We start from the raw sequence: 57,671 nt of genomic DNA, 5'->3' as shown, positions 1-57,671 counted from the left end.
GGCATGCTGACCACCGGCCAGCTGGAGCCCTTCTTCCCGGACCTGTCCGACCGCCGCTTCGCCTCCGCGATCGCGCTCGTGCACTCCCGGTTCTCCACGAACACCTTCCCGTCGTGGCCGCTCGCCCACCCGTACCGGTTCGTCGCGCACAACGGCGAGATCAACACGGTCAAGGGCAACCGCAACTGGATGCGCGCCCGCGAGTCCCAGCTGGTCTCCGACCTGTTCGGCTCCGACGGCAGGTCGCTGGAGCGGATCTTCCCGGTCTGCACGCCCGACGCCTCCGACTCCGCCTCCTTCGACGAGGTCCTGGAGCTGCTGCACCTGGGCGGGCGTTCCCTGCCGCACTCCGTGCTGATGATGATCCCGGAGGCGTGGGAGAACCACGACTCCATGGACCCGGCCCGGCGCGCCTTCTACCAGTTCCACTCCACGATGATGGAGCCCTGGGACGGCCCGGCCTGCGTCACCTTCACCGACGGCACCCAGGTCGGCGCGGTCCTCGACCGCAACGGCCTGCGTCCCGGCCGCTACTGGGTCACCGACGACGGCCTCGTCGTCCTCGGCTCCGAGGTCGGCGTCCTCGACATCGACCCCGCGAAGGTCGTCCGCAAGGGCCGCCTCCAGCCCGGCCGCATGTTCCTCGTGGACACCGCCGAGCACCGCATCATCGAGGACGACGAGATCAAGGCGCAGCTCGCCGCCGAGCAGCCCTACGCCGAGTGGCTGGAGGCCGGTGAGATCGAGCTGGGCGACCTGCCCGAGCGCGAGCACATCGTCCACACCCACGCCTCGGTCACCCGCCGCCAGCAGACCTTCGGGTACACCGAGGAGGAGCTGCGCGTCATCCTGGCGCCGATGGCCAAGTCCGGCGCCGAGCCGATCGGCTCGATGGGCACCGACTCGCCCATCGCCGCGCTCTCCGAGCGTCCGCGCCTGCTCTTCGACTACTTCACCCAGCTCTTCGCGCAGGTCACCAACCCGCCGCTGGACGCCATCCGCGAGGAACTGGTCACCTCCCTGCGCAGCTCGCTGGGCCCGCAGGGCAACCTGCTGGACCCGTCGGCCGCGTCCTGCCGCAGCGTCGTCCTGCCCTTCCCGGTCATCGACAACGACGAGCTGGCCAAGCTCATCCACATCAACGCCGACGGCGACATGCCCGGCTTCAAGGCCGCGACCCTGTCCGGCCTGTACCGGGTGCACGGCGGCGGCGACGCGCTGGCCGCCCGCATCGAGGAGATCTGCGCCGAGGCCGACGCCGCCATCGAGAACGGCGCCCGGCTGATCGTCCTGTCCGACCGCCACTCGGACGCCGAGCACGCGCCGATCCCGTCGCTGCTGCTCACCGCGGCCGTCCACCACCACCTCATCCGCACCAAGCAGCGCACCCAGGTGGGCCTGCTGGTCGAGGCCGGCGACGTCCGCGAGGTCCACCACGTCGCCCTGCTCATCGGCTACGGCGCCGCCGCGGTCAACCCCTACCTGGCGATGGAGTCCGTCGAGGACCTGGTCCGCGCGGGCACCTTCCTGCCGGGCATCGAGCCCGAGCAGGCCATCCGCAACCTCATCCACGCCCTCGGCAAGGGCGTGCTGAAGGTCATGTCCAAGATGGGCATCTCGACCGTCGCCTCCTACCGCGGCGCCCAGGTCTTCGAGGCCGTCGGCCTCGACGAGACCTTCGTCGAGAAGTACTTCAACGGCACCGCCACCAAGATCGGCGGCGTCGGCATCGACGTGATCGCCAAGGAGGTCGCCGCCCGCCACGCCAAGGCGTACCCCGCCTCCGGCATCGCCCCGGCGCACCGCGCGCTGGAGATCGGCGGCGAGTACCAGTGGCGCCGCGAGGGCGAGCCGCACCTGTTCGACCCGGAGACGGTCTTCCGCCTCCAGCACTCCACGCGCTCGGGCCGTTACGACATCTTCAAGAAGTACACCGAGCGGGTGAACGAGCAGTCCGAGCGCCTCATGACGCTCCGCGGGCTCTTCGGCTTCAAGTCCGACCGGCAGCCGATCTCCATCGACGAGGTCGAGCCGGTCAGCGAGATCGTCAAGCGCTTCTCCACCGGCGCCATGTCGTACGGCTCCATCTCCAAGGAGGCGCACGAGACCCTCGCCATCGCCATGAACCAGCTCGGCGGCAAGTCCAACACCGGCGAGGGCGGCGAGGACCCGGAGCGCCTGTACGACCCGGCCCGCCGGTCGTCGATCAAGCAGGTTGCCTCCGGCCGCTTCGGCGTCACCAGCGAGTACCTGGTCAACGCGGACGACATCCAGATCAAGATGGCCCAGGGCGCCAAGCCCGGCGAGGGCGGCCAGCTGCCCGGCCACAAGGTGTACCCCTGGGTCGCCAAGACCCGGCACAGCACCCCCGGCGTGGGCCTGATCTCCCCGCCGCCGCACCACGACATCTACTCCATCGAGGACCTGGCCCAGCTGATCCACGACCTGAAGAACGCCAACCCGCAGGCGCGCATTCACGTCAAGCTGGTCTCCGAGGTCGGCGTCGGCACGGTCGCGGCCGGTGTGTCCAAGGCGCACGCCGACGTGGTGCTGATCTCCGGCCACGACGGTGGCACGGGTGCCTCCCCGCTGACGTCCCTCAAGCACGCCGGCGGCCCCTGGGAGCTGGGCCTCGCCGAGACCCAGCAGACCCTGCTGCTCAACGGCCTGCGCGACCGGATCGTCGTCCAGACCGACGGCCAGCTCAAGACCGGCCGTGACGTGGTCATCGCCGCGCTGCTCGGCGCCGAGGAGTTCGGTTTCGCGACCGCGCCGCTCGTCGTCTCCGGCTGCGTCATGATGCGCGTCTGCCACCTGGACACCTGCCCGGTCGGCATCGCCACCCAGAACCCGACCCTGCGGGACCGGTTCTCCGGCAAGGCCGAGTACGTCGTGAACTTTTTCCAGTTCATCGCCGAGGAGGTCCGCGAGATCCTCGCCGAGCTGGGCTTCCGTTCCATCGAGGAGGCCGTCGGCCACGCCGAGGCCCTCGACGTCACCCGCGCCGTGAACCACTGGAAGGCGCAGGGCCTGGACCTGGAGCCGCTGTTCCACGTGCCCGAGCTGCCCGAGGGCGCGGTCCGCCACCAGATCGTCGGCCAGGACCACGGCCTGGAGAAGGCGCTCGACAACGAGCTGATCAAGCTTGCCGCCGACGCCCTCGCCGCGGGCGACGCCACCGAGGCGCAGCCCGTGCGCGCCCAGGTCGCGATCCGCAACATCAACCGCACGGTCGGCACCATGCTCGGCCACGAGGTGACGAAGAAGTTCGGTGGCGCGGGCCTGCCCGACGACACCATCGACATCACCTTCACCGGCTCCGCCGGCCAGTCCTTCGGCGCGTTCGTCCCGCGCGGCGTCACGCTGCGCCTGGAGGGCGACGCCAACGACTACGTCGGCAAGGGCCTGTCCGGCGGCCGGATCGTCGTCCGCCCCGACCGGGGCGCCGACCACCTCGCCGAGTACTCGACCATCGCCGGCAACACCATCGGCTACGGCGCCACCGGCGGCGAGATGTTCCTGCGCGGCAAGGTCGGCGAGCGCTTCTGCGTCCGCAACTCCGGCGCGCTGGTCGTCTCCGAGGGCGTGGGCGACCACGGCTGCGAGTACATGACCGGCGGTCACGCGGTCGTCCTCGGCGAGACCGGGCGCAACTTCGCGGCCGGCATGTCCGGCGGCATCGCGTACGTCATCGACCTCGACCGCGACAACGTCAACGCCGGCAACGTCGGCTCCATCGAGGCGCTGGACGACGCCGACAAGGACTGGCTGCACGACGTGGTGCGCCGCCACGCCGAGGAGACCGGGTCCACGGTCGCCGAGAAGCTGCTCGCCGAGTGGTCCGTCTCCGTGCAGCGCTTCAGCAAGATCATCCCCAGCACGTACAAGGCAGTGCTCGCCGCCAAGGACGCCGCCGAGCGAGCCGGTCTCTCCGAGTCCGAGATCACCGAGAAGATGATGGAGGCGGCGATCAATGGCTGACCCGAAGGGCTTTCTGAACCACGGCCGCGAGGTCGCCAAGTCGCGTCCGGTCGAGGAGCGCGTCAAGGACTGGAACGAGGTCTACGTCCCCGGCTCCCTGCTGCCGATCATCAGCAAGCAGGCCAGCCGCTGCATGGACTGCGGCATCCCGTTCTGCCACAACGGCTGTCCGCTGGGGAACCTGATCCCCGAGTGGAACGACTACGCCTACCGCGAGGACTGGCAGGCCGCCTCCGAGCGCCTGCACGCCACGAACAACTTCCCGGAGTTCACCGGCCGCCTGTGCCCGGCTCCGTGCGAGTCGGCGTGCGTGCTCGGCATCAACCAGCCGCCGGTCACCATCAAGAACGTCGAGGTCTCGATCATCGACAAGGCGTGGGAGACCGGGGACGTCGCCCCGCAGATCCCGGAGCGCCTGTCCGGCAAGACGGTCGCGGTCGTCGGCTCGGGCCCGGCCGGTCTCGCCGCCGCCCAGCAGCTGACCCGGGCCGGCCACACCGTCGCCGTCTACGAGCGCGCGGACCGCGTCGGAGGTCTCCTCCGGTACGGCATCCCCGAGTTCAAGATGGAGAAGCGGCACATCAACCGCCGTATCGAGCAGATGCGCGCGGAGGGCACCCGCTTCCGCACCGGCGTCGAGATCGGCCGCGACGTGAAGGCGACCGACCTGAAGAAGCGGTACGACGCCGTGGTCCTGGCCGTCGGTGCCACCACCGCCCGCGACCTGCCGGTCCCCGGCCGCGAGCTCAAGGGCATCCACCAGGCCATGGAGTACCTGCCGCTGGCCAACAAGGTCCAGGAGGGCGACTACGTCACCTCCCCGATCTCGGCCGAGGGCAAGCACGTCGTCGTCATCGGCGGCGGCGACACCGGCGCCGACTGCGTGGGCACCGCCCACCGCCAGGGCGCGGCCTCCGTCACCCAGCTGGAGATCATGCCCCGGCCGGGCGAGGAGCGGAACCCGGTCTCCCAGCCGTGGCCGACCTTCCCGATGCTGTACAAGGTCACCTCGGCCCACGAGGAGGGCGGCGAGCGGGTCTACTCCGTCTCCACCACCCACTTCGAGGGCGACGAGGACGGCAACGTGCAGTGGCTGCACATGACCGAGGTCGAGTTCGTCGACGGCAAGCTCACGCCGAAGCCGGGCACCGAGCGCAAGATCCCGGCCCAGCTGGTGACCCTGGCCATGGGCTTCACCGGCACCGACCGGGAGAACGGCCTGGTCGAGCAGTTCGGCCTGGAACTCGACGAACGGGGTAACATCGCCCGCGACGCCGACTTCCAGACCAACGTGCCGGGTGTGTTCGTCGCCGGTGACGCCGGCCGCGGGCAGTCGCTCATCGTCTGGGCGATCGCGGAGGGCCGCTCGGCCGCCCGTGGCGCCGACCGGTACCTGACGGGTGCCAGCGACCTGCCGGCGCCGATCCGTCCGACCGACCGCGCCCTGACGGTCTGACGGACGGAACAACCGAAGAACGTCCCGTACAACGGCGTACGGAACACTGATGGCGCCTGCCCCGTCCCCGACCGGACGAAGGGGCAGGCGCCGTCGCATGTCCGCCTACGGCAGCCGGTAGGTGTCCCCGTACATCTCCCACACCAGCGGCGTGTCCAGGTCCAGGTTCCCCGCCCGCAGGAACCGGCGCTGCGCGGTGTCCACGCGGGAGGTGTCGATGCCCGGGCGCTTGGCCCGCATGGCGTCACGGCGGACGTCCAGGAACGCCTCCAGATAGGCCTTCTCGGAACCGCCCTGGCCCGGTGTTTTCGCCTTCTTCATGGCCTGCTCGCGCAGCCCGTAGAAGCCCTCGGCGTCCGTGTCGGGCCCGTGGAAGACCATCGCGTCGAAGTAGACGAACTGGCCCAGTGTGCCGAGGCCGTCCAGCTTGGCGAGGCGGACCGCCGGCTCGAAGTAGACGCGGTCGCGCTCCTGCTCCTGCGCCTTGCGGAACTCCGGCACCTCGGCCTCCGCCTGCCACGCGGCCGTGAAGCCGGGGTCCAGGCCCTCGTGGGAGTCGGTGCCGTCCACCTCGCGCAGGGCGGGCAGGTACGCCGCCAGGCCGTTGTCCGGATGCGCCTTCGTGTAGCGCTCGACCAGCATCAGCAGGTCGTGGGTGCCGGTGCAGAAGCCGATGATGCCCGCCGTGTAGCCGCACCCGTCGCCGAGGTCCTCGATCGTCCCGTACGAGGTGCGCCACCTGGTCGTCGAGTTCTCGGCGCTGGAGACCAGCTGCTGGGCCAGCTCCTTCTTGGCCGGATCGGCGAGCCCCGGCGGCAGATCGGCGATGAGCGCGTCGTCCGCCTCCCGCTCCTGCTCGGCCCGGTCCTTGGCGTCCTCGCGGGAGGACTGGGCGGTGGCCGCGGGCGGCGCGACCGGGGCGTCGGCCGAGTCCGTCGGCATGACGAAGTACACCCCCGTGGCGATCACGGGGACGGCCGCCAGGAGCAGCACACCGGCACGTTTCACTGGGGGATACCTCCACCCGTCAGTTCCGACACCTTGATCGCCGCCGTCACCGCCAGCAGCACCACCAGCCCCGCGCACGCCCCCGCCTGCACGGCCGCCCGGCGCCCGTCCCGGGGCGCGTAGGCGAACGCCAGGGTCACCACGCCGCCCGCCAGCAGCCCGCCGAGGTGGCCCTGCCAGGAGGTCAGCCCGGCGGAGATCAGCAGCCACAGCAGCAGGAACGCCATGAAGCGGTTGACCGGGGCCATGTCGGCGCCGAGGCGGCGGGCGAGGACGTAGTAGGCGGCCCCGAGTCCGAAGATCGCGCCGGACGCGCCGACGGAGGGCTGTCCGGCGTCGGCCAGCAGCAGTTCGAGCACCGAACCGCCGAGCGCGGACAGCAGGTACAGGACGGCGTAGCGGACCCGGCCGAGCATCGGCTCGACGACCCGGCCGAGCTGCCACAGCGCGGCCATGTTCATCACGATGTGCAGGATCCCGAACGTGCCCTCGGTGGGCTCCAGATGGAGGAAGGCGCTCGTGATCAGCCGGTCCCACTCGCCGGCGACGACGCCGTCGGCGTGGAAGCCCGCCGGGTACACGTCCTGGTAGACGTAGAAGCCGCCGTCCGGCCCGACCAGCCTGGCGGTGACCATCGAGAACCGGTCCACGATCTCGGGGCGCACCAGCTCCGCCACGTACGCGAGGACGTTGAGCGCGATCAGGACGTACGTCACCACGGGCGTCGCCGAGACCCGGCCGCCGACGATCGTCCGGGCCTGCCGGACGGACCGCGCCCCCTCCTTCACGCACTCCGGGCAGTGGTGCCCCACGGCCGCCTCGCGCATGCAGTCCGGGCAGATGTACCGGTCGCAGCGGGTGCAGCGGACGTGGCACTCCACCTCGGGATGGCGGTAGCAGGTGGTGACGGTGGACTCGGAATCCACGGCCGGCTCCTCGGGGACGGGGCGGACGGTGAGCCGTTGGGGTCGGCGGCGAACAAAATAGCGAACATCTGTGAGCGGGCTGAGAGGCGGGGGGCCGACGTGCCGTAACCTCGGCAGCCACGGGTGCCCCGCGCCCGGCACACCGAGGGGGAATCACGCATGGCCGCCATCAGTCTCGCCAAGGTGCAGGAGACCGCGCCCGCACTGGTCAGCCTGTACAAGAGCGCCGGGGTGTCGCTGACCAGGCACGGGCTCGACGGGCTGCGGGCAGCGGTGTACCTCGTCGTGGACTACTCCGGGTCGATGAAGCCGTACTACAAGGACGGCAGCGTGCAGGCGCTCGCCGACCGGGTGCTCGGGCTGTCCGCGCACCTCGACGACGACGGCACCGTGCCGGTGGTGTTCTTCTCCACGGACGTCGACGCCGTCACCGAGATCGCGCTCGCCGACCACCAGGGGCGGATCGAGCGGATCGTGGCGGGCCTCGGGCACATGGGCAAGACCAGCTACCACCTGGCCATGGACGCGGTCATCGACCACTACCTGGACAGCGGCGCGCGCCATCCCGCCCTGGTGGTCTTCCAGACCGACGGCGGCCCCGTCAACCGGCTCGCCGCGGAGCGGTATCTGTGCAAGGCGGCGCGGCTTCCGCTGTTCTGGCAGTTCGTCGGCTTCGGCGACCCGGGCAGCCGGCAGTTCGAGTACCTGCGCAAGCTCGACGAACTGGCCGTGCCGGCCAAGCGCATCGTCGACAACGCCGGGTTCTTCCACGCGGGCCGCGACCCGCAGCAGGTGTCCGACGCCGAGCTGTACGACCGCCTGGTGGGGGAGTTCCCCAAGTGGCTGGTGGCCGCACGCGCCCAGGGCATCGTGCGGCAGTCCTGAGCGCCGGCCGCGCGGCGGCCGCGGCCCCGCGCCGGGGGCTCGGTCGTCCGTGTCGCGCGGGCGCGGGAGCGGCTACGACTCCGACAGCCGGGCGGAGGCGCGCTGCTGACGCTCCGTCATGACGGTCAGGAAGCGGATCACGGTCTCCAGCTCCGGCGTGCTGAACTCCTCGCAGGCCGCCGCGACGTCCCGGGCCCAGTCCTCGAAGAACACGGCGAACTCGGCGATCTTTTCCTGGTCGAGCTCGACGAGCACCCGGCGCTTGTCCGTGGGGTGCTTGACCCTGCGGACGAACCCCTTGGCCTCCAGCCGGTCGACGAGGCCGGTGACCGAGGCGGGGGCCAGGCCGGTCAGCTCCGCGAGGTCCTTCGCGGTGAGCGGACCCCGGCGCTCCAGGTAGTCGAGGGTCTTCTCCTCGGTGGCGTTCAGCCCCTGCTTGGCGGCGACCGCGGAGTGGAACATGACCGTGACGGCGCTGTTCGCCCGGCCGGCGGCCATGAGCCGCCGCAGTACCCCGGCCCTCTCGCCGTCCTTCTCCCGGTGCTCGCTGTCCATGGCGGCAGGCTAGCAAATACTTCGTTCGGTCGAACTAAGGACTTGTGATCAGATGCGTCCGGATGCAAGTCTTTCGTTCGACCGAACGAAATAAATCTCGGTGCCACGCCGAGCCACGCCGGAGGAGCGACCGTGTCCACCACCCTGCCCTCGCCGCCGACCCGGGCCGCCGAGCCGTACCCCCGTCGCTGGGCCGCCGCCGCCGTGATGACGACAGCCGCCCTGATGGACCTCCTGGACGTGACGATCGTGAACGTCGCCATCCCGTCCATCGGCCGGGACCTGCACGCCTCCGAGAGCGCGCTGCAGTGGCTGGTCTCCGCCTACCTGCTGGGCTTCGCCGCCACGCTGATCGTCTCCGGCCACCTCGGGGACCGCTTCGGACGCCGGGGCCTGTTCCTCGCCGGAACCGCCGGGTTCGGGCTGGCCAGCCTCGGCTGCGGCATCGCCCAGTCACCCGGGCAACTGATCGCCGCCAGGGCCGTGCAGGGCGTGACGGCCGCGGTGCTCATGCCGCAGGTGCTGGGTTCCTTCCGCACCCTCTTCCAGGGCAAGGAACGCGGGGCCGCCTTCGGGATGTACGGCGCGGTCGCCGGGTTCGCCTCGGCCGTCGGGCTGCTGCTGGGCGGGCTGCTGACGGACGCCGACCTGTTCGGCTGGGGCTGGCGGTCGGTGTTCCTGGTCAACGTGCCGGTCGCCGCACTGACCCTGGTGGCGGCGGTGGTCCTCGTACCGGCGACGAAGGAGCGGTCGGCCGGGCGCCCCGACGTGCTGGGCAGCCTGGTGCTGGCGGCCGGTCTCGTGGCCGTCGTGCTGCCGCTGGTGCAGGGCCAGGAGAACGGCTGGCCCCTGTGGGGCTGGCTGTGCCTCGCCGCCGGGGCGTCGGCGGTCGCCGGGCTCGGCCTGTTCGAGGCGCGCAGGCAGGGCGCCGTGACGGTACCGCTGCTGCCGGTCCGGGCCTTCCGGCTGCCCGCGTTCTCCGTCGGCGTCCTGGTCCAGCTCCTGTTCTCCCTCGGCATGCAGGGCTTCTTCCTGGTCTTCGCCCTCTGGCTGCAGGGCGGCCAGGGCTACACCCCGATGCAGGCCGGTGTGGTCACCGTCGCCTTCTCGGCCGGCGGCTTCCTGACCGCCCCGGCCGCCGACGCCCTCGCGGTGCGCCACGGGCGGCTGGTGCTCGGAGCCGGCGCGCTGATGATGGCGGGCGGCTTCGGCTGGGTGTGGTCGGCGGTCGCCGACTCCGCCGACGCGCACACCGGGGCCTGGCCGCTGGTGCCGGGGCTGGTGATCGCCGGGGCCGGGCTGGGCTTCCTGGTGGTGCCGCTGGTCAACGTGGTGCTGTCGGCGGTGCCGGCCGAGCTGGCCGGCGGGGCGTCCGGGATCTTCTCCACGGCCCAGCAGTTCGGCGGCGCGCTGGGCGCGGCCGTGGTCGGCACCGTCTTCTTCCGCCACACGGCCGACGGGCCGACCGAGGCCCTGGGCGCGGCGATGCCCTGGATCGTCGGCGGCTTCGTGACCTGCGCGGCCCTGTGCGCGGCCCTGCCCCGCCGGGCGGTGAGGGGACACGAGGGCTGAGGCGTGGCTCGGCATGGTCGGCGCCGGGTCAGGACACTTCAGCCCGTCCGGCGCTTGAGGACGAGGCCGTTCAGGCCGGAAGCGGGGGCCCGGGGGCGGCAGCCCTCGGCGACGCCCGCACCCACGCCGGGTGCAGGAATCAAGGCCGGGACACGCTACGTGTCACACTCCAGCACCGTCCGGCACAGCCCGCACCGCGCCCGCACCCGCCCCCGTACCGGCACCCTGATCCGCTGGTGGCAGGTCGGGCAGGGGAACGACACCCGCAGCGGCCCGCGCGCGTCCGGCGTGAAGGAGTACGGGACGTCCGCCCGGGCGCCGGACTCGTGCCGGTCCTGGGCATGGCGGCGGTCCCGGGCGTAACGGCGGCGCCCCGCCCAGCCCGCCGCCGTGAGCGGCGGCTGCTCCTCGTCCCGGCGCGCCCGCGCCCTGCCCCTCACGTACGCCGAGTAGGCCTGCGGACTGGTGAACCACACCGAGGGGTCCTCACCGAAGAGCACCGCCCGCTTGGCCAGCACGTAACCGAACTCCTCCGGGGTCAGATACCCGAGCTTCTGCGACGACGCCGAGTCCTCCCGGTAGGCGTCCAGCAGCAGCCACCCGGCGCCCAGGTACGTCGCCGCCGTGTCCGTGAGGATCTCGTTGTCCCGCGTGCCGGGGAAGGACAGGCCCAGCCGGTGCAGGTACACGTGCATCACCTCGTGCGCGAGGGCCGCGCCGATGTCCCGGCGATGGGTGCGGAAGCGGTCGTTCAGCTCGACGAAGTACTCCGGCCCGGCGGCCAGTTCGACATTCGCCGCGTGCGTCATCTCCCGGAAGGAGACGATCAGCCGGGCGTCCGGGAGACGGTAGTGCCGCACCAGCTCACGGGCCACGCGCTGGGCCCCCAGATACAGGTCGTCGGTGTCGCAGAACGCCACGTCGGCCGGCGCCACACTGACCGAGAACGTCTGGATCGTGTCGTACGACAACCGCTTGTACAGCGCGGTGACGGCCTCCCGCACCGTCTGCAGATGCGGGAATCCGTGCTCGACCGGTCCGCCGTTCGCCACGCCTGAACCCCCAAGACGCCTGAACCCGTCTTCCACTGTACGGGCAGCGCCGGACCCCGGCCCGCGCCGACGGGCCGGAACCGCCACCCCGCCGCGCGATCCCGGCCGAAGGCTGAGACGGCCGGCCCCGGCCGACGGCACGCACCGTAGGGTGAGCCCCCATGACCACCAGCAACACCGGCACCGGTGCCGTCGACCCCGCCGTCAGCGAGGAGCTGAGCCGGCTGCGCGACAGCATCGACAACATCGACGCGGCCGTCGTCCACATGCTCGCCGAGCGCTTCAAATGCACCCAGCAGGTCGGCCACCTCAAAGCCCGGCACCAGTTGCCGCCCGCCGACCCGGCCCGCGAGGCCAAGCAGATCGCCCGACTGCGCGCACTCGCCGAAAGCGCCAAGCTCGACCCGGGATTCGCCGAGAAGTTCCTCAACTTCATCATCGCCGAGGTCATCCGCCACCACGAGCGCATCGCCGAGGACACCGGCAACGGCACGGCCCCCGGCATGGCCCGGCAGACCGCCCCGGGGGAGTGACACCGGCGCGTCCACGGGGCATGCTGCCACGTACATCCCCTGCCGGCCGGCGGGCACCGTCCGCCGGCTCCCTGGACGCAGCTGAGCCGTCCACGAGGGGAGGGAGGTCGGTCATGCCCCCGGACGCCGGGATCCTCATCGTCGACGACCACGAAGACACCCTCTACGCCCTGGAGAGCGCCCTCGCCCCGCTCGGCTACCGCGTCGGCCGGGCCACCAGCGGCGACCAGGCACTCAAACAGGCGCTCCGCGGCCACGTCGGCCTGCTCCTGCTGGACGTGCGCATGCCCCAGGGCGGCGGACTGGACGTCGTGCGCTACATGCGCCGCCTGCGGCAGACCCAGCGCATACCGGTGATCCTCCTCACCGGCTTCGGCCCGGACCTCGCCCTCAGCTCCACCGCCTTCGCCCTCGGCGTCGCCGACGTCGTCACGCAACCCGTCGACCCCTGGGCGCTGCGCACCAAGGTCCGCTACCTCTACGACACCCACCAGCGCCACCTCGCCCTGGAGACCGAGGTACGCGAACTGCGCGCCCGGCTCCGGGAGCACACCGGGGCCGACGGGCACCGCCCGAGCCCCGCGCTGCCCCACCCCGACGCCCCTCCCCGCGACCACGCCCCGCTCCCGCCACCCCGGGGGGCGCGCGCCGGGGAGTGCGACGACCTCGAAAAGGGCCGGACATAATCCGCGTACCCGAACCGCCCCTGTGCCGTGCCGACCGCATCAGGCAGCATGTCCTGCATGTCCGTACTGACGCGCGACGAAGCGCAGACCCGTGCCCAGCTCCTCGACGTCCACCACTACACGATCGACCTCGATCTCACCGGTGGCGACGAGACCTTCGACTCCCGCACCGTCATCCGGTTCACCGTCCGCGGCGAGACGGACGCCACGGACACCTTCGTCGAGGTCAAGCCCGCCGAGCTGCGCGCCGTCACCCTCGACGGACACCCCCTCGACCCCGAGACCCTGGACGAGAACCGGCTGCCGCTGAAGAACCTCACCCCCGGCGAGCACGAACTCCGCGTCGACGCGACCATGCGCTACTCCCGCACCGGCGAGGGCATGCACCGCTTCACCGACCCCACCGACGGCGAGACCTACGTCTACACCCAGCTGTTCCTGGACGACGTCCAGCGCGTCTTCGCCGCCTTCGACCAGCCCGACCTCAAGGCCGTCTTCGACCTCACCGTCACCGCGCCCCAGGGCTGGACCGTCCTCGCCAACGGCATCACCGAACACACCGGCGACGGCCGCTGGAAGGCCGCCACCACCCCCCTGATCTCCACCTACCTCGTCGCCGTCGCCGCCGGCCCCTGGCACTCCGTGCGCACCGAGCACCGAGGCCTGCCCTTCGGCATCCACTGCCGCCGCTCCCTCGCCCCCCACCTCGACGCCGACGCCGACGAACTCCTCGACGTCACCCGGGCCTGCTTCGACCGCTACCACGAGAAGTTCGAGGAGCCCTACCCCTTCGACTCCTACGACCAGGCGTTCGTCCCCGAGTTCAACGCCGGCGCCATGGAGAACCCCGGACTCGTCACCTTCCGCGACGAGTTCGTCTTCCGCTCCGCCGTCACCGACACCGAACGGCAGACCCGCGCCATGGTCATCGCCCACGAGATGGCCCACATGTGGTTCGGCGACCTCGTCACCCTCAGGTGGTGGGACGACATCTGGCTCAACGAGTCCTTCGCCGAGTACATGGGCTACCAGACCACCGCCGAGGCCACCCGCTTCACCGACACCTGGACCGACTTCGGCGTCTCCCGCAAGGCCTGGGGCTACGACGCCGACCAGCGGCCCTCCACCCACCCCGTCGCCCCCGAGAACGTCGAGGACACCGCCTCCGCCCTCCTCAACTTCGACGGCATCTCCTACGCCAAGGGCGCCTCCGCCCTGCGCCAGCTCGTCGCCTGGCTCGGCGAGAAGGACTTCCTCGCCGGCATCAACATCCACTTCAAGCGGCACCGGTTCGCCAACGCCACCCTCGCCGACTTCATCGACTCCCTCGCCGCCGCCACCGAACGCGACGTCCACGCCTGGGCCGACGCCTGGCTGCGCACCACCGGCGTCGACACCCTCACCGCGTCCGTCGACTCCCGCCCCGGCCAGTGGGCCCTCGCCCTCGACCGCGACGGCGACCGCCCCCACCGCGTCACCGTCGGCGTGTACGACCGCGACCTCAGCGACGGCCGCAGCCTCGTCCTGCGGGAACGCTACGAGACCGACGTCCCCCGGGACACGGCCCCCGAGCCGCGCCCCGGCACCCGCCCCGCCCTGGTCGTCCCCAACGACCTGGACCTGACCTACGCCAAGATCCGCTTCGACGAGACCTCCCTGGAAACCGTTCTGCGCGGTCTGTCCGGCATCCCCGACGCCCTCACCCGCGCCGTCGTGTGGAACGCGCTGCGCGACATGGTCCGCGACGGCGAACTCGCCCCGGCCGACTACCTGGCCACCGCCGCCGCCCACCTGCCCGCGGAGACCGACCTCGCCCTGGTCCAGGGCGTCCTCGCCTTCGCCACCGTCCACGTCGCCGACCGCTACCTCACCCCCGGCGGGCGCCCCGCCGCCCTCGCCACCCTCACCGAGCTGTGCCGCGACCTCATCCGGCGCACCGAGGACGGCGACCACCCCGGCCTGCGCCTGATCGCCGTACGCCACCGCATCGACACCGTCGCCCACCCCGACACCATCGCCGCCTGGCTCGCCGACGGCACCGTCCCCGGCGGCCCCGAACTCGACCCCGAACTGCGCTGGCGCGTCCTCACCCGCCTCGCCGTCCTCGGCGCCACCGACGAGGCCGCCATCGCCGCGGAACTCGAGCGCGACCCCAGCGCCACCGGCCAGGAGGGCGCCGCCCGCTGCCGCGCCGCGCTGCCCGACCCCGAGGCCAAGGCCCGCGCCTGGGAAGCCATGTTCGCCCGCGACGACCTCTCGAACTACCTGTTCACCGCCACCGCCCAGGGCTTCTGGCAGCCCGAACAGGCCGACCTCGTACGCGACTACGTACCGCGCTACTACACCGAGGCCGTCGCCGTCGCCGCCCGCCGCGGCCCCGCCATCGCCGACGCCGCCGGCCGCTGGGCCTTCCCCGCCCACGCCGTCGACGCCGACAACCTGCGCCTCGGCCGGGAATGCCTCGCCGACGCCGACCCGATCCCCGCACTGCGCCGCAAGCTCGTCGACCAGCTCGACGACCTCGCGCGCGCCCTGCGCGTACGGGAGGCCCACACGGCCGGCTGACACGGCACGCCCCGGCCGACACGGCACCACGGCCGGCCCCCGGTGACCTCCCACCGGGGACCGGCCGCACCCCGCAGAGCGACACCGACACGCCTTCCCCGTACGGCAGTACCCCCTTTCGGGTTCTGATCGTTGGGCTTTTCGGGCGCAAGCACGCATCCGCGTACAAGCTGGAGCCCCCGTCTCCGCGCCCGGAGGACAGCCCATGGGCATGCCGCCCCTCGCCTCAGGCCCCCACGGGCCCGACGCCCTGCGGCCCTTGCTCGGCACCGTGCTCGACGCACTGCGCACCGGCACGGCCACCCGAGGCGGCCCACTGCCCGCCGGCGGCCCCGACACCGTCACCGCCCGGGTACGAGAAGCCGTAGGCGACGTCCTGCCCGACACCGGCGACCCCGACGCCCTGCGCACCCTCGTCACCGCCCTCGCCGAAGGCGCCGCCGACCCCGCCCACCCCCTGTGCGCCGCCCACCTGCACGGCCCGGCCCTCGCCGTCGCGGCCGCCGCGGACCTCGCCGCGAGCGCCCTCAACCCCTCCCTCGACTCCTGGGACCAGGCGCCCGCCGCCACCGCCCTCGAAGCCCTCGTCACCCGCGCCCTCGCCCACGAGACCGGCGCCGCCGACGCCCTCGTCACCACCGGCGGCACCGAATCCAACCAACTCGCCCTGCTGCTCGCCCGTGAGGCACACGGCAGGACCGTGCGCCTCGTGCACGGCACGAACGCCCACCACTCCCTGCCCCGCGCCGCCTGGCTCCTCGGACTCCCCGAACCCGTCACGGTCCCCGCCCCCGCCGGCACCCTCGACCCCGCCGCCCTCGACGAAGCCCTCACCCGCACCCCCGGCCCCCACCTCGTCGCCGCCACCGCCGGCACCACCGACGCCGGACTCATCGACCCCCTGCCCGAGATCGCCGACCGCTGCGCCGCCCACGCGGCCCGCCTCCACATCGACGCCGCCTACGGAGGGGGCCTGCTGTTCTCCGGACGGCACCGCCCGAAACTCACCGGCCTCGACACCGCCCACACCGTCGCCCTCGACCTGCACAAACTCGGCTGGCAGCCCATCGCCGCCGGCCTCCTCACCGTCAAGGACGCAGCCGACCTCACCCCACTGCACCACCGCGCCGACTACCTCAACGCCGACGACGACACCGAAGCCGGACTCCCCGACCTCCTCGGCCGCTCCCCGCGCACCAGCCGCCGCCCCGACATCCTCAAGACCGCCGTCACCCTCAAGACCCTCGGCCGCGACGGCCTCGGCGCCCTCGTCGACCAGGTCTGCGCCCTCGCCCAGCAGCTCGCCGAACTCGTCACCGACCACCCCGGCCTCGAACTCCACGCCCCGCCCACCATCAGCACCGTCCTGTTCCGCCCCACCGGCGCCACCGACGACACCGTCGCCCGCATCCGCCGCACCCTCCTCACCACCGGCCGCGCCGCCCTCGGCCGTGCCCGCGCCGACGGCCGGCTCTGGCTCAAGGCCACCCTCCTCAACCCCCACACCAGGCCCGACGACCTGGCCGCCCTCCTGCGCCTCGTGCACCACGTGGAAGGAAACACCCCCCGATGACCCCCGCGCCGCACCCCCCACACCACGAGACCGGCACCCCCCGCGACCTCGTCGGCATCGGCATCGGCCCCTTCAACCTCTCCCTCGCCGCACTCGCCGCCCCCCTCACCGGCCTCGACACCGCCTTCTACGACCAGCGCCCCGCCTTCCACTGGCACCCCGGCGTCCTCATCGACGGCGCCCGCGTCCAGGTCCCCTTCCTCGCCGACCTCGTCACCCTCGCCGACCCCACCAGCCCCTGGACCTTCCTCAGCTACCTACGCGCCCACGACCGGCTCTTCCCCTTCTACTTCGCCGAGCGCTTCCACCTCCAGCGCGCCGAGTACGACGCCTACTGCCGCTGGGTCGCCGAGAACCTCCCCACCCTCCGCTTCGGCCACCAGGTCGACGCCGTCCGCTGGAACCCCGAACGCCACCTCTTCGAAGTCGACTACACCCAGCTCGACGCCGACGGGGAAGCCGAAGCCCTCGGCCGCACCCACACCCGGAACCTCGTCCTCGGCATCGGCACCGAACCCCACGTCCCCGACCCGCTCAAGCCCCTCGCCGACGCCCCCGGCGTCCCCGTCATCCACTCCGCCGACTACCTCGGCCACCGCGACGCACTCCTGGCCGCCGGACACGTCACCGTCATCGGCACCGGCCAATCGGGTGCGGAGATCTTCCTCGACCTGCTCCGCCACCGCCCCGCCGGCCGCGAACGGCTCCACTGGCTCGGCCGCACCGAAGCCTTCGCCCCCATGGAGTACTCCAAACTCGGCCTGGAGCACTTCACCCCCGACTACACCCGCTACTTCCACGCCCTGCCCGAACCCGTCCGCGACCGACTCGTCACCGCACAGTGGCAGCTCCACAAGGGCATCGACGCCGACACCGCCGCCGCCATCCACGACGAGCTCTACCGCCGCACCCTCGACGGCGGCTGGCCCGACACCGTCCTCACCCCCGGCGTCCACGTCCGCACCGCCGGACGCATCGCCACGACCAAGATCGAACTGCACCTGGAACACACCCAGCAGAACACCCGCACCCGCCTCACCACGGACGCCGTCGTCCTCGCCACCGGCTACCGCGAACGCCCCCTCGGCCGCATCCTCGCCGGCCTCGCCCCCTACATCCGCCGCGACAGCCGCGAACGCCCCCGCGTCGACGACCGCTACCGCCTGCTCCTCGACCCCTCCGTCACCGGCACGGTCTACGTCCAGAACGCCGAGACCCACACCCACGGCATCGGCACCCCGGACCTCGGCCTCGCCGCCTGGCGCAGCGCGACGATCCTGAACGACCTGACGGGCCGCCGGCCCTACCCACTGCCACGCCGCACGGCGTTCACGACGTTCGGCCTGGCAGGCCACGACGCAGCCCCCGCGGTCAGGGAGACCGCGAGGTCACTGGTCCCCCTGGCCGACAACCGGTAGCGGCACGTCGTCCCGGTCCTCCGGGCGCCCCGCTCGCCGGTCGCGGGGCACCCGGACGGCGGCTAGAACACCGGCTTCCCGTCGCGCGTCAGCCGCCAGCCCACCGACGCGAAGTCCTTCGGGTCCAGCACACCCTTCGCCGTCGCCCACTCCGCGATCCGCGTCCGGATCTCCGTCGACTCCGACCACAGCTCCTTCGCCGACGCCACATGCGGGAACGCACCGCCGCCATTGGCGCGGTAGTTGTTCACCGCCAGCACGAACTGCTGCGCGTCGTCCAGCGGAGCACCCCCGAAGGACAGGTTCCTGATCCGCGAACCCGGCGCCTGCGCGATGTCGATCTCGTACGTCAGCCCCGACACGTAGTCGTAGTTGTAGTCCGGGCGGCCGTTCGCGTTCGTCAGCCGGTCCACATCCACCGGCGCGCCGGCCGCGGTCTGCACGTAGTACTCCGCCGAGTACTCCAGGTACGCCCGCACCTGCGCACCCGTCATCAGCTTCGCCACCAGCGTGTTGTCGTACACGTACAGGCTCGACAGATCCCGGATCGTCACATCGCCCGCCGGGATCTCCGACGTGCGCGAGAACGGCGACGCCTGCGCCAGCACCGGCAGCGACGCGTACTCCGTACCCGCCAGCGCCTCCCTGACCACGTCCTCCTGCACCTTGGTGATCAGATCGATGATCGGCGCGTCCTTGAACCGCGCCTCCACCGTCGTCAGCGTCTCCGTCGCCGTCCCCACCACCTGGTTGACGTACGCCACCACCTTCGCGTGCTCGTCCGACAGCAGCCTGGTGATCCGCGGGTCGTCCTCCACCGCGGCCGAGTTCCGCAGCGACGCCCTGACCGACTCCACCTGCCAGCGGCCCCGCTCGAAGACCAGCTCGAAGTCGAACAGCGTCAGCCGCTCGGCGTAGCACAGCGGCTCCGACAGCACGACCGTCTTCCCGGTCTCCTCGTTGGTGACCCTCAGCTCCGGGATCTCCACGTGCGCGTGCCCGACGAGGACGGCGTCGATCCCCGGCACCTGCCGGGCCACGTTCGCCGCCGCGTTCTCCACGTACGGGACCTGGTCACCGTACGACGACGTGCCCGACGAACCCGAGTGCGCCGACACCACCACCACGTCCGCACCCATCGAGCGCAGCTTCGGCACCCACTTGGCCGCCTGCTCCTCCAGGCCGGGGAACGCCAGCTTCCCCTGCACGTACGCCTTGTCCCAGATCGCGATGCCGGGGTTCGTCAGACCGAGCACGGCCACCTTGACCGGCGGAGCGCCCTTCACCCGGAACGTCTTCATGAAGTACGGCGGAAAGGCGGGCTTCAGCGTCTTCGCGTCCACCGCGTTCGCACCCAGCAGCGGGAAACGGCACTGCTCCTCGAACTTCCGCAGCGTCTCGATGCCGTAGTTGAACTCGTGGTTGCCGAGCGCCACCGCGTCATAGCCGATGGCGTTCATGGCCTGCGCCATCGGGTGCACCGGACCGTTCTCGGCCGTGATCGGGTCCACCTTGGCGTAGTAGTACGTCAAAGGCGTGCCCTGGATCGTGTCGCCGGCGTCCAGCAGCAGCGTGTTGCCGCGGCCCTTCTCCTCGCGGACCTGGTTCACCAGCGTCGAGATACGGGCCAGACCCTGGGCGTTGCCCGCCGCGTCCGCGTACTCCGCGTCCTTGAAGTAGTCCCAGTTGAAGACGTGCCCGTGCAGGTCGGTCGTGCCCATCACCGTCAGCGCGTACCGCTTGGCCGGGCGCCCGTGCCCCCGGTCCGCCGGTGCCGCGCCGGCCGCCGGAGCAGCCGCCGCGCCGGCCATCGCGACCCCCGCCCCCGTCACGGCGGACCTCTTCAGAAACTTCCGGCGGTTCAACGGCATGGCTGGCTCTCCTCGGCGACGCACGATCAACAACGCGCGTAGATTCTGTCCTGAGCATGCCGTGTGTCAACAGACCAACCAGGTTGCGATCTGATGACCAGTGGGCCCCGAATGCTCATCAGAGCACCTCGTCGCACAATTCAGCGGTTGTCAATAACCCTTTACTCAAAGGTGGTTGAGTCGTCATGCGCAGCCAATTCGCTACCGGCTGGTAAGTCATAGGCTCGACCCATGCGCCGAGCAAAGATCGTCTGTACTCTTGGGCCCGCCACCGACTCGTACGATCAGATCAAAGCCCTGGTCGACGCGGGAATGGACATCGCCCGCTTCAATTTCAGCCACGGCACGCACGCCGAACACGAAGCGCGCTACCGCCACGTCCGAAAAGCGTCCGACGAAACCGGCCACAGCGTCGGCGCCCTCGCCGACCTTCAGGGCCCGAAGATCCGCCTCGGCCGCTTCACCGAAGGACCCGTACTCCTCGAACGCGGCGACACCTTCACCATCACCGTCGAGGAAGGCGTCGAAGGCGACCGCGCCGGCTGCAGCACCACCTACCCCGGCCTCGCCGCCGACGTCACCCCCGGCGAACGCATCCTCGTCGACGACGGCAGAGTCGCCCTGCAAGTCACCGGCATCGACGGCCCCCGCGTCCACACCGAGGTCGTCGAGGGCGGCATGGTCTCCGACCACAAGGGCCTCAACCTCCCCGGCGTCGCCGTCTCCGTACCCGCCCTCTCCAAGAAGGACGAGGACGACCTGCGCTGGGCCCTGCGCACCGGCTTCGACGTCATCGCCCTCTCCTTCGTCCGCAGCGGACGCGACATCCTCGACGTCCACCGGATCATGGACGAGGAGGGCCGCCGGCTCCCCGTCATCGCCAAGATCGAAAAACCCCAGGCCGTCGAGAACATCGACGACATCGTCGCCGCCTTCGACGGCATCATGGTCGCCCGAGGCGACCTCGGCGTCGAAATGCCCCTCGAACTGGTCCCGGTCGTCCAGAAGCGCGCCATCAAACTCGCCAGGCGCAACGCCAAGCCGGTCATCGTCGCGACCCAGATGCTCGACTCGATGATCGACAACTCCCGCCCGACCCGCGCCGAGGCGTCCGACGTGGCCAACGCGGTCATCGACGGAACGGACGCGGTCATGCTCTCCGGCGAGACCAGCGTCGGCAAGCACGCGATCGAGACGGTCCGGACGATGGCCCGCATCGTGGAGGCGTCCGAGGAGGACCTCCTCGCCCGCGGCCTGCCCCCGCTCACCGAACGCAACAAGCCCCGCACCCAGGGTGGCGCGGTCGCCCGCGCGGCGGCGGAGATCGGCGACTTCCTCGGCGCGAAGTTCCTGGTCGCCTTCACCCAGTCCGGCGACACCGCCCGCCGCCTCTCCCGCTACCGGTCACCCATCCCGCTGCTCGCCTTCACCCCCGAACCGGCGACGCGCTCCCAGCTCAACCTCACCTGGGGCGTGGAGACCTTCCTCGGCCCGCACGTCGACTCCACGGACGCGATGGTCGACCAGGTGGACGAACTGCTGACCGAGTACGGCCGCTGCCGGAAGGGCGACGTCGTGATCATCACGGCAGGCTCCCCGCCGGGCGTCTCCGGCACCACCAACCTGGTCCGCGTCCACCGCATCGGCGAGGACTGAGGACGGGACCTGCGCGCCACGGGCCCCGGGTCAGTACTTGGGGCCCACGTGGTCGTCCATGAGAGCTACGGAGGCTTTGCGGGCGACGGAGATGTTGAAGGGGTCGCTGCCGCGTGCGAGAGTCGTCCACTCGACGCCGACCTTGTCGAGTGTGTCCGTGAAAAGCTTCCGGATGTCGTCCGACTTGTTGGCGAAGAGGTACCGCGGATACTCGTACCGCTTGCGCAAGCCACCCACCAGTCGGGTGGTCCAGTTGGTGATCCGGCAGCCGTCGGAGTGAATCAGGCCGCGGATGAACTCCCAGGGGTGGGCGTCGACGATCTCCTGCTGCCAGGCTTCGAGGGCAATGGCGCGGTTGTGCTTCTTGCCCAGGCCGTGCTGAGGGAAGAGGCAGTGCAGGTGCTTCGAGTAGACCTTCACGTTGCGGCAGCCTGTCTTGCGGACACGGCAGACCGAGTTGTCGGGGAAGACCGCGCGCATGGCCCGTTCGCAGTCGTCCATGAGCCCGGGCCAGGACTCGGCGCAGGTGATCATGAGGTTCGGTACACGGTGCCCGGAGTAGTGACTGATGTGGCCATCGCCGAGGTAGAGCCCCAGTAAGTAGCTGTAGGCGGGCTCCTCCAGTTCCCGCCCATGGCACCTGGGGCAGCTCGGATCATGCTTTCCTGGACACTCGCCCCGCTTGGCCCGGTCCATGTGCTTCCAGTAGCTGATCGTGCCCGCCGGAACATTCAGTTTGCGCGCCACATCCGCGTTCTTCGCGCCGTCGCGCAGCAGTGTGAGTGCCTTCTGTCGCATGTCAGTGCCGTGAAAGTTCATTCGACCACGGTCTGTCACCGGCGGTGACGACGCGCAGAAAAAAGCGGAGGTTCACGAGAATGTGAGTCTCCGCTTTAGGGGTGCCGGGTGCGGGATTCGAACCCGCACGCCCTTTCGGACAGATGTGTTTGAGACATCAGCGTCTGCCATTCCGCCAACCCGGCCGGCCAGCCCGTAGGAGTGTACCGGTTCACCCTAGTCAGCCGCAGCTAGGTAGGCTCTTGAGAGCAGTACCGCCTGCCCCGGAACAAGGAGCGCCACGTGACCGCCCCCGAGTCGCCCCAGCCCGTAGACGTGCCCGAAGACGACAAGTCGCACGTGCCTCCGCTGACGACCCGCGTCGTCATCGCCGAGGACGAGGCGCTCATCCGGCTGGATCTCAAAGAGATGCTGGAGGAGGAGGGCTACTCCGTCGTGGGCGAGGCCGGGGACGGGGAGCAGGCCGTCGAGCTGGCCCGTGAGCACCGGCCGGACCTGGTGATCATGGACGTGAAGATGCCGAAGCTGGACGGCATCTCCGCGGCCGAGAAGATCGCCGAGGAGAGCATCGCGCCGGTGCTGATGCTGACCGCGTTCTCGCAGCGCGACCTGGTGGAGCGGGCCCGGGACGCCGGGGCGATGGCGTACCTGGTGAAGCCGTTCAGCAAGAGTGACGTCGTTCCGGCGATCGAGATGGCCGTCTCGCGGTTCACGGAGCTGAAGGCGCTGGAGAAGGAGGTCGCGGACCTCTCGCAGCGGCTGGAGACGCGGAAGCTGGTGGACCGGGCGAAGTCCGTGCTGCAGACCGAGTACGGGCTGACGGAGCCGGCCGCGTTCCGGTGGATCCAGAAGACGTCGATGGACCGGCGCATGTCGATGCAGCAGGTGGCCCAGGCGGTCATCCAGGACGCCGAGGAGAAGAAGGCGTCCAAGGGCTGACGGCCCCGCGAGGCATGGGTGAGGCCCGCGTTCCCCGGCCACGGGGGGCGCGGGCCTCGTCGTACGCTCACGGTTCCTGCACGAGAACCGTCTGCCCCGCCGTACGCGTCCTCCCCTAGGGTTCCATCAGCACCTGGGACGGGGGAGGAGCCGTGGAACAGACAAGGACGGTGCTCGCCGAGCGAATTGCCGAACGACGGGCGGGTGTTGGCGACCCGTGCGCTCTGGTGGGCGAGATGCGCAGGTCGACCCTGCTGGTCCCGTTGGCCGACGGCGGTCTGTGGACGGTGAGTTCGGGCGGCGTCCGCTGGGTCTGTGCCTTCACCGACGAGGCGGCGCTGGCCCGCTTCGCCGTACACCACGGGCCGGGCGACCGGTCCGTGGAGTACGCCGCGCTGCTCGGCGCCCGCATCGTCGACGAGGTGGTGCCGGCGATGGAGGGGCCCGCCGGTCTGGCCGTGGACATCGCCACCGAGGACGGGTCGATGTTCTTCCCGCCGGTGTCCGGCATCGTGCCGGACGGGGCCGCGGTCGACGTCGGTGCGGTCGCAGAGGGGGGCCGGGCATGAGCGGTGACGGGCCCGACCTGCGGTTCGACAAGGCCGCCGTGGCGAAGTTCACCCAGGGGCTGGGCGGCACGATCGACCAGCTCGGTGAGATCGGGGACGCCACCGGTTCGGTCATGGGCAAGGGTTTCTCCGAGCTGGCGATGACCGGCATGGAGGCCGGTCACCACGGTCTGTCGACGGACTTCGAGGACTTCTGCGAGCGCTGGGAGTGGGGCGTGCGTGCCCTGGTCCACGACGCGAGCGAGATCGCCAACCGTCTGGGCCTGGCCGCCGGCACGCAGTGGGAGCACGACCAGTACGTCGAGGGCGCGTTGAAGGTGGGGGTGAACGCCGTGATGGGCGGCAACCCGCATGCGTCCGAGGAGGAGATCACCCAGCAGGACTGGGGCGATGTCTTCACGCCCGACGCGCTGGACCCGGACTGGAGTGCTCAGTCGTTCCAGCAGGCGCAGCAGGACATCTCGCAGACGTGGAAGGACACCGGCCGGACCGTGCTCACCGAGGGCCAGGGCGGGCAGCGGTCGGAGATGATCAACGGGATGCTCGGCATCTCCGACGACCAGTGGAACCAGGCGCTGGACGACACCTTCGGCCCGTCGCCCGAGGAGCGCGCCCGGCAGGCGCAGCAAGAGGCCCAGCAGGGTGAGTCCGGGGGGAGTTGAGCGTGGGTATCGGCGGTTTCATCAGTGACATCACGCCGGACTCGGTGGAGAACGCGGTCGAGGACGGTGTCGAGTGGGTCGGCAACCGGGTCGAGGACGCGGGCAACTGGACGGCGGACCGGCTGGACGACGTCGGCTGGGAGTCCGGTGCCGACTGGGTGCGGGAGCAGTCCCGTTCGGTCGCGAACCGGATGGGTGCCGAGGTCGACGAGATGGATCTCGGTCAGACCGAGGACAAGACGAAGCTCGTCTACGGCAGCGCGTCGAAGCTTCGTTCGACCGCGGAGCGGTTGCGGGCGTTCCAGAAGTCGTTCGACGACGTCGGTGACGGTTTGAAGGGGCTGGATTCCTCCGAGCTCAAGGGCAAGGCGGCCGACACGCTGCGGACCGTCGTGGGGTCTCAGCCGCCGAAGTGGTTCAAGGGTGCCGACGCCTGTGGGGAGGCGGCTGCCGCGCTGGAGGCGTTCGCCGGGACCGTCGAGTGGGCGCAGGGCCAGGCCCAGGCGGCGATCGACAAGTGGAAGGAGGGCGTCAAGGCGTCGGAGGAGGCGGCGGACGCCCACCGCAAGAAGATCGACGACTACAACAAGGCGGTGGAGCGGTACAACGCGCAGGCCCCGGACAAGCGGGATCCGTCCACGTTGCCGCCGTGTCCGGCTCCGACGTTCGACGATCCGGGCAAGAAGTTGATGCAGGAGGCGCAGGATCTGCTGGCGGAGGCGCGGAAGCAGCGCAACACCGCTGCGGAGACGGCCCGGAGTGCGGTCCGTGCGGCTCGTGACAAGGCGCCGGAGAAGCCGTCGTACGCCGAGCAGCTCGGTGACGGTGTGCAGGAGCTGCAGATCATGGGTGACCATGTCGGCGGCGGGATCATCAAGGGCACCGCGGGGCTGGTGAACTTCGTCCGCAGTGTCAATCCGATGGATCCGTACAACATCACGCACCCGGCCGAGTACGCCACCTCTCTCAACAGTCTGGCGGCGGGGCTGGTGGTGGCGGCCAACGACCCGGTCGGTACGGGCAGGCAGATGGTCAGCGACTTCATGAAGGACCCGTCGGAGGGGTTCGGCCGGCTGATTCCCGACCTGGCGTTGACCGTGGCCACGGGTGGTGGCGGTGCGGCGGTGAAGGGGGTGCGTGTCGCCGCGGACGCCGCCGATGCCGCGCGGGTGCGCAAGCTGGTCGACGATGCGCCGGAGGGCACGCACAACCGTCCGGACGGTGAGCGCACCACCGATGGCACGGACCCGGTGGACCTCGCCTCGGGCCGTATGTTCCTGCCGCAGACGGATGTGGAGATTCCCGGCATCCTGCCGCTGGCGTTCACCCGGCGTACCGAGTCCGGCTGCACGGCGGGCCGGTTCTTCGGCCCGTCGTGGATCTCCACGGTGGACGAGCGCCTTCTGGTCGACCCGGTCGGTGTCGTCCACGTGACCGCCGACGGTCTGCTGATCCCGTATCCGCATCCGGTGCCCGGTGCGTCGACGCGCCCCGTGTCGGGTGCGGGACGGATGCTGCTGGCCCGTGGCGCCGACGGCGATTACACGGTCACCGACACCCACACGGGTGTGGTCCGCCGTTTCGCCGCCCCGCTCGGGAGCGAACCCGGCGGCGACGGAACCGCCTGGCTGGTGTCCGTCACCGAACGCAACGGTCACACCGTCGACGTCGACCGGGCCGAGGACGGCCTGCCGCTGGCCCTGGTCCACTCGGCGGGACATCAGGTGACGGTGACGTGTGCGGACGGCCTGGTCACGGCGCTGTCGCTGGCGGGGGCGGGGGAGGACGGCTCCGACCTGCCGCTGATGTCGTACGGCTACGAGGACGGCAACCTCACGGCCGTCACGAAACCCTCGGGTGCCACGACCACCTTCGCCTACGACGACCGGCGCCGTGTCACGGCGTGGATCGACTCCAACGGCAGCCGTTACGACTACACGTACGACGACCGCGACCGTGTCGTGGCCGAGGGCGGTGAGGCCGGGCACGTCCAGATCACGCTGGCCTACACGGACCCGGACCCGGAGACCGGCCACCGCACGACGACGCTGACCACGGCGGACGGCGCGGTGACGCGGCACCGCATCGACGGCCGCTGCCGGGTGATCGCCACCACCGATCCGCTGGGGAACACCACCCGCTACGCCTACGACACCCGGGGCAGCCTGCTGTCCCGTACGGACCCGCTCGGCCGGACGACCGTCTTCGCGCACGACGAGGACGGCCGGCTGGTCACCGTCACGCATCCCGACGGCAGTGAACTCCGTGCGACACGGGGGGCGTTGGGGCTGCCGACCGAGCTTCGCGGGCCGGACGGTGCTCGCTGGCTGCAGGAGTTCGACGAGCGGGGCAACCGGACCGCTGTCACCGACCCGGCCGGGAACACCACGCGCCTGGCGTACGACGGCGCCGGCCGGCTGGTCTCGGTCACCGATCCCCTGGGTGCCACCACGACCGTGCGGTGCGACGGCGCCGGGCGGCCCGTGGAGGTCACCGACCCCGCCGGGGGTGTCACCCGCATCGAGCGGGACGCGCTCGGCCGGGAGGTGTGCGTCACGGACCCCGCCGGGGGTGTCACCCGCCTGTCGTGGACTCCGGACGGCCTGCTCGCCGGCCGGATCGGTCCCGACGGTTCCCGGGAGTCGTGGACGTACGACGGCGAGGGCAACTGCCTGTCCCGGACCGATCCGGCCGGTGGTGTCTCCCGGTTCGAGTACACCCACTTCGACCTGCTCGCCGCGCGCACCGGGCCCGATGGTGCCCGCTACGAGTTCGAGCACGACGCCGGGCTGCGGCTCACCCGGGTGACCGCACCGCAGGGGTTGACGTGGACTTATGAGTACGACGCCGCCGGGCGGCTGGTTTCCGAGACGGACTTCGACGACCGCACGGTCACCTACCGCCTGGACGCCGCGGGGCAGCTCGTCGCCCGGTCCGACCAGCTCGGCGGCACCATCGCGTACGAGTACGACGAGCTGGGCCGGATGGTCCGCAAGGACGCCGGGGGCCGGGTCACCTCCTATCTGTACGACCGGGCGGGGCGCCTGGTCCAGGCGTCGGGTCCGGACGGCGAGCTGGTCCGCCGCTACGACCGGCGTGGCCTGCTCAAGACCGAACTCGTCGACGGCAGGGCCATGGACCTGGCCTACGACGCCGCCGGCCACCGGGTGCGCCGGGTCACGCCGACCGGCCTGGTCACCACGTACGCCTATGACGCCGCCGGGCGTCCGGAGCGGGTGAGGGCCGGGGAACAGGAGATCTCGTTCACCCACGACGAGGCCGGGCGGGAGCTGGAGCGCGTCTTCGGCGGTTTCCTCGCCCTGTCCTCGGCCTGGGACGAGGCCGGGCGGCTGGCCGCGCAGCACCTCACCGCGGGGGAGCGCACCCTCAACAGCCGCACCTACGCCTATCGCGCCGACGGTCATCTCACCTCGGTCGAGGACCGGCTGTCGGGCACCCGCAGCTTCGACCTGGACCCGCTCGGCAGGGTCACCGCCGTCCATGCGCGGGGCTGGACCGAGCGGTACGCCTACGACGCCTCCGGCAACCAGACCGAGGCGTCCTGGCCGTCGTCCCACCCGGGCCACGAGGCCACAGGCCCGCGTGTCTACTCGGGCACGACGATCGCCCGGGCCGGCAACGTCCGCTTCGAGCACGACGCGCTCGGCCGGGTCGTCCTGCGCCAGAAGACCCGTCTGTCGCGCAGGCCCGACACCTGGCGCTACGAGTGGGACGCCGAGGACCGCCTCACGGCGGTGACCACCCCGGACGGCACCCGGTGGCGCTACCGCTACGACCCGCTGGGCCGCCGCACCGCCAAGCAGCGGCTGGCGGCCGACGGCGAATCGGTCGTGGAGGAGGTCCGGTTCAGCTGGGACGGCATGACCCTGTGCGAACAGACCACGGTCGCCGAGGACGTGCCGAACGCGGTGGTCCTCACCTGGGACCATCGCGGTCTCGTGCCCATCGCCCAGACGGAACGCATCCTCACACCGGACGCCCGTCAGGAGGAGGTCGACCGGCGCTTCTTCGCCATCGCCACAGACCTGATCGGTGCCCCCACCGAACTGGTCGACGAGACAGGCGAGATCGTCTGGCGTACCCGCACCACGCTCTGGGGCACCACCGCCTGGGCGCGGTCCAGTACGGCCTACACCCCGCTGCGCTTCCCGGGCCAGTACTACGACCCCGAGACCGGGCTGCACTACAACCTCTTCCGGCACTACGACCCGGAGACCGGCCGGTACACGGCCCCCGACCCGCTGGGGATCGATCCGGCGCCGAACCCGGTGACGTACGTCGACAACCCGTACAGCGCCGGGGACCCGCTCGGTCTCTCGCCGTATCCCCGGCGGCTCAGTTACGAGGAGGCGTCGCAGAGGGCCAACCAGGCGCTCTCCGACAAGCTGGACGAGATGCACGAGACGATGTCCCGCAGCAAGATCAGGGAGTACGCCATGGGGTCGGCGGGCGTCGACGTGCGCACCGGTGAGGTCGCGGTGGGCCTGAAGAAGACCGGGGCCGGGGACTTCTGTGCGGAGGATCTGGTCCGGGACGAACTCGTCCGTAAGGGGGCGAGGCCGGAAGATATCATCTACAGCGTGCCCCTGAGGCCTCTGAAACGGGTGCCGGAAGCGGTGTGTGTGCGGTGCGAGGGCCGCACGTCGCGCGAGCAGTTCGCACCGGGAACGACGTGGGAGAGTGACCTGCAGTGATCTTTTCGCGGACCTGGGACTGGGACTCCCTGGAGACGCTGAGCGTTCCGGCGGCCGGGCTCGCGGCGCATCTGGAGCGCCTCGTCGGGCAGGACCCCGACGAGCGGTCCCGCGCCGGCCGGCTGCTGTACTGCGAGGTCGCCAACCAGGGGCATCTGTACAGTGCCGCCGCGCCCTGCGTCGACGCGCTGACGGGCCTGGCCCGGGCGGGCACGCCGCTGACGCCGCAGGCCGTGAGCCTCCTGGAGTCGATCCTGAACGCCCGGAACGCCGGTGTGCGCGCCGGGCTGGAGGACGGGTCCGTCGATGTCACGGACTACTGCAGGAGCGAGATCCTGGCGGCGCTGCCCCAGTTGCTGAGCCACGCGGACGGGTCGGACGCCGAGTACTTCCGTGAGGTCTGCTATCTGATTCCCCAACTGGCCGATTCCTCCGACGAGGTGGTCGGCTTCCTGCGTGAGTCCGTTGCGACGCTCGGGGGAGAGCTGCGCAAAGTGGCCGCCGACGCGCTGGAGGAGGCCGAAGAGGTGGTCGAGGAAGGGCACATGCCGTAGTGCCGCCACTCGCGGCGCCCTCCCCCATGAGCATCACCATCGGCGACTGGACCGCGACGGCGACGGGCGACCCGCTGCCCGTCACACCCCGTTTCACGGGCGATTCCGTGGACGTCGCGGGTCATGCGGACAGACAGGAACGTGAGCGGTTCCTCGCGGCCACCTTCGGCAGCCGGGAGTGGCTGTGGGACGCCTCTGACGTTCTCGGGTTCGACCGGGACAGCCGGCAGCTGGTCGGGGCCGAGTTCCGGATGCCGTACGCGTGGGCCGATTCCGAGACCTCCGCCCGCGTGCCCGTCGTGCCCGCGGTGCGCCCGGGCGGAGTCCGTGCGGACGAGGTCCGGGACTTCCGGCTGGAGATGTGCACGGTGCTGTGCCGTGCTCCCGGGGACGAGGTGCTGGTCTGTCTGCGCGATCCCGGCGCCCTCGACGGGCCGCCGGAGGCCCGCATCGGCATCGCCCCCGACGTGACGCTCCTCGTCCGGCACGGCACTGTCGCCGGCTGGAGCCTGACCGATCCTGCCCGGTACCTGACCACCGGGTTCGCCGACCCCGACCCCGCCCCGCCGTCCGAGGCCACCCGCCGGCTGCTCGGCGAGTGCCTGGACCTGGTCGGCCGGCCGGTGTTCGACGAGGTGGCGGACGGTGATCCGGCCGCCCTGGCCCGGCTGCGGGCCGGGGACGAGGCCCTGCGCGCCCAGCGTGAGGACCGGCACCGGGCCGACGCGCTGCTCGCGCTGATCGGCACCCTGGTGGAGGACTACGGGGACTGGTGATGTCGGCCGGTCGATCAGGGGAGGGAGTTCCTGCGGAGGGGACGGAGGCGCCCGGACTGTCCCTCGCGGCCAGGAACCTCGGCAGGGCGCTCGACGAGGCCGGTGCCGGGAGCCGGCGGGTCCGGGAAGCCGTCGGGGAGTTCGTCGAGGAGGTCACCTTCGCGGGTGCGGACGAGATCCGGGCGATGCTGAGGGAGGTCCTCGCCGAGGACTGGGCGGCTCTGCCGGCGTGGGCCCGCGGTCTCGCCTACCGCCTGGCCTGCCTCCAGCGTCCGGACGACGCCGGGTTGCTGCGGGAGGCGGCCGCTGACCTGCTGTGCTTCGGGCCCGACCGGGACCGGGAGGCGGAGGAGCCGAGGCGGCGCGCCGCGGAGCCGGAGTAGCCGTACGCCGGAAGGCCGCCGCCTCCGGGGGAGGCGGCGGCCTTCTTGTGCCGGGTCCGGCGCGGGTGTCAGTCCTCGCCGAGGTAGGCCTTGCGGACCGACTCGTCGTGCAGCAGGTCCTGGCCGGTGCCGGACAGGACGATGTTGCCGACCTCCATGACGTAGCCGTGGTCGGCGAGGGAGAGCGCGGCTTGGGCGTTCTGCTCGATGAGCAGGATGGTGGTGCCCTGGGATTTCAGTTCGGCGATGGTCGACATGATCTTCTGCATCATGATCGGTGAGAGTCCCATGGAGGGCTCGTCGAGCATGAGCAGTTTGGGCCGGGACATCAGTGCCCGCCCCATGGCGAGCATCTGCTGTTCGCCGCCGGAGAGGGTGCCTGCGGCCTGCTTGTGGCGTTCCCCGAGGATGGGGAAGAGGTCGTAGGCGCGCTGGATGTCCTTCTCGATGCCTTCCTTGTCGTTGCGGAGGTAGGCGCCGAGACGGAGGTTGTCCTCGATGGTCATGCGGGGGAAGATGTGCCGCCCCTCGGGGGAGTGGGCGAGCCCCAGCGAGACGATCTTGTGAGCGGGGACCTTCTTCAGTGACTGTCCGTCGAACCGGATGTGGCCGGAGACCGGCTGGAGCAGTCCGGACAGTGTCCTGAGGGTGGTGGTCTTGCCGGCTCCGTTGGTGCCGATGAGGGTGACGACCTGGCCCGCGTCGACCGTGAAGGAGATGCCCTTGACGGCTTCGATCTTGCCGTAGGCGACCCTGAGGTCCTCGACCTCCAGCAGTGCGGTCACTTGTCGTCCCCTTCTGTGGTGCTGTGCGCCTCGGCGGCCCCGGCCTCCGCGGCCTCGACCTCGGCGGCCTCGTCCTGGCCGGGTGCGCCTTCGAAGGGAGTGCCGAGGTAGGCGGCGATGACGCGTTCGTCGGCCTGGACGACGTCGGCGGGCCCTTCGACGATCTTCTCGCCCTGGACGAGTACGGCGACGCGGTCGCAGAGGTTCATGATGAATCGGATGTCGTGCTCGATGACGAGGACGGCGATGCCCTTGTCGCGGATGGCGAAGATCAGTTCTTCGGCGGCGCGGGTCTCCTGCGGGTTCATGCCTGCGGTGGGCTCGTCGAGGAGGAGCAGGCCGGGCTCGCTGGCGAGGGCGCGGGCGATCTCCAGCTTGCGCTGTTCGCCGTACGGCAGGTTGCGGGCGAGGTGGTCGGCCTTGGCGGCGAGTCCGGTGAACTCCAGGAGTTCCATGGCGCGTTCACGGGAGGCCTCTTCGGCCTTCTTGAAGCCGGGCAGGCGCAGCAGGGCTGACCAGAGGCCCTCCTTGGTGCGGGTGTGCCGTCCGACGAGGACGTTCTCCAGGACGGTCATGTTGGCGAAGAGCCGGATGTTCTGGAACGTGCGCGCGATGCCGGCCTGGGTGACCAGGTGCGGCTTGGGTGGCAGGACGGTGCCCTTGTACTCCACCTTGCCCTCGGTGGGGACGTACAGGCCGGTGAGGCAGTTGAAGAAGGTGGTCTTCCCGGCGCCGTTGGGACCGATGAGGCCGACGATCTCGCCGCTGTTGACGGTGAGGTCGACGGAGCGCACGGCGGTGAGGCCGCCGAAGCGCATGGTGACGTTGCTGGCGTCGAGGACGGTCGTGGTGGTGGGTGCGGTGGTGGTCATGATGGTCACGCCCCTGCCTTGGCGACGCCGGTCGCGCCGTCGGGGAGCGGCTTGTCGTCCGGTACGTCGAGCTGTCCGGTTTCGTGGAACTCGAGCTGCTTCCTGCGGTCGGCGACCAGTCCTTCGGGGCGGAAGCGCATGAGGAGCATGAGCGCGGCGCCGAAGAGGAGCAGCTGGTATTCCGCCATGAACTGGAGCTTCGCCGGGATGAGGTAGAGCAGTGCGGCGCCGATGAGGGGGCCGCTGATGGTGCCCATGCCGCCGAGGATGACGGCGGCGAGCAGGAAGGCCGAGTTGGGCGGCACGGAGCCGGCGAACTGGTACTGCTCGGGGGTGACGCTGTAGGACACGTGGGCCTGCACGGTGCCGGCGAGACCGGCGAGGCAGGCACCGAGGGCGAAGGCGAGGAGCTTGAGGCGGAAGCCGTTGATGCCCATGGCGGTGGCGGCGGTCTCGTCCTCGCGGATGGCGACCCAGGCGCGGCCGATACGGGACTCCGCGGAGCGGCGGAAGACCAGTACGACGATGGCCGTGAACAGCAGCATCAGGAGGTAGTAGTTGCCGGAGCGGGTGAGCTCGTGGCCGAGGACGTCGTGCGGCACTCCGAGGTTGAAGCCGAAGACCTCCAGGTCGGGGATGTTCGGGATGCCGTTGGAGCCGTTGGTGACGTCGGGTCCGCTGTTGCCGTTCAGGTTGTTCATGGTGATGCGGAAGATCTCACCGAAGCCGAGCGTCACGATGGCGAGGTAGTCGCCGCGCAGGCGCAGGGTCGGCGCGCCGATCACGACGCCGAAGACCAGCGAGGCGACGGCGCCGGTGAGGACGGCCGCCCAGAACGGGAAGTGGACGCCGATGCTCGACTGCGGTGAGCCGGAGACCAGGGCGGCGGCGTAGGCGCCGACGCCGAGGAAGGCGACGTAGCCGAGGTCGAGGAGGCCGGCGAGGCCGACCACGACGTTCAGGCCCAGGGCGACGGTGGCGAAGATCAGGATGTTCGCGCCGATGAGGGCGAACTGGTCGTTGCTCTGGGTGAAGGGGAAGCAGATCGCCGCTACGAAGGCGGCCGTGAGGGTGACGTTGCGGTGCTTGGCGGTGAGGGCGGAGAGCCGCTTGAGCAGCCCTGCGCGGGTGACGGCGGTGAATCCGAACGCGGCGGTGACGAGGAAGCCGATGAAGAGTTCGGAGTACTCGGTGCCGATGCCGTACGCGAAGACGTACAGGCCGACGCCGAAGCCGGCGGCGATGATCAGGATCTCGGCCCAGGAGGGGAGTTCCCTGGCGCGGCCGGGTTCGGGGGCGGTGAGGGAGTGGCGGATCCGGCCCCAGAGACCCGGGGTGGGTTCGTCCGCGCCGTAGGGCTGGTCGGCGGGGAGGCCGAGGGCGCCGAGGACGGCGACGAGGGCTCCGATGCCGGAGACCCACGCCCCGGGTTCGAGGTTGACGAGGCCGCCGAGTTCCTGGCTGATGGCGCCCAGGGTGTAGCCGGTGGTGCCGAGGACGCCGAGGGCGCTCAGCAGGACGGGGCTGTTGGTGCCGCCGGGGGTGAGCCAGCGAAGTCCCTTGATGCCGTAGCCGGAGAGGGCGAACAGCAGGGTGACGGCGGCTCCGACGAGGGTGAGGACCTGCAGGCCGCCGGGGTAGCCGGTGACGGTGAGGTTGCCGGGGAACTCGTCGGTCCAGGTCCAGGCGAGGAAGGTGCCGATGAGGGCGACGGCCGAGCCGGCGACGGTGGTCGCGCGGGCCACGGCGGGGGGCAGGGGGACGACCGGGGTGGTGGTGGCGGTCGCCTCGGTGGTGTCCGTGGTCTTGTCGGTGGGAGTCTTGGTGGTCATGGGTATCACGCCCGATCCGCGACGCGTTCGCCGAGCAGGCCCTGTGGCCTGAAGAGCAGGACGAGGATGAGCAGGCTGAACGCCCATACGTCCTTCCAGGCGCCGCCGCCGAAGAGGTCCATGCCGGGGATGTTGCCGATGTAGCCGGTGGCGAGGGCCTCGGCGACGCCGAGGACGATGCCGCCGAGCATGGCGCCGTAGATGTTGCCGATGCCGCCGAGCACGGCGGCGGTGAAGGCCTTGAGGCCCATCAGGAAGCCCATGCGGAAGCCGACCTGGCCGTTCTTCAGGCCGTAGGCGACGGCGGCGATCGCGGCGAAGGCGGCACCGATGGCGAAGGCCATGACGATGATGCGGTCGGTGTTGACGCCCATGAGCTTGGCCGTGTCGGGGTCCTGCGCGGTGGCCTGCATGCCGCGGCCGGAGCGGGTCTTGGACACGAAGAGGCCGAGGGCGACCATGCAGAGCGGGGCGGCGATGAGGACGAACAGGTCACCGCGCTGGATCGTGGTGCCGAAGAGGTCGATGGGCTCGCCGTGGAACTGCGGGAAGGAGCGGTCCTTCTTCGCCTCGGGGTACCACATCCACACGATCTGCTGGAGGACGATGGACAGGCCGATGGCGGTGATCAGCGGTGCCAGCCGTGGTGCGCCGCGCAGGGGCCGGTAGGCGAAGCGTTCCGCCGCGGTGGCGAAGGCGACCGAGACGACGACGCCGCCGAGGATCATGAGGGGGACGGCGGCGCCGAGGGCGAAACCGTCGGGGAGTATGAGGAAGACGGTGAGGGCCCCGAAGCCCCCGACCATGAAGATCTCGCCGTGGGCGAAGTTGATGAGCTGGACGATGCCGTAGACCATCGTGTAGCCGATCGCGATGAGTCCGTACATCGCGCCGAGGATGAGTCCATTGGCCAGCTGTTGCGGCAGTTCGTTCACCGCAGGGCCTCCGTGGAGTGGTTCGGATACGGCGCCGCGCGGGAGCGCTGGTGGGCGCTCCCGCGCGGCCTGGATCAATGTGTGAGGGGTGTTGTGTCCGTCCCCTTGCTCAGTCCAACTTGGGGGAGGCGCTGTACTCCGGCGCCCAGGCGTTGTTCTTGACCTTGTAGGCGGTCATCAGGGTGTTCGTGGTGTCACCGAACTCGTCGAAGGAGATGGTGCCGGTGACGCCCTGGAACTTGACCTTGCTCATGGCGTCCAGGACGGCCTTGCGGGCGTCCGAGGGGAGCTTGCCGTCGTTGCCGTCGACCGCCAGCTTGATGGCCTCGATGATGGACCAGGTGGCGTCGTAGGTGAGGCCGCCGTAGGCCTCGTACGCGTCCTCGTAGTTCTCGGCCTTGTAGTTCGCGATGAACTCCTTGGCGGAGGGGAGCTGCTCGACGGGCTTGCCGACGGAGGTGGCGAGGTCGTTCTCGGCCTTCTTGTTCAGCTTCGGGAACTCGGCGGAGTAGATGCCGTCGCCGCCCATGAGCGGGATGTTCTGGCCGCTGTCCTTGAGCTGCTGGCTCAGGGGGGCGGCGGCGGGGTACTCGCCGCCGTAGTAGAGGGCTTCGGCGCCGGTCTTCTTGATCTTGGCGACGACGGCGTTGAAGTCGCGGTCCTCGGGGTTGATGTGGTCGTTGCCGACGATCTTGCCGCCGAGCCTGGTGAAGTTCGTCTTGAAGGAGGCGGCGAGGCCGGCGCCGTAGGTCTTCTGGTCGTCGATCAGGTAGACCTTCTTCTTGCCGGCCTTGTTGTAGAGGTAGTCGGCGGCGAAGGCGCCCTGGACCTCGTCGGTGGTGGCGGTGCGGAAGAAGGTCTTGAACTGGCGGACCGAGTTGCCGGTCTTCCAGCCGTCGCCCTGGGTCAGTTCGGTACCGGTGTTGGCCGGGGACACCTGGACCAGGCCGGCGTCGTTGAACGGCTTCTGCATCTGCTGGGAGACGCTGGAGTTCAGCGGGCCGACGACGCCGAGGACGTCCTTGTTGCTGATGTACTTCTGGGCGTTCTGCTGGCCGACGGAGGGCTGGGCCTGGTCGTCGAGGGGCTCGAGCTTGAACTCGATGCCCTTGACGTACTCCTTCTTGTTGGCGGTCTTCACCGCGAGGTCGGCGGAGTTGCGCATGCCGAGGCCGAGGGCCGAGAGGTCGCCGGTCAGCGGAGCGTCGATGCCGATCACAACAGTGGTCTTGTCACCGCCGCCACTGCCGTTGCTGCTGTCGTCGCGCGACCCGCATGCGGTCAGGGTGAGCGATCCCGCCGCGAGAGCCGCGGTGAGGGCGATGAGCGAACGTTGACGCACGATCCAGTCCTTTCCCCTAACGGTCGCTTCCCGGTGGAAACGGCCGAGTCGAGCGCTGGGCCGAAATGAGAATCGGGCGGCGCGGTGACTGGCCGTGACTCTAAGCGCGTGTGGGGAACGCGGAGGAGGGTCTGGCCAAGGCTGTGACGCTCTTGTTATGACACGACGTATTGCAGAGCGGTACTGAGTGGGGGGAAGGGCGGAATTCTCGCCGGTTTGCCCTGTCCGGATGATGAGAAACCGCAGGACTCGGCGAGAGTGTGTTCAGGTGTATCGGCGCTTTTGGTGATGACCTGATTTTGCTGGCGGGGTGACCGGCGGGGCCTGGTGGTGGGCCTGTGTCTGCCGTGCCGCGGGGGCGAAGCCGTGCGTCGGCATTGCGTGCGGATTACGTAGAGTTACGTCTGGGAAAGAGGTTCGGCGCATCTCGCCGTTTCCCGTATTCCGCCCCGCTCGGGTGGCGGTGAACTTGTGATGGATCTTGTGGCGGGGCCCTCCTTTGTCCGGAAAGGGGGGTGTGGCATGGAGGCGGCGGATAGAGGTGCGCGAGGCCGGTATATTCGTGTAATGGCCACCGGAATACGGGATTCCGGCGAGACTTCGATCTTGAATCCGGCGTTCCGGATTGTTGATTCAGCGCTGCGGCCTGCGGTTTCGAAGAAGTGGATCAAGATCGCCCGGATGGATGGGGTGGGCGGGGTGGAGCGGTGGGGAAGGCCGGGGCGGGCTGCGCTCATCGCCGCGGCAAGGCGGACGGGTCATCGCGGCGATACCGGGCCGAGGTGGCCCCCGCACACCTCATGGCCCGTCACTTGACGGGCCGCACCGGTGCGTTGCTGTTTTCTGACGGGCCGTGTTGCGGCGTCCGCAGCCCCGCGCGGGATGCCATGCCGACCGCTGGAGAGGCCCCAAGGGTAGGTGGCCGCCGCGGGTACGACCGTCGGGCGCCTCTGCGGCCCGCTGCCGGACGGGTCGCGTACCCGACTCCTCGCCGGCAGTGGCCCGTGGCGGAGGCGGCGTGGGTGACGGCAATGGCGACGGCGGCGGCGGTGATCCGGCTCGCCCGTCGGTGAGGGGCCATGGCGGTGCGGGGCGGGGCCGCCGCGCGTCCCGCACCACACCGCCGGGCGGGCTCAGCCCGCGCCGCCCACGCGCTCCGCGTCCTTCGGGTTCACGTCCCGCAGCAGGCAGGTCAGCCGCGCGGTGCACACCCGCTTGTCCGCCTCGTCGGTGATGACGATCTCGTACGTCGCCGTGGACCGGCCCCGGTGCACCGGCGTGGCCACCCCGGTGACCAGCCCGGAGCGCACACCGCGGTGGTGGGTGCAGTTGAGGTCGACGCCGACCGCGATCTTGGAACTGCCGCCGTGCAGCATCGACCCGACCGACCCCAGCGTCTCGGCCAGCACCGCCGAGGCCCCGCCGTGCAGCAGCCCGTACGGCTGGGTGTTGCCCTCCACGGGCATCGTGCCGACGACGCGCTCGGCCGACGCCTCGACTATCTGCACGCCCATCCGCGTGCCGAGGTGTCCCGCGGAGAACAGCGCGGGCAGGTCGACGCCGAGCGCGGCGTACTCGTCGATGACCTCCTGCGGGAACTGCACCTGCTGCTGCTCGCCCATGGGCCGGCTCCGTTCGTCCTGATCCGTCTGTCTGGTCCGTGTGTCCGCTGTGCCGGCCGGCTCCGAACGGCCGGCCGGCACGACTGAGCAAACGCTCAGTCGGTCGCCGATTGTTCCAGACGGACCACGACGGACTTGCTGGCCGGTGTGTTGCTGGTGTCCGCGGTGGCGTCCAGCGGCACCAGGACGTTGGTCTCCGGGTAGTACGCGGCCGCGCACCCCCGGGCCGTCGGGTAGTGCACGACGCGGAAGCCGGGAGCCCGCCGCTCCACACCGTCCGTCCACTCGCTGACCAGGTCGACGTAGGAGCCGTCCGCGACCTTCAGTTCCCGGGCGTCCTCGGGGTTGACCAGGACGACCCGGCGGCCGTTCCTGATACCGCGGTAGCGGTCGTCCAGGCCGTAGACCGTGGTGTTGTACTGGTCGTGCGAGCGCAGGGTCTGCAGCAGCAGCCGTCCCTCGGGCAGCTCGGGGTACTCCACGGGCGCGGCGGTGAAGTTGGCCTTGCCGGTGGCCGTCGGGAAGCGGCGCTCGTCGCGCGGGGCGTGCGGGAGCGCGAAGCCGCCGGGGCGGGCCACGCGCGCGTTGAAGTCCTCGAAGCCGGGGATCACGCGCGCGATGCGGTCGCGGATCGTCGCGTAGTCCTTCTCGAACTCCTCCCACGGCACCTTGCTGTCCGCGCCGAGCACCCGGCGTGCCAGCCGGCACACGATGGCCGGTTCCGACAGCAGGTGCCGGCTCGCGGGATCCAGCCGGCCGCGCGAGGCGTGCACCATGCCCATGGAGTCCTCGACGGTGACGAACTGCTCGCCGCCGCCCTGGAGGTCGCGCTCCGTCCGTCCGAGCGTCGGCAGGATGAGCGCCCGCGCGCCCGTGACGGCGTGCGAGCGGTTGAGCTTCGTCGACACGTGCACGGTGAGGCGGGCCCGGCGCATGGCCGCCTCGGTGACCTCCGTGTCGGGGGACGCGGCCACGAAGTTGCCGCCCATGGCGAAGAAGACCTTCGCCTCGCCGTCACGCAGCGCGCGGATGGCCCGTACGACGTCGTAGCCGTGCTCGCGCGGCGGGGCGAAGCCGAACTCCTTCTCCAGGGCGTCCAGGAAGGCCGGGGCGGGGCGCTCGAAGATGCCCATCGTGCGGTCGCCCTGCACGTTGGAGTGGCCGCGCACCGGGCAGACGCCCGCGCCCGGACGGCCGATGTTGCCGCGCAGGAGCAGGAAGTTCACGACCTCCCGGATGGTCGGCACGGAGTGCTTGTGCTGGGTCAGGCCCATCGCCCAGCACACGATGGTGCGCCTGGAGGCGAGGACCATGCGCAGCGCCTGCTCGATCTCCGCGCGCGTGAGACCGGTCGCCCTCAGGGTCTCGTCCCAGTCGGCGGCGCGGGCGGCCGCGGCGAACTCCTCGTAGCCGTGGGTGTGTTCGCGGACGAACGTCTCGTCGACCGCGCCCTCGGTCTCGATGATCAGCTTGTTGAGGAGCCGGAACAGGGCCTGGTCGCCGCCCAGGCGGATCTGCAGGAACAGGTCGGTCAGCGCGGCCCCGGTGGTGAGCCCCTTGGGGGTCTGCGGGTTCTTGAAGCGCTCCAGGCCGGCCTCGGGCAGCGGGTTGACGCTGATGATCCGCGCGCCGTTCGCCTTGGCCTCCTCCAGGGCGGAGAGCATGCGCGGGTGGTTGGTGCCCGGGTTCTGGCCGGCCACGATGATCAGGTCGGCCTTGTACAGGTCCTCCAGCAGGACGCTGCCCTTGCCGATGCCGATGGTCTCGGACAGGGCCGAGCCGGACGACTCGTGGCACATGTTCGAGCAGTCCGGGAGGTTGTTGGTGCCCAGCTCGCGGGCGAAGAGCTGGTAGAGGAACGCGGCCTCGTTGCTGGTGCGCCCCGAGGTGTAGAAGACCGCCTCGTCCGGGGAGCCGAGCGCGGCGATCTCCTCGGCGACGATGTCGAAGGCGCGCTCCCAGGTGACCGGCTCGTAGTGCTGGCCGCCCTCCGGCAGGTACACCGGGTGCGTGAGGCGTCCCTGCTGGCCCAGCCAGTAGCCGCTGCGGGTCGCGAGGTCGGCCACGGGGTGCGCGGCGAAGAACTCCGGGGTGACCCGGCGCAGGGTGGCCTCCTCGGCCACGGCCTTCGCCCCGTTCTCGCAGAACTCCGCCCTGTGCCGGTGCTCCGGCTCCGGCCAGGCACAGCCCGGGCAGTCGAAGCCGTCCTTCTGGTTGACGCTCAGCAGGGTCAGCGCGGTCCGCTTCACACCCATCTGCCGCTGCGCGGCGCGCAGGGTGTGGCCGATGGCCGGCAGGCCCGCCGCGGCGTGCTTCGGCTCGGCGACCTGGGGCGCATCCTGAACCGGATCACTCTTGGGCGGCTTGGTGGCCATCGTGCGCTCCTTCGCGTACGCGTGTGAGGTACGTCTCCGATCCTCGCACGCCCCGCCGACACCGGGGGCGGCCGGGAGAGGACCGGCGGCGGGAGCAACGCCTGCGCCGAAGGCGGCGGGAGAGCGGCCGGCCGGCGGCCGGGGTACGTGCCGTCCCGGGCCGCCGGGTGCTGCCGCGGGCCGCCCGTGCCGCGCCGCGGTACCGGGCCAGGGCGGCGCGGCAGCGCGAGGGCGGGGCCGAGTGTCAGTGGGGCGTGGCAGGATCGAGGGCGTGGCAGAGACAGCATCGAAGAAGACCGACAGCACCCCCGGCGGCGGCCGCCCGCGCCTGATGCTCATGGACGGGCACTCGCTGGCGTACCGCGCGTTCTTCGCGCTGCCCGCGGAGAACTTCACGACCGCGACGGGCCAGCCGACCAACGCGATCTACGGCTTCGCGTCGATGCTGGCCAACACGCTGCGTGACGAGGCGCCCACACACTTCGCGGTGGCGTTCGACGTCTCCCGCAAGACCTGGCGCTCCGAGGAGTTCACGGAGTACAAGGCGAACCGCTCCAAGACCCCGGACGAGTTCAAGGGCCAGGTCGAGCTGATCGGCGAGCTGCTGGACGCCATGAGCGTCACCCGCTTCGCCGTCGAGGGCTTCGAGGCCGACGACGTGATCGCCACGCTCGCCACCCAGGCCGAGGCCGAGGGCTTCGAGGTGCTGATCGTCACCGGCGACCGGGACTCCTTCCAGCTGGTCAGCGAGCACACCACGGTGCTCTACCCGACGAAGGGCGTCTCGGAGCTGACCCGGTTCACCCCGGAGAAGGTCTTCGAGAAGTACGGGCTGACGCCCGCGCAGTACCCCGACTTCGCGGCGCTGCGCGGCGACCCGTCGGACAACCTGCCGGGCATCCCGGGCGTCGGCGAGAAGACCGCCGCGAAGTGGATCAACCAGTTCGGGTCGTTCGCCGAGCTGGTCGAGCGCGTCGACGAGGTCAAGGGCAAGGCCGGGCAGAACCTCCGCGACCACCTGGAATCGGTCAAGCTCAACCGCCGGCTCACCGAGCTGGAGCGGCGGGTGGAACTCCCCAAGACCGTCACCGACCTGGAGCGCACCGCGTACGACCGCAAGGGCGTCGCGGTGATCCTGGACACCCTGGAGATCCGCAACCCCTCCCTGCGCGAGCGCCTCTTCGCCGTCGACCCCGGCGCCGAGGAGGCCGAGGCCACGCCGGTGGTGGTGGACGGCGTCGAGCTGGACGGCACGGTGCTGGGCACGGGCGAGCTCGCGGGCTGGCTTGCCGAGCACGCCGCGCAGCCCCTCGGCGTCGCCACGGTCGACACCTGGGCGCTGGGCACCGGATCCGTCGCCGAGGTCGCGCTCGCCGCGCCCGACGGGAAGGCCGCCTGGTTCGACCCGTCCCAGCTGGACGAGGCCGACGAGACGGCGTTCGCGGCATGGCTGTCCGACGGGGACCGGCCGAAGACCTTCCACAACGCCAAGGGCGCGATGCGGGTCTTCGCCGAGCACGGCTGGAGCGTCGCCGGCGTCACCATGGACACTGCGCTCGCCGCCTACCTGGTCAAGCCGGGCCGCCGTTCGTTCGACCTGGACGCGCTGTCCCTGGAGTACCTGCACCGCGAGCTGGCCCCCGCCGCCGCGGCCGACGGCCAGCTGGCCTTCGGCGCGGACGACGGAGCCGAGGCCGAGGCGCTGATGGTGCAGGCCCGCGCGGTCCTCGACCTGGGCGAGGTGTTCGAGAGCCGCCTGGAGGACGTCGGCGCGGCGGACCTGCTGCGCGACATGGAGCTGCCCACGTCCGCGCTGCTGGCCCGCATGGAGCGGCACGGCATCGCGGCCGACCGCGACCACCTCCAGGCCATGGAGCAGATGTTCGCGGGCGCCGTGCAGCAGGCCGTGAAGGAGGCGCACGCGGCGGCCGGACGCGAGTTCAACCTCGGCTCGCCCAAGCAGCTCCAGGAGGTCCTCTTCGGCGAGCTGAACCTCCCGAAGACCAAGAAGACCAAGACCGGCTACACCACGGACGCCGACGCCCTGGCCTGGCTGGCGGCCCAGACGGACAACGAGCTGCCGGTGATCATGCTCCGCCACCGCGAGCAGGCGAAGCTGCGGGTCACCGTCGAGGGCCTGATCAAGACGATCGCCGCCGACGGCCGAATCCACACCACGTTCAACCAGACGGTCGCCGCCACCGGCCGCCTGTCCTCCACGGACCCGAACCTGCAGAACATCCCGGTGCGCACCGACGAGGGCCGCGCGATCCGCCGGGGCTTCGTCGTCGGCGAGGGGTACGAGTCCCTGATGACGGCCGACTACAGCCAGATCGAACTGCGCGTGATGGCCCACCTCTCCGAGGACGAGGGCCTGATCGAGGCGTTCACCTCCGGCGAGGACCTGCACACCACCGCCGCCGCGCAGGTGTTCTCCGTGGAGCCGGCCGCGGTCGACGCGGAGATGCGCCGCAAGATCAAGGCCATGTCCTACGGCCTGGCCTACGGGCTGTCGGCCTTCGGCCTCTCCCAGCAGCTGAACATCGAGGCGGCCGAGGCCCGCGGCCTGATGGACGCCTACTTCGAGCGGTTCGGCGGCGTACGGGACTATCTGCGCCGGGTGGTCGACGAGGCACGGGCGACGGGTTACACCGCGACGCTCTTCGGCCGCCGCCGCTATCTGCCCGACCTCAACAGCGACAACCGCCAGCGCCGCGAGGCGGCCGAGCGCATGGCCCTGAACGCTCCGATCCAGGGCACGGCGGCCGACATCGTCAAGATCGCCATGCTCAACGTGGACAAGGCGCTGCGCGAGGCCGGTCTCAAGTCCCGCATGCTCCTCCAGGTCCACGACGAAATCGTCCTGGAGATCGCCCCCGGCGAGCGGGCGGCGGCGGAGGAGCTCGTCCGGCGCGAGATGGCGGACGCGGTCCGGCTCCGGGTCCCGCTGGGCGTCTCGGTGGGCGCGGGCCCGGACTGGGAGTCGGCGGCGCACTGACCGCCGACGGTACGGCCGACACGGACGCCGGGAGCGGAGACGGGGGTGCGCCCTCCTCCGCTCCCGCGGCCGGTGGGCGGGCCGCACTCACGGGAGGACCGGGACGCACTCACGGGACGACAGGGCGGGCGGCGCACGCCCCCGCCGGGGAGCCGCACGTGCCTTCGCTGGGGAGCTGCACATGCCCTCGCCCGGTAGTCGCACGCGCCCTCGCCCGGTAGTCGCACGCGCCCCCGCCCGGCAGTCGCATGCGCCCTCTCCGGACAGCCGCACCCACCCTCGCCGGGGAGCCGCACGCCCCCTGCCGGGGAGCCGCAGGTGCCTTCGCCGGGGAGCCGCACCCACCCCCGGCGGGCAGCCGCACGTGCCCTCGCCCGGCAGTCGCACGCGCCCTCTCCGGGGAGCCGTACGCGCGTTCGCCGGGCAGCCGCACTCACCCCCGCCGCACCGCCTCCGGTCCCGCCCCCGGAGGGCCCGTCACTCAGGTGGACCCCGCGAGAAAGCCCCCGTTCCCGTCTCCCGTGAGGATGCGGGCATGGGTATACGCATGCTCCACCACCGGACGGCACCGGCGCGGGCAAGCACCGACGGACGCGCCTGCGTGCCCCTCCTGCCGGTCCCGGTCTTCGCGCCGGGCGCAAGCACCGCCCGCATCCCCACCCCCCTCGCGGCCGCCCTGCGCCGCACGGCGGCCGGCCTGCGCCGCAGGCTCGCCCACCGCCGTCCGGTCCCCGCAGCCCCACGCGAGACGCCCGCCTGGCGCCTGTGGGCCGAGCTGGCCCGCGGCTACCTGGCGCTCGTCCTCAGCCTGCTGCCGCAGACCCGCCCCGCACACACCTTCACCGTGTTCGTCGCGACCGCCGACACCCTCAGCGCACGACAGGGCGGCGGCCCGACTCCGCACCGACGTCTTCCCGGCCACCGGGGCCCCCGGCCGGACGCCGCGCCCTGACCGCCACGGCGTACAGCAGCAGCCCGGGGACCAGCCCCGCGCCGGCCCCGAAACACACCGTCGGGATCAACTCCCACGGCTTCGCGGTGGCCCCCCAGTAGTCCCACCACCGGGTCGCCCGCTGCAGCGCCCCGGCGACCGCGCAACCGCCGAGCACGCCCCCGGCCCACCACCGGTCCCGCACCGACAGCACCGGGAGCCCCGGCGGTTCGGCCCGGGGCGCCCGGCGCAGCGCCCGCGCCAGGAACACGGCGATCACCACGGCGGCCACCGCGGAACCGCCGTACTGCAGGTACCAGTACAGCGGTGAGCCGGCGATCTCCCGGCCCAGAACGGGGAACACCCGCATCCCCCACCGGTCGAGATGGGTGAACGCGTCCCACACCACGTGCGTCAGCGCGCCCAGAACCGCCGACACGTACCACCGCGCCACGAGCGACGGCACCACGCGCGCGCGTGGCGCACCGCAGCGCAGCAGTGCGGCGGCCCGCCCGCGCCGGCCCCGCGGCAGCAGGGCCACCAGCGGCTCGCGCACCAGCAGCCACAGCCCCACCAGCGCCCAGGCGACGAGCACATCGACGGTGAACACACCCGCGAAGGAGTGCGTGACGTCCCCGAACTCCATCGCCCCGGACAGGAAACTCGCCGCGTAATAGGTCATGTCGGGTGCGAAGGAGCCCGCGACCAGCACGGCCGGTACCAGCCGGCCCCGACCGGTCCCGTCCGTGCGTACGGCGGGCAGCACGGCGGCGGCATGACTGAGGGTGAAAGGCAACGCGGCTCCTCACATGGCCAACTGGTGAAAATCGGGCACGAACGGGTGCCCGTGCAAAGCAAGTTGTCGTAGGGTCGCCTGCGGCACCGTTTCGGTCGAACAGACGAGCACGGCGCGCGGAAAGTTGCGGTGCAACCCTCGGTGCCGGCCGATCGTCACAACAGGGCGAGCACAACAGACGGAGACGGACGCGCGGCGTCCACGGGAGGGGTTCACTCTATGGCGGCGCATTTCGGCAGGAGGCTGCGCAAGGGGGCGGTCACCACCACCGTGGCAGCGGTCGCGGTCGCGGCCCTGTCCGCGTCCCAGGCTCCCGACGTCACGGCCGACGACCAGGGCAGACGGACCACCGCCGACTCCGTGCCGACGCCCGACTCGCCCTCCGACGACAGCGCCACCGGCAACTCGCCCTACTACACGGACCTGCCGCCGCTCAACAGCCCGAGCCCCGCGCCGACCGTCGGCACTCCCGTCACCCAGGGCCCGGCCGAGGCGGGCATCCCCGCGACCGTCCTCGACGCCTACAAGAAGGCCGAGGCGGCGCTGCGCACGGCCAAGCCGGGCTGCAACCTGCCCTGGCAACTCCTCGCCGCCATCGGCAAGGTGGAGTCGGGTCAGGCCCGCGGCGGCCGCGTCAGCGCCGACGGCACGACGCTCAGCCCGATCATCGGCCCGCAGCTCGACGGCAACGGCTTCGCGCTCATCAAGGACACCGACAACGGCGTCTACGACGGCAACAGCAGCTACGACAACGCCGTCGGCCCCATGCAGTTCATCCCGTCCACCTGGGCCTGGGCGGGCCGCGACGGCAACGGCGACGGCAAGGAAGACCCCAACAACATCTACGACGCCGCGCTCGCCGCCGGCCACTACCTGTGCCGCAACGGCTGGGACCTGTCCGTCCCGGCCGACCTCAAGCGCGCCATCCTCAGCTACAACAACTCGCAGGACTACCTGCACACGGTCCTGTCCTGGCTGGAGTACTACCGCAGGGGCACCCACGAGATCCCCGACGGCACCGGCACGCTGCCCGTCGGGCGCAGCGACGACTCCACCGGCACCGGCCCCAGTCCGTCACCGGGCACGGGCTCGGGCACAGGCTCCGGCCCCGGCTCGAACGGCGGCTCCGGGGGCTCGACCCAGCCGCAGACGCCGGGCACGTCGACGCCCGGCCCCGGGAAGCCCACCGACCCATCCACCCCCGGCGGCCCCGGGTCCCCGACACCCAACCCGCCCGCCTCGCAACCCCCGACGACCGCCCCCACGCCCACCGACACGGTGCACCACCTGGAGAACGCCGGCACCGCGGGGCTCACCGCGACCGCGGGCGACACGTTCACCGAGAGGATCGGCACCCGCGCCGAGACCGAGGCCGGCAAGGCCGTCGGCAAGGTGCGCATCCGGTTCACCATCCTCGGCGACACGGACGCCACGTTCGCCGGCGGGGAGACCGTCGCCGCGGTCACCACCAACAGCTCCGGCGTGGCCGTCGCGCCCGCACTGCGAGCCGGGGAGAAGACCGGCGCGTTCACGGTCCGTGCCACCGTCGTCGGCCGCACGGTCCCCGGGCTCGACTACCGGGCGACCGTCACCGAGCGCGTCGCCGACGCCATCGCCCGCACCGACGACGCCGCGCTCACCTGCACCCCGGGCGGCGAGTTCGCGAACCAGGTCCAGGTGAAGGCCACGTATAAGGGCGCCGTCGCGGACAAGGTCGCCGTCACCGCCACGCTGGTCAAGTCGGCGACCGACCCGGCCCAGAACGACGAGGGCCCCTACTTCAAGGACGCCGACGGCAAGGCCGTACGCACCCTGAGCGGCCTGCGGACGGACGCCGGCGGCCTGCTGACGCTGCCCAAGCTGTACGCGGACGGCACCGCCGGCACGTTCGTGCTGCGGCTCACCACCGCGGGCGGCGCCACGCTCGACGTCCAGCTGAAGGTGGCCGAGCCCGAGCCGTCGCCGAGCCCGTCCACCGGCTCCTCGCCCGAGGCTTCCCCGAGCCCGTCCACCGAGCCCGAGGCGTAGCCCTCCGCGGGCCCCTGCGGACTCCGGTCCGGACCCGGTCCGATCCGGTCCCGATCCGGACCGGGTCAGGCCCCGGACCGGATCGGGTCACCGCCCCAGCCGCGCTTTGGTGTGCCGCGTGGGCTCGGCGGTGGCCGGGTCCTCGGGCCACGGGTGCTTCGGATACCGGCCGCGCAGCTCCGCCCGTACGCCCTTGTAGCCGTCCTTCCAGAAGGAGGCCAGGTCGGCGGTGACGGCGGCCGGCCGGCCGGCGGGGGAGAGGAGATGGACCAGCAGCGGCACCCCGGCGATCTCGGGCGACCGCTGCAGCCCGAACATCTCCTGCAGCTTCACCGCCAGGACCGGCCGCTCGGGGTCGCCGTAGTCGATACGGATCCTGGACCCGCTGGGTACGGTGATCCGCTCCGGGGCCAGTTCGTCGAGCCTCGACGCCTCGCCGGACGCCCAGGGCAGCAGCCGCGCCAGCGCCTGCCCGGCGTCGATCCGTGCCAGGTCGGCCCGCCGCCGGGCCCGGCCCAGCTCGGGCTCCAGCCACTCGTCCACGCGCGCGTGGAGCGCGTCGTCGGAGACATCGGGCCAGGGCTCACCGAGGTGCAGGCGCAGGAAGGCGAGCCGCTCGCGCAGCACCTGCGCATCCGCCGACCAGCGCAGCAGCCCGAACCCCTCCTGCCGCAAGCCCTCCACCAGCGCGCCCCGTACGAGGCCGGGGTCGGCACCGGTCAGCGGCCGCACCGCCAGTTCCACGGCCCCCAGCCGCTCGACACGCCGGGCCACGACATCGCCGTCCGCCCAGTGCACCTCGTCCCGCTCCTCCAGCAGCGCCCCCGCTGCGAGCCGGGCCGTCGCCTCGTCGACGACCGCCCCGAGCTGCACGCGCGCGTGCCCCTTGCCGACGGGCCGGTCGGCCACGGCGACCGCGATCCATGGCGCACCGCGCAGCGCCGACCCCTCGGACAGCTCCGCCCGGGTGCCGGAGGCCATGAGGTACGAACCGCCGTCCTTCCTGGCCACCCGCTCCGGAAAGGCGAGGGCGGCCACGAGCCCCACGAGACGGTCCTCCGTGAGCGCCTCGGACTCCTGCGCCGGCTCCTGCGCCGACCGCTGCGCCGACCGCTGCGCCGGCTCCTGCGCCGCGGCCCGCAGCCGCCGGAGCTCGGTCCGCCACCGAGTGCCATACGCGTCACCCCCGCGCCGGGCGGTCCGCAGCGCGGCGGCGAGATCGTCCCCGTACTCCCGCGGCGGCTCCTCGCCGAGCAGCGCGACCACCTCGGCCGCCGCGGCCGGGGCGCCCGCGTCGAGCAGCGCCCGCCCCAGCCGGGGGTGCAGCCCCAGCCGTGCCAGCCGCACCCCGCGTTCCGTGGCCCGTCCGGCGGGGTCCACCGCCCCCACGGCCGCCAGCACCGACCGCGCCGCCGCCATCGCCCCGCCCGGCGGCGGATCCAGCAACGCCAGCCCGGACGCGTCGGGATCGCCCCAGCAGGCCGCCTGGAGCGCGAACGCCGTCAGGTCGGCCACCTTGATCTCCGGAGCCGGGAAACGCGGCAGACGGGCGTCCTCGGCCTCCGCCCAGCACCGGTACACCGCCCCCGGCGCCTCGCGCCCCGCACGCCCGGCCCGCTGCCGCGCCGCCGCCCGCGAGGCCCGTACCGTCGTCAGCGCGCTCAGCCCACGGGCGTGGTCCACCCGCGGCTCCCGCGCCAGCCCGGCGTCCACCACCACCCGCACGCCCGGCACCGTCAGCGAGGACTCGGCCACCGAGGTCGCCAGCACCACCCGGCGCCGCTGCCCGGGAGCCAGCACCGCGTCCTGGACGGCGGCCGGCGCCCGCCCGTGCACCTGGAGCACCTCGACGTCACCGAGATCCCCGAGCTGCCCCGCGACCCGGGCGATCTCCCCGACGCCCGGCAGGAAACACAGCACGTCCCCGTCGCGCTCGGCCAGCGCCCGGCGCACCACCGACGCGACGTGCGCGAGCAGTGCCGGGTCCACCCGCATCCCGTGCGGCGGCCGCACCGTCCGCGCCGGGGGCGCCCAGACCACCTCCACCGGGTGCGACACACCCTGCGCCTCGACCACCGGCGCCCCGCCCAGAAGCCGCGCCCAGCCCTCCGCGTCCGTCGTCGCCGACGCCGCCACCAGCCGCAGCTCCGGCCGCAGCGCCTGCCGCACGTCCCACAGGAACGCCGCCGTCGTGTCCGCGTCCAGATGCCGCTCGTGGCACTCGTCCAGGATCACGACGTCCACACCGGCCAGCTCCTGGTCCCGCTGCAGGCGCTGCAGGAGCACACCGGTCGTGACGACCTCCACGCGCGTGTGCCGTCCGACGACCCGCTCACCGCGGACAGTGTGGCCGACGCTCTCACCGGGCTTCTCGCCCAGCAGCCACGCCATCCGGCGGGCCGCCGCCCGCGCCGCGATCCGCCGCGGCTCGGCCACGACCACGCGCCGGGCGGGTCCCTCCCCCAGCAGCCCCGCCAGCGCGAGCGGCACCAGCGTGGTCTTGCCGGTGCCGGGCGGCGCGACCAGAACGGCGGTGCCGTGCTCCTCCAGGGCATCGTGCAGAGCGGGCAGCGCACCGCGTACGGGCAGGGCGTCCAGAGCGTCGAAACGGATCACGTCCCCAGTGTCGTACGCCGGAGGAACGGCCCTTCACGCGCGCGTGCGCGGACGCATGGCGCGTGCGCGGACGTGTCACGGAAGAAACGTGCGCGGAGGGGACTCAGTCCCGCTCGCACACGAAGATCGCCGTCCCGGGGATGAGATGCCCGCGCAGCGGTGACCACCCGCCCCACTCGGAGGTGTTCCAGTCCGGCCACTCCGGCTCCACGAGATCCACCAGCCGGAACCCAGACGTCACGACGTCCCTGACCCGGTCGCCGAGCGTCCGGTGGTGCTCGACGTAGACCGCGAGGCCCTCCTCGTCCTGCTCGACGTACGGCGTACGGTCGAAGTAGGAGGCGGACACCGACAGCCCCTCGGGGCCCGGCTCGTCCGGGAAGGCCCAGCGGATGGGATGCGTGACGGAGAAGACGAAGCGGCCCCCGGGCCGCAGCACCCGCCGCACCTCGCGCAGCACCAGCCGCGGGTCGGCGACGAAGGGCAGCGCCCCGTACGCCGAGCAGGCCAGGTCGAAGGAGCCGTCCGCGAAGGGCAGCACCGCGGCGTCCGCCTGCACCAGAGGGAAGGAGCCGCCGATGCGCAGCGCGTGCTGGAGCTGACGGTGCGACAGGTCCAGGGCCACCGGACGGGCGCCCTGGCGGAGCAGCCAGCGCGAGCACTGGGCGGCGCCGGCGCCGATCTCCAGGACGTCCTTGCCCTTCAGCTCCTCCGTGGGGCCGAGCAGCTCGGCCTCCACCTCGTCCAGGCCCTCGGGACACCACACGAAGCGGTCGTCGCCGAGGAAGGTGCCGTGCTCGGTCTGGTACTCGTCCGCGTTGCGGTCCCACCAGCCCCGGTTGGCCCGGGCGCTCTCCGTGACCCCGGCGGCACGCCGGGTGGCCTCCGGTTCGTGGGCTTCGTGCGCGGACGTTTCGGGCTCTTGGATGACCGGCTCCCTCGTACTAGTCTGCGGGCTCTCCGTACAGCCGGTTCCCGGGTGTCGCGGAAGGGACGCCGAGGGGCCCGCGTGGCCTCGGGGGACGGCTTTTGTGCCGGGAATGCGGCGATCCGCCCCGGGTGTGCGGCTTCGCGCATTGACCCTGCCCGGCTGCCCCCGTATGCTACAAGTTGCGCTGCGGGCCTGCGCACCTCAGACGTAGCAGGCTGCGCTCGCATCTGTTGTATGTCCCCTCGGTTGTCGAGGCGCAACACCGGTGATCGGTGGGGCGCTTCCTTGGCTGTCCGGCTTCTGCAGAGCGAAACGGGCTCCCGGCGTAAGCAGTACCTACGACTTCAATGTCCGTACCGGAGCCCTTTCCCACATGACGAGCAGCACCGAGACCACCGCCACCACCCCGCAGGTAGCGGTCAACGACATCGGTAACGAGGAAGCCTTCCTCGCAGCGATCGACGAGACGATCAAGTACTTCAACGACGGCGACATCGTCGACGGCGTCATCGTGAAGGTCGACCGGGACGAGGTCCTGCTCGACATCGGTTACAAGACCGAAGGTGTCATCCCGAGCCGCGAGCTCTCGATCAAGCACGACGTCGACCCGAACGAGGTCGTCGCCGTGGGCGACGAGATCGAGGCCCTGGTCCTCCAGAAGGAGGACAAGGAAGGCCGCCTGATCCTCTCGAAGAAGCGCGCCCAGTACGAGCGTGCCTGGGGCACCATCGAGAAGATCAAGGAAGAGGACGGCATCGTCACCGGTACCGTCATCGAGGTCGTCAAGGGTGGTCTCATCCTCGACATCGGCCTCCGCGGCTTCCTGCCGGCCTCCCTGGTCGAGATGCGCCGTGTCCGCGACCTCCAGCCGTACGTCGGCAAGGAGCTCGAGGCGAAGATCATCGAGCTGGACAAGAACCGCAACAACGTGGTCCTGTCCCGCCGTGCCTGGCTGGAGCAGACCCAGTCCGAGGTCCGCCAGACGTTCCTCACGACCCTCCAGAAGGGTCAGGTCCGTTCCGGTGTGGTCTCCTCGATCGTCAACTTCGGTGCCTTCGTGGACCTGGGTGGCGTCGACGGTCTGGTCCACGTCTCCGAGCTGTCCTGGAAGCACATCGACCACCCGTCCGAGGTCGTCGAGGTGGGCCAGGAGGTCACCGTCGAGGTCCTCGACGTCGACATGGACCGCGAGCGCGTCTCCCTGTCGCTGAAGGCGACCCAGGAAGACCCGTGGCAGCAGTTCGCCCGCACCCACCAGATCGGCCAGGTCGTGCCCGGCAAGGTCACGAAGCTGGTTCCGTTCGGTGCGTTCGTCCGCGTGGACGAGGGCATCGAGGGTCTGGTCCACATCTCCGAGCTGGCCGAGCGCCACGTGGAGATCCCGGAGCAGGTCGTCCAGGTCAACGACGAGATCTTCGTCAAGGTCATCGACATCGACCTCGAGCGTCGCCGGATCTCGCTGTCCCTGAAGCAGGCCAACGAGTCCTTCGGCGCCGACCCGACGGCCGTCGAGTTCGACCCGACCCTGTACGGCATGGCCGCGTCCTACGACGACCAGGGCAACTACATCTACCCCGAGGGCTTCGACCCCGAGACCAACGACTGGCTCGAGGGCTACGAGAAGCAGCGCGAGGAGTGGGAGCGCCAGTACGCCGAGGCGCAGCAGCGCTTCGAGCAGCACCAGGCGCAGGTCATCAAGTCCCGCGAGGCGGACGCCCAGGCCGCTGCCGAGGGTGGCGAGGCCGCCGCTCCGGCCGCGACCGGCGGTTCGTACTCCTCCGAGGGCGGCGACCAGTCCGGCGCCCTGGCGTCGGACGAGGCGCTGGCCGCGCTGCGCGAGAAGCTGGCCGGCGGCCAGAGCTGAGCGCACGCTGAGCAGGAGCTCCTCATCGAGCGGTAGCTCGTGAACCGAGGGCCCGCACCCTTCCCGGGGTGCGGGCCCTCGGCGTGTCCGCGGGCGGCGGGTCCCGGGAGGCCGACCGGTCGGGGGACGTCGGCCGGCGGTCCGGGAGGGTGATCACCGGAAGGCTGAACCGGGGCCCGCGCGGGAATGCCCCGGTCGGCACACGTGTTGTGAGTAGCGACAACGAGGAGGGGAGCGGTCACTGTGCTTGATCCGCAGGGTTTGTACGCATGGGAGCCGAAGGGCCTGGCCGTCGTCGACATGGCGCTCGCCCAGGAGTCGGCCGGCCTGGTCATGCTCTACCACTTCGACGGGTACATCGACGCCGGCGAGACCGGCGACCAGATCGTCGACCAGTTGCTCCAGTCGCTGCCCCACCAGGTCGTCGCCCGGTTCGACCACGACCGGCTCGTGGACTACCGGGCCCGTCGGCCGCTGCTGACCTTCCAGCGCGACACCTGGACCGGCTACGAGGAACCCGCCATCGAGGTGCGGATCGTCCAGGACACCACCGGAGCGCCCTTCCTGCTGCTGTCCGGCCCGGAGCCGGACGTCGAGTGGGAGCGCTTCGCCGCGGCCGTACGGCAGATCGTGGAGCGGCTCGGCGTGCGCCTGTCCGTCAACTTCCACGGCATCCCCATGGGCGTCCCGCACACCCGCCCCGTCGGCATCACCCCGCACGGCAACCGCACCGACCTCGTCCCGGGCCACCGCAGCCCCTTCGACGAGGCCCAGGTGCCCGGCAGCGCGGAGGCGCTGGTCGAGTACCGGCTCCTGCAGGCCGGACACGACGTGCTCGGCATCGCCGCACACGTGCCGCACTACATCGCCCGCTCCCCGTACCCGGACGCGGCCCTGACCGCCCTGGAGGCCATCACGGCGGCCACCGGACTGGTCCTGCCCGGCGTCGCGCACTCCCTGCGGACGGACGCCCACCGCACCCAGACGGAGATCGACCGGCAGGTCCGGGAGGGCGACGAGGAACTGACCGCGCTCGTCCAGGGCCTGGAGCACCAGTACGACGCCGCCGCGGGCGCCGAGACCCGGGGCAACATGCTCGCCGAACCGGTCGAGATCCCGTCCGCGGACGAGATCGGACGTGAGTTCGAGCGCTTCCTCGCGGAGCGCGAAGGCGAGGCCTGACATCCGCGAGGCGCCCACCCGGACGCCTCGCCACCGCCAGGCCCTAAGCTTCCGCTCATGCTGAAGGTGGGCCTGACCGGCGGGATCGGCGCCGGCAAGAGCGAGGTGTCACGGCTGCTCGTCGAGTGCGGCGCCGTACTGATCGACGCGGACCGGATCGCCCGCGAGGTCGTCGCGCCGGGAACCGACGGGCTCGCCGCGGTCGTGGCGGCGTTCGGCGAGGAAGTGCTCGCCGAGGACGGCAGCCTCGACCGGCCCAGACTGGGCTCGATCGTCTTCGCCGACCCCGAGAAACTGGCCGTGCTGAACTCGATCGTGCACCCCCTGGTCCGTGCCCGCTCCCGCGAGCTCGAAGAGGCCGCGGCCGAGGACGCCGTCGTGGTCCACGACGTCCCGCTCCTCACCGAGAACGGCCTGGCACCGCTGTACGACCTCGTGATCGTCGTGGACGCCGACCCCGCCACCCAGCTCGACCGGCTCGTACGGCTGCGCGGCATGACCGAGCAGGACGCACGCGCGCGCATGGCCGCCCAGGCGACCCGCGAACAGCGCCGGGAGATCGCGGACATCGTCATCGACAACGACGTACCGCTGGAGGAGCTGCGGCGCCGCGTGAAGGAGGTCTGGGCGGAACTGACCCGCAGGGCACACGGGTCACACTGAGCACCTCACTGCCTGTCGCCGCAGGAATAGCCCCCCACGCGCGGGCGTTGAAACCTGCCAGTGAGGGAAGGACTCTAGCCGTGCCCGAGACCAGCGGTTCGACCGGACGTACTCCGGAGACGGATGTCATCGACTTCCGTGCCGCCGAGCAACTGCTCGCGGCGCGGGACCCGCGGGGCGCGGTGAAGCTGCTCGACGGAGTCATCGCCGCGCACCCGGAGAACACCGCCGCGCGCCTGCTGCGTGCGCGTGCCTTCTTCGCGGCGGCACAGCTGAGACCGGCCGAGCTGGAGTTCACCGTCGTGCTGGAACGCGAGCCGGACAACGCCTTCGCCCATTTCGCACTCGCCCGCACCTACGAACGCCAGGGCCGCCCCGACCAGGCCCGGCGCCACTTCCGCCTGGCGGCCGCCCTCGACCCCAACCCGCAGTACCTGGAGCAGGCCCGGTTCGACTCCTGATCGCCGTGCCGTGCCGGCGTGGCCCGGCATGGCCGGGCACGGGTCTACGGCCGGGTGCGTGGCGGCCGGGTGCGGGGGTCTACGGCCGGGTGCGCGGCGGCCGGGCGTGGAGGTCTACGGCCGGTTCCGCGGCGGCCGGTACGGCGGGATGCCCGGGCCGGGCTGGTAATGCGGGCCCTGGCGCATGTGCCGGAGGATCACGGCCATGTCGATCGTGACCACCAGCCACAGCGCGCCGCAGGCGGCGGCCCAGCCGGGCCGCCCGGCGAGCGCGAAGGCGGTGGTCCCGAAGACCGCCCAGGCCAGCCCCCACACGCACAGCCAGAAACGTGCCCGCAGGGCACTGCGCGCGGTCGCCGGTTCACTTCCCGTACGCATCGGGGGATCACCGCTTCCTCGTTCACCCCTCCCGTGGGACTCGATGGACTCGACAACCCCTCCTGTGGGAAACGTACTCCTCTGAACCAGGCCGACGGGCGTTCACTCGGTCGGGTGAATCGGGCTCGGGTGGGAACGGGCGTGCGGGGACGGCCCGTTGGACGGGCATGGAGCTGAAAATGCGAGAGGGACACCAGGGGACGGGACCCGGAGCCATCACCCCGGACGGCTGCGCGGTCGAGCTCTACTCGCGGCTGCCGGTGGGGGACGAGCCGGACATCGTCGCCGGCGCCGTGCCCGCGGGCGCGCACATCCTGGAGCTGGGCAGCGGCGTGGGCCGGGTGACCCGTCCGCTGCTGGAGCGGGGGTTCACGGTCACGGCGGTCGACGAGTCCGCCGAGATGCTGGAGCACGTCCGGGGCGCACGGACGATACGCAGCGCCATCGAGGACCTCGACCTGGGCGAGAGGTTCGACGTGGTGATGCTGGCCTCGTTCCTCGTCCACACCGGGGACGCCGAGGTGCGGCGGGGGCTGCTGCGCACGTGTGCCAGGCATGTCGCGGAGGACGGCTGTGTGCTGATCCAGCGGGAGGGCGAGGACTACCACACCGACCTGCCGCGCGAGCGGGTCGACCCGAGCGGTTTCACCGTACGCATCGTGTCGTCGGAACCGGTGGGAGACGGTGTGCACGCGGTGCACGCGGAGTACGAGTTCCCGGACGCGGTCTGGACCCAGACCTTCCGGGCCCGGCCACTGACGAAGGAGCAGTTCGAGGAGGCGCTCGCGGAGGCGGGCCTGAAGGTGGACCGGTATCTGACCGAGGACCGGATATGGGTGCGGGCCGTGCCGGCGGGCTAGGAACCGTGACCGAGGTCCTCGGCGGGAAGCGATGAGTTCGGGGGCGAGGGGCGGTCCTACCTGCGACACGGCACGGACCGCTTTCCCCAGGAGATCCCCATGTCCCAGACCGCCGCTCGGACCACCAGCGCCGCCGCTTCCGCCACGTCCCCCCGTGGCCGGGGCGCCCGGATCGCGCTGCGCGGGGTCCAAGTCCTCCTCGCAGTGTTCTTCGGGACAGCGAGCGCCCTGCCCAAGCTGATCGCCCACTCCTCGGCGGCCGAGACCTTCGACGAGATGGGCTGGGGCAGCGCGGGCATGTACGTCATCGGCATCCTCGAACTGGCCGGGGCGGTGGCCCTGCTGGTCCCGGTGCTGCAGTCGGTGGCGGCCATGGCGCTGAGCGCACTGCTGGTGGGTGCGTTCGTCGTCCAGCTCACCGTCTTCGACGGGGAGAACGCGGCGACGCCCGTCATCCTGATCGTGCCGCTCCTCGTGATCGCCTGGGCGCGCCGCCGGCACAACGCGGAGCTGCTCCGGTTGGTCCGCCGACGCGCGTGACCGGTGCCCTCAGCTTCCTGCGGAGCTGCCGGGGCGGCCCGGACGGCTCCGGCGGGCCGGTTGTCCGGGTTGCCCGGGGTGGCCGGGTTGAACCAGGCCACCCAGTCCACCCGGGCCGCCAAGACCACGCAGGCGTTCCAGCTCACGCCGGTCGCGCTTGGTCGGGCGGCCGGCGCCCCGGTCGCGGATGCCGGCCGGGGCGACCGCCTCGCGGGGCGGTGGCGGCGGGGAGTTGTCGATGTAGCACTGGGCGGCCACAGGGGCACCGACGCGCTTGCGGATCAGCCGCTTGACGATGACGATCCGCTCCCTGCCCTCCTGCCGCAGGCGCACCTCGTCGCCGACGCGCAGGGAGTGAGCGGGCTTCACGCGCTCGCCGTTGACCCTGACGTGGCCGCCCCGGCAGGCGGTGGCGCCGAGGGAGCGGGTCTTGATCAGGCGGACGGCCCAGATCCAGCTGTCGACGCGGACGGTCTCGCCCGGCTGCGGCCGGGCCGCCTCGGCGGCGGCGATGGCCGCGGCGATCT

At 71.5% G+C, this 57,671-nt stretch carries 44 protein-coding genes and 1 tRNA gene (2 of these 45 cut by a window edge); 26 read left to right on the top strand and 19 right to left on the bottom strand.

Annotated elements, in window-relative coordinates:
* Positions 1–3,981, top strand: partial view of a glutamate synthase large subunit gene (gene gltB, locus H0H10_RS11825; RefSeq protein ID WP_188180857.1) — the 3' portion only. It extends 618 nt beyond the left edge of the window; the window shows 3,981 of its 4,599 coding nt (coding positions 619–4,599); the start codon falls outside the window, past its left edge; its stop codon occupies positions 3,979–3,981.
* On the top strand, positions 3,974–5,437 hold the full coding sequence (locus tag H0H10_RS11820; protein ID WP_188180856.1) for a glutamate synthase subunit beta: 1,464 nt from the start codon (positions 3,974–3,976) through the stop codon (positions 5,435–5,437). The genes gltB and H0H10_RS11820 overlap by 8 nt, the downstream gene beginning before the upstream one ends.
* A gap of 105 nt (positions 5,438–5,542) precedes the next feature.
* Here the strand turns inward: H0H10_RS11820 and H0H10_RS11815 are convergent, their stop codons facing one another.
* Both H0H10_RS11815 and H0H10_RS11810 read right to left on the bottom strand, forming a co-directional pair.
* On the bottom strand, positions 5,543–6,445 hold the full coding sequence (locus tag H0H10_RS11815; protein WP_188180855.1) for a chitosanase: 903 nt from the start codon (positions 6,443–6,445) through the stop codon (positions 5,543–5,545).
* Positions 6,442–7,371: a rhomboid family intramembrane serine protease gene (locus H0H10_RS11810; protein WP_188180854.1), complete on the bottom strand. Its 930-nt coding sequence runs from the start codon at positions 7,369–7,371 to the stop codon at positions 6,442–6,444. Before H0H10_RS11810 ends, H0H10_RS11815 begins: the two co-directional genes overlap by 4 nt.
* Positions 7,372–7,530: 159 nt before the next feature.
* Between H0H10_RS11810 and H0H10_RS11805 the strand changes: the two genes are divergently transcribed.
* Positions 7,531–8,256, top strand: a complete 726-nt coding sequence (locus tag H0H10_RS11805; protein ID WP_188180853.1) for a vWA domain-containing protein — start codon at positions 7,531–7,533, stop codon at positions 8,254–8,256.
* A gap of 72 nt (positions 8,257–8,328) precedes the next feature.
* Here H0H10_RS11805 and H0H10_RS11800 read toward each other — a convergent pair whose 3' ends face one another.
* Positions 8,329–8,811 carry a MarR family winged helix-turn-helix transcriptional regulator gene (locus H0H10_RS11800; protein ID WP_188180852.1) on the bottom strand — a complete coding sequence of 161 codons (483 nt, stop codon included), beginning with the start codon at positions 8,809–8,811 and terminating at the stop codon, positions 8,329–8,331.
* A 132-nt stretch (positions 8,812–8,943) separates the two neighbouring features.
* Here H0H10_RS11800 and H0H10_RS11795 point away from each other — a divergent pair, with 132 nt between their 5' ends.
* Entirely contained in the window at positions 8,944–10,383 is a 1,440-nt protein-coding gene (locus H0H10_RS11795) for an MFS transporter (RefSeq protein ID WP_309141774.1), read from the top strand.
* Positions 10,384–10,538: 155 nt separating this feature from the next.
* On the opposite strand, the gene H0H10_RS11790 is transcribed toward H0H10_RS11795, so the two are convergent.
* Positions 10,539–11,435 carry a hypothetical protein gene (locus H0H10_RS11790; RefSeq protein WP_188180851.1) on the bottom strand — a complete coding sequence of 299 codons (897 nt, stop codon included), beginning with the start codon at positions 11,433–11,435 and terminating at the stop codon, positions 10,539–10,541.
* A 161-nt stretch (positions 11,436–11,596) separates the two neighbouring features.
* Between H0H10_RS11790 and H0H10_RS11785 the strand changes: the two genes are divergently transcribed.
* From H0H10_RS11785 to H0H10_RS11765, 5 genes are all read left to right on the top strand, one after another.
* Positions 11,597–11,968, top strand: a complete 372-nt coding sequence (locus tag H0H10_RS11785; protein ID WP_188180850.1) for a chorismate mutase — start codon at positions 11,597–11,599, stop codon at positions 11,966–11,968.
* 113 nt (positions 11,969–12,081) lie between these two features.
* Entirely contained in the window at positions 12,082–12,654 is a 573-nt protein-coding gene (locus H0H10_RS11780; RefSeq protein WP_188180849.1) for a response regulator, read from the top strand.
* Positions 12,655–12,702: 48 nt separating this feature from the next.
* Positions 12,703–15,219: an aminopeptidase N gene (gene pepN / locus H0H10_RS11775; protein ID WP_188180848.1), complete on the top strand. Its 2,517-nt coding sequence runs from the start codon at positions 12,703–12,705 to the stop codon at positions 15,217–15,219.
* A gap of 205 nt (positions 15,220–15,424) precedes the next feature.
* Positions 15,425–16,792 carry a pyridoxal phosphate-dependent decarboxylase family protein gene (locus tag H0H10_RS11770; RefSeq protein WP_188180847.1) on the top strand — a complete coding sequence of 456 codons (1,368 nt, stop codon included), beginning with the start codon at positions 15,425–15,427 and terminating at the stop codon, positions 16,790–16,792.
* Positions 16,789–18,210: a lysine N(6)-hydroxylase/L-ornithine N(5)-oxygenase family protein gene (locus tag H0H10_RS11765; RefSeq protein ID WP_188180846.1), complete on the top strand. Its 1,422-nt coding sequence runs from the start codon at positions 16,789–16,791 to the stop codon at positions 18,208–18,210. Before H0H10_RS11770 ends, H0H10_RS11765 begins: the two co-directional genes overlap by 4 nt.
* Positions 18,211–18,272: 62 nt before the next feature.
* Here the strand turns inward: H0H10_RS11765 and H0H10_RS11760 are convergent, their stop codons facing one another.
* On the bottom strand, positions 18,273–20,081 hold the full coding sequence (locus H0H10_RS11760; protein WP_188180845.1) for a bifunctional metallophosphatase/5'-nucleotidase: 1,809 nt from the start codon (positions 20,079–20,081) through the stop codon (positions 18,273–18,275).
* 231 nt (positions 20,082–20,312) lie between these two features.
* On the opposite strand from H0H10_RS11760, the gene pyk reads away from it, so the two are divergent.
* Positions 20,313–21,737: a pyruvate kinase gene (pyk, locus tag H0H10_RS11755; protein WP_188180844.1), complete on the top strand. Its 1,425-nt coding sequence runs from the start codon at positions 20,313–20,315 to the stop codon at positions 21,735–21,737.
* Between the two features lie 30 nt (positions 21,738–21,767).
* Here pyk and H0H10_RS11750 read toward each other — a convergent pair whose 3' ends face one another.
* A complete protein-coding gene (locus H0H10_RS11750; RefSeq protein WP_188180843.1) occupies positions 21,768–22,556 on the bottom strand; it encodes a helix-turn-helix domain-containing protein in 789 nt (262 codons plus the stop codon).
* A gap of 81 nt (positions 22,557–22,637) precedes the next feature.
* Positions 22,638–22,720, bottom strand: a tRNA-Leu gene (locus tag H0H10_RS11745).
* A gap of 97 nt (positions 22,721–22,817) precedes the next feature.
* Here H0H10_RS11745 and H0H10_RS11740 point away from each other — a divergent pair.
* The 7 genes from H0H10_RS11740 (at position 22,818) to H0H10_RS11710 (ending at position 31,133) form a co-directional block, all read left to right on the top strand.
* Positions 22,818–23,474 carry an ANTAR domain-containing response regulator gene (locus H0H10_RS11740; protein ID WP_188180842.1) on the top strand — a complete coding sequence of 219 codons (657 nt, stop codon included), beginning with the start codon at positions 22,818–22,820 and terminating at the stop codon, positions 23,472–23,474.
* A gap of 236 nt (positions 23,475–23,710) precedes the next feature.
* Positions 23,711–24,043 (top strand): SseB family protein, encoded by a 333-nt coding sequence (locus H0H10_RS11735; protein ID WP_223179740.1) that lies wholly within the window; start codon positions 23,711–23,713, stop codon positions 24,041–24,043.
* A complete protein-coding gene (locus tag H0H10_RS11730) occupies positions 24,040–24,705 on the top strand; it encodes a hypothetical protein (protein WP_188180840.1) in 666 nt (221 codons plus the stop codon). Before H0H10_RS11735 ends, H0H10_RS11730 begins: the two co-directional genes overlap by 4 nt.
* Positions 24,706–24,707: 2 nt before the next feature.
* On the top strand, positions 24,708–29,420 hold the full coding sequence (locus H0H10_RS11725; RefSeq protein WP_188180839.1) for a putative T7SS-secreted protein: 4,713 nt from the start codon (positions 24,708–24,710) through the stop codon (positions 29,418–29,420).
* A complete protein-coding gene (locus H0H10_RS11720; protein WP_188180838.1) occupies positions 29,417–29,974 on the top strand; it encodes a hypothetical protein in 558 nt (185 codons plus the stop codon). Before H0H10_RS11725 ends, H0H10_RS11720 begins: the two co-directional genes overlap by 4 nt.
* A gap of 26 nt (positions 29,975–30,000) precedes the next feature.
* On the top strand, positions 30,001–30,750 hold the full coding sequence (locus H0H10_RS11715) for a hypothetical protein (RefSeq protein ID WP_188180837.1): 750 nt from the start codon (positions 30,001–30,003) through the stop codon (positions 30,748–30,750).
* Positions 30,750–31,133 carry a hypothetical protein gene (locus H0H10_RS11710; RefSeq protein WP_188180836.1) on the top strand — a complete coding sequence of 128 codons (384 nt, stop codon included), beginning with the start codon at positions 30,750–30,752 and terminating at the stop codon, positions 31,131–31,133. The genes H0H10_RS11715 and H0H10_RS11710 overlap by 1 nt, the downstream gene beginning before the upstream one ends.
* 68 nt (positions 31,134–31,201) lie before the next feature.
* On the opposite strand, the gene H0H10_RS11705 is transcribed toward H0H10_RS11710, so the two are convergent.
* The 7 genes from H0H10_RS11705 to H0H10_RS11675 form a co-directional block, all read right to left on the bottom strand.
* Positions 31,202–31,918: an ABC transporter ATP-binding protein gene (locus tag H0H10_RS11705; protein WP_188180835.1), complete on the bottom strand. Its 717-nt coding sequence runs from the start codon at positions 31,916–31,918 to the stop codon at positions 31,202–31,204.
* Entirely contained in the window at positions 31,915–32,790 is an 876-nt protein-coding gene (locus H0H10_RS11700; RefSeq protein ID WP_188180834.1) for an ABC transporter ATP-binding protein, read from the bottom strand. The genes H0H10_RS11705 and H0H10_RS11700 overlap by 4 nt, the downstream gene beginning before the upstream one ends.
* Before the next feature lie 5 nt (positions 32,791–32,795).
* Positions 32,796–34,622, bottom strand: coding sequence for a branched-chain amino acid ABC transporter permease (locus H0H10_RS11695; RefSeq protein ID WP_188180833.1), 1,827 nt, complete (start codon positions 34,620–34,622; stop codon positions 32,796–32,798).
* Between the two features lie 5 nt (positions 34,623–34,627).
* Positions 34,628–35,557 (bottom strand): branched-chain amino acid ABC transporter permease, encoded by a 930-nt coding sequence (locus tag H0H10_RS11690; protein ID WP_188180832.1) that lies wholly within the window; start codon positions 35,555–35,557, stop codon positions 34,628–34,630.
* 109 nt (positions 35,558–35,666) lie between these two features.
* A complete protein-coding gene (locus H0H10_RS11685; protein ID WP_188180831.1) occupies positions 35,667–36,899 on the bottom strand; it encodes a branched-chain amino acid ABC transporter substrate-binding protein in 1,233 nt (410 codons plus the stop codon).
* Between the two features lie 1,133 nt (positions 36,900–38,032).
* Positions 38,033–38,521, bottom strand: coding sequence for a PaaI family thioesterase (locus H0H10_RS11680; protein ID WP_188180830.1), 489 nt, complete (start codon positions 38,519–38,521; stop codon positions 38,033–38,035).
* A 95-nt stretch (positions 38,522–38,616) separates the two neighbouring features.
* Entirely contained in the window at positions 38,617–40,896 is a 2,280-nt protein-coding gene (locus tag H0H10_RS11675) for an FdhF/YdeP family oxidoreductase (RefSeq protein WP_188180829.1), read from the bottom strand.
* A gap of 271 nt (positions 40,897–41,167) precedes the next feature.
* Between H0H10_RS11675 and polA the strand changes: the two genes are divergently transcribed.
* On the top strand, positions 41,168–43,894 hold the full coding sequence (gene polA, locus H0H10_RS11670) for a DNA polymerase I (protein WP_188180828.1): 2,727 nt from the start codon (positions 41,168–41,170) through the stop codon (positions 43,892–43,894).
* Positions 43,895–44,429: 535 nt separating this feature from the next.
* Positions 44,430–44,846 (top strand): hypothetical protein, encoded by a 417-nt coding sequence (locus H0H10_RS11665; RefSeq protein WP_188180827.1) that lies wholly within the window; start codon positions 44,430–44,432, stop codon positions 44,844–44,846.
* Here H0H10_RS11665 and H0H10_RS11660 read toward each other — a convergent pair.
* A complete protein-coding gene (locus tag H0H10_RS11660; RefSeq protein ID WP_188180826.1) occupies positions 44,764–45,621 on the bottom strand; it encodes a DUF4184 family protein in 858 nt (285 codons plus the stop codon). The genes H0H10_RS11665 and H0H10_RS11660 overlap by 83 nt on opposite strands.
* 219 nt (positions 45,622–45,840) lie before the next feature.
* Here H0H10_RS11660 and H0H10_RS11655 point away from each other — a divergent pair, with 219 nt between their 5' ends.
* Complete coding sequence (locus H0H10_RS11655; protein ID WP_188180825.1) at positions 45,841–47,649, top strand: lytic transglycosylase domain-containing protein; 1,809 nt, start codon at positions 45,841–45,843, stop codon at positions 47,647–47,649.
* 87 nt (positions 47,650–47,736) lie between these two features.
* On the opposite strand, the gene hrpB is transcribed toward H0H10_RS11655, so the two are convergent.
* Positions 47,737–50,265 carry an ATP-dependent helicase HrpB gene (hrpB, locus tag H0H10_RS11650; protein WP_188180824.1) on the bottom strand — a complete coding sequence of 843 codons (2,529 nt, stop codon included), beginning with the start codon at positions 50,263–50,265 and terminating at the stop codon, positions 47,737–47,739.
* A 103-nt stretch (positions 50,266–50,368) separates the two neighbouring features.
* Complete coding sequence (locus H0H10_RS11645; protein ID WP_188181047.1) at positions 50,369–51,193, bottom strand: class I SAM-dependent methyltransferase; 825 nt, start codon at positions 51,191–51,193, stop codon at positions 50,369–50,371.
* Between the two features lie 376 nt (positions 51,194–51,569).
* On the opposite strand from H0H10_RS11645, the gene rpsA reads away from it, so the two are divergent.
* From rpsA to H0H10_RS11625, 4 genes are all read left to right on the top strand, one after another.
* Positions 51,570–53,060 carry a 30S ribosomal protein S1 gene (gene rpsA / locus H0H10_RS11640; RefSeq protein WP_188180823.1) on the top strand — a complete coding sequence of 497 codons (1,491 nt, stop codon included), beginning with the start codon at positions 51,570–51,572 and terminating at the stop codon, positions 53,058–53,060.
* A gap of 243 nt (positions 53,061–53,303) precedes the next feature.
* Positions 53,304–54,242, top strand: a complete 939-nt coding sequence (locus H0H10_RS11635) for a PAC2 family protein (protein WP_188180822.1) — start codon at positions 53,304–53,306, stop codon at positions 54,240–54,242.
* 57 nt (positions 54,243–54,299) lie between these two features.
* Entirely contained in the window at positions 54,300–54,905 is a 606-nt protein-coding gene (gene coaE / locus H0H10_RS11630) for a dephospho-CoA kinase (RefSeq protein ID WP_188180821.1), read from the top strand.
* An 80-nt stretch (positions 54,906–54,985) separates the two neighbouring features.
* Positions 54,986–55,366: a tetratricopeptide repeat protein gene (locus H0H10_RS11625; RefSeq protein WP_188180820.1), complete on the top strand. Its 381-nt coding sequence runs from the start codon at positions 54,986–54,988 to the stop codon at positions 55,364–55,366.
* 114 nt (positions 55,367–55,480) lie between these two features.
* Here H0H10_RS11625 and H0H10_RS11620 read toward each other — a convergent pair whose 3' ends face one another.
* The gene (locus H0H10_RS11620; protein WP_188180819.1) at positions 55,481–55,744 is read right to left on the bottom strand and encodes a DUF6343 family protein; all 264 of its coding nucleotides are present in this window, start codon (positions 55,742–55,744) and stop codon (positions 55,481–55,483) included.
* Between the two features lie 179 nt (positions 55,745–55,923).
* Here H0H10_RS11620 and H0H10_RS11615 point away from each other — a divergent pair, with 179 nt between their 5' ends.
* Both H0H10_RS11615 and H0H10_RS11610 read left to right on the top strand, forming a co-directional pair.
* A complete protein-coding gene (locus H0H10_RS11615; protein WP_188180818.1) occupies positions 55,924–56,604 on the top strand; it encodes a class I SAM-dependent methyltransferase in 681 nt (226 codons plus the stop codon).
* 99 nt (positions 56,605–56,703) lie between these two features.
* Complete coding sequence (locus tag H0H10_RS11610; RefSeq protein ID WP_188180817.1) at positions 56,704–57,144, top strand: DoxX family protein; 441 nt, start codon at positions 56,704–56,706, stop codon at positions 57,142–57,144.
* 9 nt (positions 57,145–57,153) lie between these two features.
* Here the strand turns inward: H0H10_RS11610 and H0H10_RS11605 are convergent, their stop codons facing one another.
* Positions 57,154–57,671: the 3' portion of an RNA-binding S4 domain-containing protein gene (locus H0H10_RS11605; RefSeq protein ID WP_223179738.1), read on the bottom strand. Its footprint extends 142 nt past the window's final position; only the last 518 of its 660 coding nucleotides appear in the window; the start codon falls outside the window, past its right edge — the gene reads right to left on this strand; it ends in the stop codon at positions 57,154–57,156.

Origin of the sequence: Streptomyces griseicoloratus (assembly GCF_014534645.1) — a bacterium.
In the GTDB taxonomy this organism is placed as follows: domain Bacteria; phylum Actinomycetota; class Actinomycetes; order Streptomycetales; family Streptomycetaceae; genus Streptomyces; species Streptomyces griseicoloratus.
Note: the sequence above shows the minus strand (reverse complement) of the source record. Positions and strands in the feature narration are given on the sequence as shown.

What these genes read in the sequence shown, in the direction of transcription:
- H0H10_RS11820 (WP_188180856.1), top strand. Translation starts at nt 3,974, where the DNA reads ATGGCTGACCCGAAGGGCTTTCTGAACCACGGCCGCGAGGTCGCCAAG.
- H0H10_RS11805 (WP_188180853.1), top strand. Translation starts at nt 7,531, where the DNA reads ATGGCCGCCATCAGTCTCGCCAAGGTGCAGGAGACCGCGCCCGCACTG.
- H0H10_RS11800 (WP_188180852.1), bottom strand. Translation starts at nt 8,811, where the DNA reads ATGGACAGCGAGCACCGGGAGAAGGACGGCGAGAGGGCCGGGGTACTG.
- H0H10_RS11785 (WP_188180850.1), top strand. Translation starts at nt 11,597, where the DNA reads ATGACCACCAGCAACACCGGCACCGGTGCCGTCGACCCCGCCGTCAGC.
- H0H10_RS11780 (WP_188180849.1), top strand. Translation starts at nt 12,082, where the DNA reads ATGCCCCCGGACGCCGGGATCCTCATCGTCGACGACCACGAAGACACC.
- pepN (WP_188180848.1), top strand. Translation starts at nt 12,703, where the DNA reads ATGTCCTGCATGTCCGTACTGACGCGCGACGAAGCGCAGACCCGTGCC.
- H0H10_RS11770 (WP_188180847.1), top strand. Translation starts at nt 15,425, where the DNA reads ATGGGCATGCCGCCCCTCGCCTCAGGCCCCCACGGGCCCGACGCCCTG.
- H0H10_RS11765 (WP_188180846.1), top strand. Translation starts at nt 16,789, where the DNA reads ATGACCCCCGCGCCGCACCCCCCACACCACGAGACCGGCACCCCCCGC.
- H0H10_RS11760 (WP_188180845.1), bottom strand. Translation starts at nt 20,081, where the DNA reads ATGCCGTTGAACCGCCGGAAGTTTCTGAAGAGGTCCGCCGTGACGGGG.
- pyk (WP_188180844.1), top strand. Translation starts at nt 20,313, where the DNA reads ATGCGCCGAGCAAAGATCGTCTGTACTCTTGGGCCCGCCACCGACTCG.
- H0H10_RS11750 (WP_188180843.1), bottom strand. Translation starts at nt 22,556, where the DNA reads ATGAACTTTCACGGCACTGACATGCGACAGAAGGCACTCACACTGCTG.
- H0H10_RS11735 (WP_223179740.1), top strand. Translation starts at nt 23,711, where the DNA reads ATGCGCAGGTCGACCCTGCTGGTCCCGTTGGCCGACGGCGGTCTGTGG.
- H0H10_RS11730 (WP_188180840.1), top strand. Translation starts at nt 24,040, where the DNA reads ATGAGCGGTGACGGGCCCGACCTGCGGTTCGACAAGGCCGCCGTGGCG.
- H0H10_RS11715 (WP_188180837.1), top strand. Translation starts at nt 30,001, where the DNA reads ATGAGCATCACCATCGGCGACTGGACCGCGACGGCGACGGGCGACCCG.
- H0H10_RS11710 (WP_188180836.1), top strand. Translation starts at nt 30,750, where the DNA reads ATGTCGGCCGGTCGATCAGGGGAGGGAGTTCCTGCGGAGGGGACGGAG.
- H0H10_RS11700 (WP_188180834.1), bottom strand. Translation starts at nt 32,790, where the DNA reads ATGACCACCACCGCACCCACCACCACGACCGTCCTCGACGCCAGCAAC.
- H0H10_RS11695 (WP_188180833.1), bottom strand. Translation starts at nt 34,622, where the DNA reads ATGACCACCAAGACTCCCACCGACAAGACCACGGACACCACCGAGGCG.
- H0H10_RS11680 (WP_188180830.1), bottom strand. Translation starts at nt 38,521, where the DNA reads ATGGGCGAGCAGCAGCAGGTGCAGTTCCCGCAGGAGGTCATCGACGAG.
- H0H10_RS11675 (WP_188180829.1), bottom strand. Translation starts at nt 40,896, where the DNA reads ATGGCCACCAAGCCGCCCAAGAGTGATCCGGTTCAGGATGCGCCCCAG.
- H0H10_RS11665 (WP_188180827.1), top strand. Translation starts at nt 44,430, where the DNA reads ATGGGTATACGCATGCTCCACCACCGGACGGCACCGGCGCGGGCAAGC.
- H0H10_RS11655 (WP_188180825.1), top strand. Translation starts at nt 45,841, where the DNA reads ATGGCGGCGCATTTCGGCAGGAGGCTGCGCAAGGGGGCGGTCACCACC.
- rpsA (WP_188180823.1), top strand. Translation starts at nt 51,570, where the DNA reads ATGACGAGCAGCACCGAGACCACCGCCACCACCCCGCAGGTAGCGGTC.
- coaE (WP_188180821.1), top strand. Translation starts at nt 54,300, where the DNA reads ATGCTGAAGGTGGGCCTGACCGGCGGGATCGGCGCCGGCAAGAGCGAG.
- H0H10_RS11620 (WP_188180819.1), bottom strand. Translation starts at nt 55,744, where the DNA reads ATGCGTACGGGAAGTGAACCGGCGACCGCGCGCAGTGCCCTGCGGGCA.
- H0H10_RS11615 (WP_188180818.1), top strand. Translation starts at nt 55,924, where the DNA reads ATGCGAGAGGGACACCAGGGGACGGGACCCGGAGCCATCACCCCGGAC.
- H0H10_RS11610 (WP_188180817.1), top strand. Translation starts at nt 56,704, where the DNA reads ATGTCCCAGACCGCCGCTCGGACCACCAGCGCCGCCGCTTCCGCCACG.